The sequence below is a fragment of the Microcoleus sp. Pol7_A1 genome (assembly GCF_036701085.1).
Taxonomy (GTDB): Bacteria; Cyanobacteriota; Cyanobacteriia; order Cyanobacteriales; family Microcoleaceae; genus Microcoleus; species Microcoleus asticus.
On record NZ_JAUBQD010000014.1, the window covers coordinates 57,672 to 115,342 of the forward strand.

The 57,671-nt window shown below is 46.7% G+C and carries 53 protein-coding genes, 1 pseudogene and 1 riboswitch (1 of these 55 only partly in view); of the genes and pseudogenes, 26 read left to right on the forward strand and 28 right to left on the reverse strand.

Features of this window, described 5'->3' with window-relative positions; translation table 11 throughout:
• On the forward strand, positions 1-1,111 hold the 3' end of the coding sequence (locus QUA20_RS10890; protein WP_333188676.1) for a glycoside hydrolase family 31 protein. Its footprint begins 1,232 nt before the window's first position; the window shows 1,111 of its 2,343 coding nt (coding positions 1,233-2,343); the start codon falls outside the window, past its left edge; it ends in the stop codon at positions 1,109-1,111.
• 1,196 nt (positions 1,112-2,307) lie between these two features.
• Here the strand turns inward: QUA20_RS10890 and QUA20_RS10895 are convergent.
• Positions 2,308-2,736 carry a hypothetical protein gene (locus QUA20_RS10895; RefSeq protein WP_333188678.1) on the reverse strand — a complete coding sequence of 143 codons (429 nt, stop codon included), beginning with the start codon at positions 2,734-2,736 and terminating at the stop codon, positions 2,308-2,310.
• A 213-nt stretch (positions 2,737-2,949) separates the two neighbouring features.
• On the opposite strand from QUA20_RS10895, the pseudogene QUA20_RS10900 reads away from it, so the two are divergent.
• Positions 2,950-3,399, forward strand: a pseudogene (locus QUA20_RS10900) (IS1 family transposase).
• On the opposite strand, the gene QUA20_RS10905 reads toward QUA20_RS10900, so the two are convergent.
• Positions 3,393-3,569 (reverse strand): hypothetical protein, encoded by a 177-nt coding sequence (locus QUA20_RS10905; RefSeq protein ID WP_333188680.1) that lies wholly within the window; start codon positions 3,567-3,569, stop codon positions 3,393-3,395. The pseudogene QUA20_RS10900 and the gene QUA20_RS10905 overlap by 7 nt on opposite strands.
• A 163-nt stretch (positions 3,570-3,732) precedes the next feature.
• Here QUA20_RS10905 and QUA20_RS10910 point away from each other — a divergent pair, with 163 nt between their 5' ends.
• From QUA20_RS10910 to QUA20_RS10925, 4 genes are all read left to right on the forward strand, one after another.
• Positions 3,733-3,933, forward strand: coding sequence for a hypothetical protein (locus tag QUA20_RS10910; protein WP_333188682.1), 201 nt, complete (start codon positions 3,733-3,735; stop codon positions 3,931-3,933).
• A 96-nt stretch (positions 3,934-4,029) separates the two neighbouring features.
• Positions 4,030-4,485: a KGK domain-containing protein gene (locus tag QUA20_RS10915; RefSeq protein ID WP_333188684.1), complete on the forward strand. Its 456-nt coding sequence runs from the start codon at positions 4,030-4,032 to the stop codon at positions 4,483-4,485.
• 120 nt (positions 4,486-4,605) lie between these two features.
• A complete protein-coding gene (locus QUA20_RS10920) occupies positions 4,606-4,782 on the forward strand; it encodes a DUF4089 domain-containing protein (RefSeq protein WP_193974111.1) in 177 nt (58 codons plus the stop codon).
• Positions 4,783-4,806: 24 nt separating this feature from the next.
• Positions 4,807-6,270, forward strand: a complete 1,464-nt coding sequence (locus QUA20_RS10925; protein ID WP_333188686.1) for an AtzE family amidohydrolase — start codon at positions 4,807-4,809, stop codon at positions 6,268-6,270.
• An 11-nt stretch (positions 6,271-6,281) separates the two neighbouring features.
• Here QUA20_RS10925 and rpsU read toward each other — a convergent pair whose 3' ends face one another.
• Positions 6,282-6,476, reverse strand: a complete 195-nt coding sequence (gene rpsU, locus QUA20_RS10930; protein ID WP_006632476.1) for a 30S ribosomal protein S21 — start codon at positions 6,474-6,476, stop codon at positions 6,282-6,284.
• A gap of 173 nt (positions 6,477-6,649) precedes the next feature.
• A protein-coding gene (gene prfB, locus QUA20_RS10935) for a peptide chain release factor 2 (RefSeq protein WP_333188688.1) occupies positions 6,650-7,784 on the reverse strand; the annotation gives its coding sequence in 2 pieces (ribosomal slippage) (positions 6,650-7,711 and positions 7,713-7,784; 1,134 coding nt in all).
• Positions 7,785-7,994: 210 nt separating this feature from the next.
• Here prfB and QUA20_RS10940 point away from each other — a divergent pair.
• Positions 7,995-8,741, forward strand: coding sequence for a Uma2 family endonuclease (locus QUA20_RS10940; RefSeq protein ID WP_333188690.1), 747 nt, complete (start codon positions 7,995-7,997; stop codon positions 8,739-8,741).
• 85 nt (positions 8,742-8,826) lie between these two features.
• On the opposite strand, the gene QUA20_RS10945 is transcribed toward QUA20_RS10940, so the two are convergent.
• Both QUA20_RS10945 and QUA20_RS10950 read right to left on the reverse strand, forming a co-directional pair.
• Positions 8,827-10,410 (reverse strand): tetratricopeptide repeat protein, encoded by a 1,584-nt coding sequence (locus QUA20_RS10945; RefSeq protein WP_333188692.1) that lies wholly within the window; start codon positions 10,408-10,410, stop codon positions 8,827-8,829.
• A 248-nt stretch (positions 10,411-10,658) separates the two neighbouring features.
• Positions 10,659-11,387, reverse strand: coding sequence for a Bax inhibitor-1 family protein (locus QUA20_RS10950; RefSeq protein ID WP_172191479.1), 729 nt, complete (start codon positions 11,385-11,387; stop codon positions 10,659-10,661).
• A gap of 531 nt (positions 11,388-11,918) precedes the next feature.
• Between QUA20_RS10950 and QUA20_RS10955 the strand changes: the two genes are divergently transcribed.
• A complete protein-coding gene (locus QUA20_RS10955) occupies positions 11,919-12,245 on the forward strand; it encodes a PEP-CTERM sorting domain-containing protein (protein WP_333188695.1) in 327 nt (108 codons plus the stop codon).
• Positions 12,246-12,345: 100 nt separating this feature from the next.
• On the opposite strand, the gene bchD is transcribed toward QUA20_RS10955, so the two are convergent.
• Positions 12,346-14,472: a magnesium chelatase ATPase subunit D gene (gene bchD / locus QUA20_RS10960; RefSeq protein WP_333188698.1), complete on the reverse strand. Its 2,127-nt coding sequence runs from the start codon at positions 14,470-14,472 to the stop codon at positions 12,346-12,348.
• 34 nt (positions 14,473-14,506) lie between these two features.
• Positions 14,507-15,931: a HAMP domain-containing sensor histidine kinase gene (locus QUA20_RS10965; protein WP_333188700.1), complete on the reverse strand. Its 1,425-nt coding sequence runs from the start codon at positions 15,929-15,931 to the stop codon at positions 14,507-14,509.
• Positions 15,932-15,997: 66 nt separating this feature from the next.
• On the opposite strand from QUA20_RS10965, the gene QUA20_RS10970 reads away from it, so the two are divergent.
• Positions 15,998-17,335: an ArsB/NhaD family transporter gene (locus QUA20_RS10970; RefSeq protein WP_333188702.1), complete on the forward strand. Its 1,338-nt coding sequence runs from the start codon at positions 15,998-16,000 to the stop codon at positions 17,333-17,335.
• 243 nt (positions 17,336-17,578) lie between these two features.
• On the opposite strand, the gene QUA20_RS10975 is transcribed toward QUA20_RS10970, so the two are convergent.
• Complete coding sequence (locus tag QUA20_RS10975) at positions 17,579-18,784, reverse strand: sensor histidine kinase (protein ID WP_333188704.1); 1,206 nt, start codon at positions 18,782-18,784, stop codon at positions 17,579-17,581.
• A gap of 171 nt (positions 18,785-18,955) precedes the next feature.
• Positions 18,956-19,168, forward strand: a riboswitch (cyclic di-AMP (ydaO/yuaA leader).
• A gap of 100 nt (positions 19,169-19,268) precedes the next feature.
• Here QUA20_RS10975 and ntrB point away from each other — a divergent pair.
• The 4 genes from ntrB (at position 19,269) to QUA20_RS10995 (ending at position 23,501) form a co-directional block, all read left to right on the forward strand.
• On the forward strand, positions 19,269-20,117 hold the full coding sequence (gene ntrB, locus QUA20_RS10980; RefSeq protein ID WP_333188706.1) for a nitrate ABC transporter permease: 849 nt from the start codon (positions 19,269-19,271) through the stop codon (positions 20,115-20,117).
• A 173-nt stretch (positions 20,118-20,290) separates the two neighbouring features.
• Positions 20,291-21,721, forward strand: a complete 1,431-nt coding sequence (locus tag QUA20_RS10985; protein WP_333188708.1) for an ABC transporter substrate-binding protein — start codon at positions 20,291-20,293, stop codon at positions 21,719-21,721.
• A 105-nt stretch (positions 21,722-21,826) separates the two neighbouring features.
• Positions 21,827-22,666, forward strand: a complete 840-nt coding sequence (locus QUA20_RS10990) for a nitrate ABC transporter ATP-binding protein (RefSeq protein ID WP_333188710.1) — start codon at positions 21,827-21,829, stop codon at positions 22,664-22,666.
• Between the two features lie 46 nt (positions 22,667-22,712).
• Positions 22,713-23,501, forward strand: a complete 789-nt coding sequence (locus QUA20_RS10995; RefSeq protein ID WP_333188712.1) for a universal stress protein — start codon at positions 22,713-22,715, stop codon at positions 23,499-23,501.
• Positions 23,502-23,716: 215 nt separating this feature from the next.
• On the opposite strand, the gene QUA20_RS11000 is transcribed toward QUA20_RS10995, so the two are convergent.
• The gene (locus QUA20_RS11000) at positions 23,717-23,935 is read right to left on the reverse strand and encodes a hypothetical protein (protein WP_333188714.1); all 219 of its coding nucleotides are present in this window, start codon (positions 23,933-23,935) and stop codon (positions 23,717-23,719) included.
• Between the two features lie 236 nt (positions 23,936-24,171).
• Positions 24,172-26,115, reverse strand: coding sequence for a S9 family peptidase (locus QUA20_RS11005; protein WP_333188715.1), 1,944 nt, complete (start codon positions 26,113-26,115; stop codon positions 24,172-24,174).
• 78 nt (positions 26,116-26,193) lie between these two features.
• On the opposite strand from QUA20_RS11005, the gene QUA20_RS11010 reads away from it, so the two are divergent.
• The 3 genes from QUA20_RS11010 to QUA20_RS11020 all read left to right on the forward strand — a co-directional run bounded on the left by QUA20_RS11010 (position 26,194) and on the right by QUA20_RS11020 (position 29,132).
• Positions 26,194-27,117 (forward strand): nucleoside hydrolase, encoded by a 924-nt coding sequence (locus QUA20_RS11010; protein ID WP_333188718.1) that lies wholly within the window; start codon positions 26,194-26,196, stop codon positions 27,115-27,117.
• Positions 27,118-27,279: 162 nt separating this feature from the next.
• A complete protein-coding gene (locus QUA20_RS11015; protein ID WP_333188719.1) occupies positions 27,280-28,626 on the forward strand; it encodes a DUF3370 domain-containing protein in 1,347 nt (448 codons plus the stop codon).
• A 122-nt stretch (positions 28,627-28,748) separates the two neighbouring features.
• Positions 28,749-29,132, forward strand: a complete 384-nt coding sequence (locus QUA20_RS11020; protein WP_333188721.1) for a VanZ family protein — start codon at positions 28,749-28,751, stop codon at positions 29,130-29,132.
• 189 nt (positions 29,133-29,321) lie between these two features.
• On the opposite strand, the gene QUA20_RS11025 is transcribed toward QUA20_RS11020, so the two are convergent.
• The 4 genes from QUA20_RS11025 to QUA20_RS11040 form a co-directional block, all read right to left on the reverse strand.
• The gene (locus QUA20_RS11025) at positions 29,322-29,831 is read right to left on the reverse strand and encodes a tetratricopeptide repeat protein (RefSeq protein WP_333188723.1); all 510 of its coding nucleotides are present in this window, start codon (positions 29,829-29,831) and stop codon (positions 29,322-29,324) included.
• Between the two features lie 47 nt (positions 29,832-29,878).
• Positions 29,879-31,462: a DUF4335 domain-containing protein gene (locus tag QUA20_RS11030; protein ID WP_333188725.1), complete on the reverse strand. Its 1,584-nt coding sequence runs from the start codon at positions 31,460-31,462 to the stop codon at positions 29,879-29,881.
• Between the two features lie 87 nt (positions 31,463-31,549).
• On the reverse strand, positions 31,550-32,155 hold the full coding sequence (locus tag QUA20_RS11035; protein WP_172192148.1) for a DUF3038 domain-containing protein: 606 nt from the start codon (positions 32,153-32,155) through the stop codon (positions 31,550-31,552).
• 251 nt (positions 32,156-32,406) lie between these two features.
• Complete coding sequence (locus QUA20_RS11040; protein WP_333188778.1) at positions 32,407-35,100, reverse strand: endonuclease MutS2; 2,694 nt, start codon at positions 35,098-35,100, stop codon at positions 32,407-32,409.
• Between the two features lie 463 nt (positions 35,101-35,563).
• On the opposite strand from QUA20_RS11040, the gene QUA20_RS11045 reads away from it, so the two are divergent.
• Entirely contained in the window at positions 35,564-36,811 is a 1,248-nt protein-coding gene (locus QUA20_RS11045; RefSeq protein ID WP_333188727.1) for an ATP-binding protein, read from the forward strand.
• 100 nt (positions 36,812-36,911) lie between these two features.
• On the opposite strand, the gene QUA20_RS11050 is transcribed toward QUA20_RS11045, so the two are convergent.
• Positions 36,912-37,652, reverse strand: coding sequence for an A/G-specific adenine glycosylase (locus QUA20_RS11050; protein ID WP_333188729.1), 741 nt, complete (start codon positions 37,650-37,652; stop codon positions 36,912-36,914).
• Positions 37,653-37,951: 299 nt separating this feature from the next.
• Here QUA20_RS11050 and exaC point away from each other — a divergent pair, with 299 nt between their 5' ends.
• A complete protein-coding gene (gene exaC, locus QUA20_RS11055; RefSeq protein WP_333188731.1) occupies positions 37,952-39,472 on the forward strand; it encodes an acetaldehyde dehydrogenase ExaC in 1,521 nt (506 codons plus the stop codon).
• A 159-nt stretch (positions 39,473-39,631) separates the two neighbouring features.
• On the forward strand, positions 39,632-39,979 hold the full coding sequence (locus tag QUA20_RS11060; protein ID WP_333188733.1) for a DUF779 domain-containing protein: 348 nt from the start codon (positions 39,632-39,634) through the stop codon (positions 39,977-39,979).
• Positions 39,980-40,063: 84 nt separating this feature from the next.
• On the opposite strand, the gene QUA20_RS11065 is transcribed toward QUA20_RS11060, so the two are convergent.
• The 3 genes from QUA20_RS11065 to QUA20_RS11075 all read right to left on the reverse strand — a co-directional run bounded on the left by QUA20_RS11065 (position 40,064) and on the right by QUA20_RS11075 (position 42,385).
• The gene (locus tag QUA20_RS11065; protein ID WP_333188734.1) at positions 40,064-40,528 is read right to left on the reverse strand and encodes a DUF3598 family protein; all 465 of its coding nucleotides are present in this window, start codon (positions 40,526-40,528) and stop codon (positions 40,064-40,066) included.
• A gap of 23 nt (positions 40,529-40,551) precedes the next feature.
• Complete coding sequence (locus QUA20_RS11070) at positions 40,552-41,622, reverse strand: FAD-dependent monooxygenase (protein WP_333188736.1); 1,071 nt, start codon at positions 41,620-41,622, stop codon at positions 40,552-40,554.
• Positions 41,623-41,833: 211 nt separating this feature from the next.
• Positions 41,834-42,385, reverse strand: a complete 552-nt coding sequence (locus QUA20_RS11075; RefSeq protein WP_333188738.1) for a DUF2854 domain-containing protein — start codon at positions 42,383-42,385, stop codon at positions 41,834-41,836.
• A gap of 79 nt (positions 42,386-42,464) precedes the next feature.
• On the opposite strand from QUA20_RS11075, the gene QUA20_RS11080 reads away from it, so the two are divergent.
• Positions 42,465-42,965, forward strand: coding sequence for a hypothetical protein (locus QUA20_RS11080; RefSeq protein WP_333188739.1), 501 nt, complete (start codon positions 42,465-42,467; stop codon positions 42,963-42,965).
• A gap of 202 nt (positions 42,966-43,167) precedes the next feature.
• On the forward strand, positions 43,168-43,338 hold the full coding sequence (locus tag QUA20_RS11085; protein ID WP_015176488.1) for a hypothetical protein: 171 nt from the start codon (positions 43,168-43,170) through the stop codon (positions 43,336-43,338).
• A gap of 216 nt (positions 43,339-43,554) precedes the next feature.
• Here QUA20_RS11085 and ppk1 read toward each other — a convergent pair whose 3' ends face one another.
• Together ppk1 and QUA20_RS11095 are read right to left on the reverse strand one after the other, a co-directional pair.
• Positions 43,555-45,738, reverse strand: coding sequence for a polyphosphate kinase 1 (ppk1, locus tag QUA20_RS11090; RefSeq protein ID WP_333188741.1), 2,184 nt, complete (start codon positions 45,736-45,738; stop codon positions 43,555-43,557).
• A gap of 125 nt (positions 45,739-45,863) precedes the next feature.
• Complete coding sequence (locus tag QUA20_RS11095; RefSeq protein ID WP_006632503.1) at positions 45,864-46,082, reverse strand: helix-turn-helix domain-containing protein; 219 nt, start codon at positions 46,080-46,082, stop codon at positions 45,864-45,866.
• Between the two features lie 166 nt (positions 46,083-46,248).
• Here QUA20_RS11095 and QUA20_RS11100 point away from each other — a divergent pair, with 166 nt between their 5' ends.
• Complete coding sequence (locus tag QUA20_RS11100; RefSeq protein ID WP_172189979.1) at positions 46,249-46,719, forward strand: hypothetical protein; 471 nt, start codon at positions 46,249-46,251, stop codon at positions 46,717-46,719.
• A 145-nt stretch (positions 46,720-46,864) separates the two neighbouring features.
• Here QUA20_RS11100 and QUA20_RS11105 read toward each other — a convergent pair whose 3' ends face one another.
• The 3 genes from QUA20_RS11105 to QUA20_RS11115 form a co-directional block, all read right to left on the reverse strand.
• Entirely contained in the window at positions 46,865-48,256 is a 1,392-nt protein-coding gene (locus tag QUA20_RS11105; protein WP_333188744.1) for a UDP-glucose/GDP-mannose dehydrogenase family protein, read from the reverse strand.
• A 139-nt stretch (positions 48,257-48,395) separates the two neighbouring features.
• Complete coding sequence (locus QUA20_RS11110; protein ID WP_172189985.1) at positions 48,396-49,334, reverse strand: UDP-glucuronic acid decarboxylase family protein; 939 nt, start codon at positions 49,332-49,334, stop codon at positions 48,396-48,398.
• 360 nt (positions 49,335-49,694) lie between these two features.
• Positions 49,695-50,081 carry a hypothetical protein gene (locus tag QUA20_RS11115; RefSeq protein ID WP_333188746.1) on the reverse strand — a complete coding sequence of 129 codons (387 nt, stop codon included), beginning with the start codon at positions 50,079-50,081 and terminating at the stop codon, positions 49,695-49,697.
• Positions 50,082-50,306: 225 nt separating this feature from the next.
• On the opposite strand from QUA20_RS11115, the gene QUA20_RS11120 reads away from it, so the two are divergent.
• From QUA20_RS11120 to QUA20_RS11135, 4 genes are all read left to right on the forward strand, one after another.
• Positions 50,307-50,579, forward strand: coding sequence for a hypothetical protein (locus QUA20_RS11120; RefSeq protein WP_333188748.1), 273 nt, complete (start codon positions 50,307-50,309; stop codon positions 50,577-50,579).
• A gap of 121 nt (positions 50,580-50,700) precedes the next feature.
• Entirely contained in the window at positions 50,701-52,671 is a 1,971-nt protein-coding gene (gene acs / locus QUA20_RS11125; RefSeq protein WP_333188749.1) for an acetate--CoA ligase, read from the forward strand.
• A 77-nt stretch (positions 52,672-52,748) separates the two neighbouring features.
• The gene (locus tag QUA20_RS11130; RefSeq protein ID WP_333188751.1) at positions 52,749-53,351 is read left to right on the forward strand and encodes an ACP phosphodiesterase; all 603 of its coding nucleotides are present in this window, start codon (positions 52,749-52,751) and stop codon (positions 53,349-53,351) included.
• 96 nt (positions 53,352-53,447) lie between these two features.
• On the forward strand, positions 53,448-54,338 hold the full coding sequence (locus QUA20_RS11135; protein WP_333188753.1) for a thermonuclease family protein: 891 nt from the start codon (positions 53,448-53,450) through the stop codon (positions 54,336-54,338).
• A gap of 32 nt (positions 54,339-54,370) precedes the next feature.
• Here the strand turns inward: QUA20_RS11135 and QUA20_RS32000 are convergent, their stop codons facing one another.
• From QUA20_RS32000 to QUA20_RS11150, 4 genes are all read right to left on the reverse strand, one after another.
• Entirely contained in the window at positions 54,371-54,619 is a 249-nt protein-coding gene (locus QUA20_RS32000; protein WP_445304666.1) for a sensor histidine kinase, read from the reverse strand.
• Positions 54,609-54,875, reverse strand: coding sequence for a hypothetical protein (locus QUA20_RS11140; RefSeq protein WP_333188755.1), 267 nt, complete (start codon positions 54,873-54,875; stop codon positions 54,609-54,611). The genes QUA20_RS32000 and QUA20_RS11140 overlap by 11 nt, the downstream gene beginning before the upstream one ends.
• A gap of 112 nt (positions 54,876-54,987) precedes the next feature.
• Positions 54,988-55,317, reverse strand: coding sequence for a hypothetical protein (locus QUA20_RS11145; RefSeq protein WP_333188757.1), 330 nt, complete (start codon positions 55,315-55,317; stop codon positions 54,988-54,990).
• A gap of 394 nt (positions 55,318-55,711) precedes the next feature.
• Positions 55,712-57,631, reverse strand: coding sequence for an iron uptake porin (locus QUA20_RS11150; protein WP_333188759.1), 1,920 nt, complete (start codon positions 57,629-57,631; stop codon positions 55,712-55,714).
• Positions 57,632-57,671: the final 40 nt, after the last annotated feature.

The window sequence follows — 57,671 nt, forward strand, 5'->3', positions numbered from 1 at the left end:
TGACCGACCGTTCGGCGACCCTGGTAACAAAATAACGTTTCCCCTCGATGCTCCGCAGGGCCCTATAGATGAGAAAACAAACCATGCAGAAACTCACAACCTCTACGGGTTGATGATGGCACAGGCATCTTATCAAGGGATGGAAAAGTCACGTCCGGGAGAGCGTGCTTTCTTCCTAACCCGCGCCGGATATGCTGGCATTCAACGTTGGTCAGCCGTATGGACGGGAGATAATCAATCTTTGTGGGAACACATGGAGATGTCCATCCCGATGCTTTGTAACCTGGGTTTATCGGGCGTCGCTTTTGTGGGTACGGATATTGGAGGGTTTGCTGGTAATGCGACGGCGGAATTATTTGCTCGTTGGATGCAGTTAGGAATGCTTTACCCGTTCATGCGGGGTCACTCGGCGCTAACTACAGCACAGCACGAACCTTGGGCATTTGGTGACCAGGTTGAAAAAATTTGTCGCGAATACATCGAACTCCGTTACCAATTGCTGCCCTACACATACACCCTCTTCTGGGAAGCGGCAACTACAGGAGCGCCAATTTTGCGCCCCTTGCTCTATCATTTTCCCAATGACCCGAAGACCTTCACTATCGCCGATCAGATAATGCTTGGCCCTTCGTTACTAGCAGCACCGATTTACCGTCCAGGTGTCGAACACCGTGCCGTCTATTTGCCGGAAGGTCGCTGGTACGACTGGTGGAGTGACGAGGTTTTTGAAGGGCCGATCGCTATCCTAGCCCACGCACCACTAGAGCGGATGCCATTATATGTCCGTGCAGGCTCGATTATTCCGATGGCACCAGTAATGCAATACGTAGATGAACGCCCGCTAGACGCTCTGACGCTTCGGATCTGGAGAGGCACAGGTCAGTTTACCCTTTATGAGGATGACGGTCATACTTTTGAGTACAAAACAGGTGCCTTTTGCACGACAACTTATCAAGTTCGTTCCGAAGGGCAACAAATTATTGTTGAGATTGGATCGCGAGAGGGTAGCTTTTTACCCGCAGGGCGTGAAACTATCGTGGAACTCGTCGGCATTGGTGAACAGCGCTTTGTCGATCGTGGCACCGCACAGCAGTTGACTTTTTCAATATAGAATACCAGTCCAGTCAGCAATTGAGAGGGCGATTTTTTTCGGGGAGATGGGGGTGCTATTTGTTGATTGAGTATGTACGGTAACTAGCCCGTACATACTCAATCCAACCCAAAAGCTACAAAGCTAAAAAGTTGTACTCTCGGTCTGAGTGCGACTCGTTCGCAGCCTAATTCATAAGCTGCGGTGAGAACGTCAAGGTAATACCTTGAAATCTTATAACTGTTCCTTGGATGAGGGTGTAAGTCCCTCCCTTCAAGGTTAGAAGTGACTCCTTATCTGTCCACACCGAGGATAATCACCAGAGTGAAGCTGGAGACAGGGCGCAATCAGAGCCGAAGCAGATTAAGCACACTGGCGCTAATAGGGGGATACTACGGTGAACTTAATGTGAAGCACCTAGAAAAGCGTCTTAGAGAGAAGCGAGAATCTGTAAAATCTCGACTTTATCCTGAATAAAAACCCGCAGCGACTTCAGACATTAGCTGCATAACCAAGGGTTGAGGGTAGACGAAATGGTGACACCTAAGGTATCAAGCAATCTAAGGAACGGAACGAGGAAAAACGTCATCAACTTCATAGGGCTGACAACCTATGTGGGGAGCCATGATTAAGCTTCTAACGGAAGATGATGGGTAGGATGGGGGAATATAAAATTGCCCCCGGCAATCGAGAAATCTAGCAATGGACTAGACCATGCTTAGACGAACGTTCTGGAATCTGCCCACAAGTAGATAATAGCAAAGGGATTGCTACTAGGATGTATCGAAGCAGAAGGGCAGGCTCCCAAGCCCGGAAAAAGGCTAAGAAAGAGTTAGACGGAACATAAGCCAAAAATAACGGAAAACGCTCTTTCATGCGAACAAGTTGGAAGGACTGAGGCTGTAACTGTCCAGCCGAAAGGGGAACACAAAGCTCCAAATGTTCAGAAGATTCAAGACGATGATTAGTGGAAGTCAATACCTGAAAAGGGCTGATGAACGGGGGATACCCCACAGGTTGCTAGGAGCCGGATGCGGTGAAAGTTGCACGTCCGGTTCTGAAGGAGAGGTGCATCACAGTAATGTGGACATCGACTCTAACTGTAGGTGAAAGTCCTGGTAGTTGACGGGGTGACAACAAGAGTCTAAACATTGATAAAATCAAGGACATAGCCCTTAGACCCCTCTGAAAAAACGGTAGTTTATTGCGCCTAATTCTCATTGATTCAGTAATAATATCTTGACTTGCATTCCATTCCAATTACCCAACATTGACGCCAACAATCCTATCCAAAAACTACTATGACGACGTATCGAGCGCCCGCACTCAGTTACCCTACCTACATATTTTTGCACTCCCATTTTCTTGATTTTTTGACCTTGTATTATCGCACAACTGTAGGCGAGCGCTATTAATAATATTAAACTGCTTAATCGTTGGTTAGTAGCGTGACTTCTCTCTAAATTATAACCACCAGTCTTATAATCTTTAAACATCGCTTCAATCCCACTGCGACATTTGAAAGTATCGATCGATTGTTTTAAACTGCCGATATTAGTCAAAAGATACCAACCTTGGCGTTGCATAATGGAAGTATGAATTGAGGTCAATTGACGATGCAATTCCCAGAATGCGGTTGCACCCATATCCGTAAAAATGGGAAAAAACAAGGTAAACACTCATCACATTTGTGTTGCTTGTGGTCGCCAGTTCATCGAGGGGTACGAACCAGCGAAAGGCTACTCAGATGAAGTCAAACGAGAATGCCTGAAAATGTATGTTAACGGCATGGGCTTTCGGGGTATCGAACGAGGTCATTGCGTGTGCATCACACGACGGTCATTACTTGGGTCAAGCGCGTGGGACAACTACTGCCTGATGCTTACGAACCAGAGACTGTTCCCCTGGTAGGTGAGCTAGATGAATTAGAAACGTTTGTCGGTTCAAAAAAAACTTGCATCTGGCTGTGGACGGCGGTTGACCACTTCAAGCAAGGGATCTTAGGCTGGGTCTTAGGTGACCGAGCGTGCACAAACGTTTCGACCGTTGTGGGCAATTGTGCAGGCATGGCAGTGCTATTTTTATGTCACTGATGGATGGTTTATCCAGGCTTTATTCCAGACGGCGACAAGATTGTCAGCAAGACATACATGACACGGGTTGAGGGGAAAACACAAGGCTTAGACACTCCGCGAGCTCGACTGCATCGCAAGACACTATGCTATTCCAAATCAGAAGAACTAATGAGACACTCAATTAGATTGTTACTGCATTATCTGAAATTCTGGGATGTTCCGGTTCCTCAATAATTCATACCGCTATTCAGCAACGCCTTTTTTTCTAGTTCTACTACTCTCGATTTTAATTGCTCTATAGCCTTCGCCTGCTCAATAATTATCTCTACCAGTTGCTCCGTAGCCAACTGGTTCAATATTTCACTCTCTAGTTTGAGAGGCGACTCTTTTTTCATAATTCTCATAATCTCCCTTCAGTATCATCTTTGTCAATACCCTCTGACCTGAATCCTTACGGGAATAGTTTGGTACTATATTTGTAATAATAATTACACCTATTATCCCATACAGACTCCGGCACCGCTGTTTGAAGTAGTTGATAACCGAGTTTCTAAGTATTGGCAGTTTATGCTTGACCCAAATGGGGTGTTAAGGTTTGCTTTTGAGCAGTGGTTTACTGACCCTTGTTTTTATGATAAGCTGACAGACCAAGAAGAGGCGAAGGTTGAGATTTTTGAGAAGGTTAAGGAATTGATGGATGCTGAGGATTTTACTTTGCCTCCGCTGGATGTTGCAGTTGAGAAGTTGCGGGAAACTGTCAGTGTTTGAGTGGAAAAGTGCGATGATCGCAAATTGTTTCTTGACCACCTTGACTCACATACCTTCAAATGGTATTAAATAGGAATCAGCCTAATTTTGTAAAAAATGAAGGATAAAATAGAATCCAATAATAACTATGAGACAGTCGGTGATGAGGATGTTCTGTTATTCCATGAAGCTACTTTTATGGTGCGCCGATTTAAAGAGCTAGCCGCTAGCCAGTTTAGTAAGATAGTTGAGATTTATGTAGAAAAGGGGGGATATAGCCCGAGGAAAATGATGGATTGGATGAGTGAACTGTCTATTAATGAAGAGACGAAAATTATGGGAGGGGATATAAGCTGGAACTCCCCTCAAGAAGGAATAGATTGTCAAGTTCTCAAAATTGGTTCCAAGGGTTGGGAAAAAGGAAAGGTTCAAATCGAGGTTAATAAAAATTTAAAGTCTGGGGAAACGCAGACATCTATAAAGTTTTGTCCTGATGAACCACTAGAACCAAAATCGCCTTTAGATGATATCAGACAATCCGAGGAATACAAAAAACTGAGCAATAATCACTGACAGCCCGAGCGCGATTACAATACAATAATCGATCGCACTTATATCTGAATCTTAGATTTTCAACCGCAGATGAGGGCAGATGTAGGCGGATGAACGCTGATGTTTTTTGGGGATGGACTAATGATAAATATAGAAGAATATGTCGATCGCACGGCTGAACTGATAAACTTACCCTTAGACCCGGAACACCGCCCCGGTGTTGTGGTAAACTTCGAGAGGATAGCTGCGATCGCCCGACTCGTTACTGAATTCCCTTTACCCCCAGAAGTAGAAGTCGCGCCGGTGTTTGAACCTTAGATTTTTAAGCGCAGATGAGGGCAGATGAACGCAGATGAACGCAGATGTTTTTTAGAGAAGGCTGATGCGGTTGCTACGGCAGCGGCTGTTAAATGTGGTAAGGTTACGGCTGCAGAGGCGGTAAGTGCTGCTTTGGAACGGATTGCTGTTAAGGATAAAGCTTTTAATTGCTTTACTGCCATCACTGCATCAAGCGCACTCGCAGCAGCCGAAAATATAGATAGTTCGATCGCAAATAACCAAAACCCAGGCCCTTTAGCAGGCGTTCCCTTCGCAGTCAAAAACCTGTTCGATATCGGCGGAATTACTACTCTAGCAGGGTCAAAAATCAACGCTGACAATCCTCCGGCTACCCAGGACGCGGCGGTGGTCGCCCGACTCAAACAAGCCGGGGCTGTGCTCGTGGGTACTCTTAACATGGACGAGTACGCCTACGGTTTCGTCACGGAAAACAGCCACTACGGGCCGACTCGCAATCCCCGCGATACTGCGCGCATCGCCGGCGGTTCCAGCGGCGGTTCCGCAGCAGCAGTCGCCGCGGGTTTTTTACCTATCACCCTCGGTTCTGATACTAACGGTTCCATCCGCGTACCGGCTGCTTTGTGCGGTGTCTTTGGGTTTAAGCCTACTTACGGCCGTTTGTCCAGGGCTGGCGCTTATTTATTTTCGGGTAGTTTGGATTGTGTGGGGCCGTTTGGGCGATCGCTCAGAGATATGGCGCTGCTGTACGATATCATGCAAGGCCCTGATTCTCGTGACCCAGTTTGCACTCAACGCCCGCCAGAAGTTTGTTCGCCGCAGTTAAATCAAGGCATCGAAGGATTGCGAATTGCTGTTGCTGACGGGTATTTCGCTACAGGGGCCGAACCGGAAGCAATGGATGCTGTAGAAATAGTTGCTAAAGCCTTGACAAATGTCTTGAATTGTGGTAATAACACAGAAAAAACAACAAACCCCCCAAAAATAGGGGGGCTTGCAACTGTCACCATACCGGAATCCGATCGCGCCCGGGCTGCGGCATTTATCATTACCGCTTGCGAGGGGGGAAACTTGCATTTAGACAATTTGCGATCGCGCCCTCAAGACTTCGATCCTGCCACGCGCGATCGCTTTTTAGCGGGAACCCTGATCCCTGCGGCTTGGTACTTGCAAGCCCAGAGATTCAGACAGTGGTACCGCGATCGAATTCGCGAAATATTCCAACACACAGACATCATCCTCGCACCCGCAACCCCGATAGCTGCCCCTGAAATTGGCGTCGAGAAAATGGTAATAGCCGGACAAGAAATCTTAGTGCGTCCCAATCTCGGACTGTTCACCCAACCCCTATCATTTATTGGCTTGCCCGTTCTTTGCGTGCCCGTACAGCGGCCCGGCGCTTTGCCCTTGGGGGTACAAATTATTGGTGCTCCCTACAGCGAAGCGGTGATTCTCCGAGTCGCTGCGGTACTAGAATCGCAAGGCATTATATCTGCCGAATCAATTTAGTGCTAATAATTCTAGGGCTTGTTATTGCGGTGAAAGCGTCTCTTAGTCCTTCTGGCAATAGCTTTGCGCTTCTGCTTTTCCAACGGGGTTTCAAAGTGGCGGTGCTTTCTCATGTCGGGGAAAATTCCCGCTTTGGAAACTTGTCGCTTAAACCGTCGCAGGGCTGACTCAATCCCTTCATTTTCGCCTATTACAACTTGGGTCATTATTTCTCCTTAGTGTTTGTCAGATCAAGTTTTATCATATCAAGGTTTTTGACCGCGCGACCTGTTGAAGGTCGGGCGATCGGCCAAAACCCCAAAATTATACCAAATCCGCTGCCATCACCGCTCTTGATTCTTTAGTCCGCGCAGGCGGACTTTGTATGTCAAAGCGCGACTTATATTCGCGCGGTTGAATCGGTTTGGGCTATCAACTGATTTTCCTGCCGCAGGTAAGCTTGAATAAACGGGTCTAATTCGCCGTTCATCACATCTTCGATGGCGGTTGTTTCTACCCCAGTACGCAAATCCTTGACCATTTGGTATGGGTGAAAAACATAATTGCGAATTTGGTTGCCCCAAGCCGCCTCCACCATGTCGCCGCGAATCTCGGCAATTTCCGAAGCCCGCTGTTCCTTAGCAATCACCAACAGCCTAGCCTTGAGTAATGCCAGAGCTTTTTCCTTATTTTGCAACTGACTGCGTTCTTCTGTGCAGCGGACGGCCAAGCCAGTAGGAAGGTGAACGATGCGGACTGCGGTTTCTACCTTGTTAACGTTTTGCCCGCCCTTGCCACCAGCGCGGGAAGTCGTGATTTCCAAATCTTTTTCGGGAATGTCCAACTTGACGGATCGATCGAGAATTGGCATCACTTCGACGCCCGCAAAACTGGTTTGACGCTTGTCGTTAGCATTAAAAGGCGAAATTCTGACCAAGCGGTGAGTGCCTTTTTCCGATCGCATATAACCGTAAGCGTAGCGGCCGACAATTTCCAAAGAAGCCGATTTAACACCTGCTTCCTCTCCCTCGGAAATTTCCATTAAATGTACTTTGTAACCTTGGCTTTCCCCCCAGCGGGTGTACATCCGCAGCAGCATTTCGGCCCAATCTTGAGCATCTGTGCCGCCGGCCCCGGCGTTAATTGTCAAAACAGCGCCGCCTTCGTCGTAGGGCCCAGATAGTAATTGTTGCAGTTCCCACTGGTCGAGTTCGCGGGTTAACTGAGAAAGACTCGATGAGGCTTCTTGGAACAGGGACTCGTCGGCTTCTAACTCCAGCAGTTCTAAAATAGCTTTAGCATCTTCCAAGCTCGTTTGCCAGCCGCGATATTGGTCTAAATGAGATTTGAAGTCATTAAGTTCTTGGAGGGTTTCTTGAGCTCGATCTTGGTCGTCCCAAAATGCTGGTTGGGCGCAGATTTGCTCTAAGTCTTGAATTTTGGCTGTAAGTGCGGGGATGTCAAAGATAGTCCTGGGTTGCACCCAGTCGATCGGACAAAGTTTCGATATTGTGTTTGATGTCTAGAACTTCCACTGTTAGTTCTCCGGCGTTGTGGGGTGTATTTTTGATTTTAGCTGAAATTGGGATCTTTCAACAAAATGTTATTGCTTCTTCCTAATTAGATATAGTGCGAACCCGTTGAATTAAAAACTTTACCGCATTAAAAATTCAAAATTCAAAAAAAGCAAAAAAAGTTGCTATAATCTAAAATCAGGTTAACGATCTCGATGGGAGTTAACTGCCATGATTTCCCCAGAACTAAAATTAAGCTTGCCGTCCACCGAAGACCTGCCATGTTCGGACGATACCCCTGTGGATAACGAAGACCAGAATCTGCTGCCGAACCTATTGTTGTTTGTCCTGACCAGCATTTGGTCGGCTCGCATGGATTGGTACTTTGGGGTGGATATGGCGGTGTATCACACCACAGGAATAAGTCCCAAAGTGCCTGTCGTCCCCGACGGGTTTCTTAGTTTGGGGGTGGAGCGCCGAAAAGGGGGCAAATCTCGCCGCAGCTATGCTGTCTGGGAAGAAAACGAGGTTGTGCCGATCTTAGCATTGGAAATGGTGTCTCACAAACCCGGTGGAGAGTACGACGATAAAATGTCGATTTATGCCGGGTTAGGGGTTTTGTACTACATTATTTACAACCCCGAATTTTGGCGGCGCGATCGGCATCAACCGTTTGAAGTGTACAAGCTGATTGACGGGCAGTATCGGCAGCAGATTGGCGAACCCTATTGGATGCCAGAAGTAGGACTGGGTATGGGGCGCTCTGGGCAAGTTATCGGGGGCATCGAGCAAGAAATTCTGGTTTGGTACGACGAGTCAGGAAATGCCTATCCCCTGCCGGATGCAGCGGCGGGGCAGATGCGCGAGCAGTTGAGGGTAGAACGACAGCGAGCCGAGGGTCTGCAACAGCGAGCCGAACGCCTAGCAGAGTATTTGCGATCGCAAGGGATCGATCCTGATAACCTACCTGAAATCTAACTTGAAATGCGATCGGCTTCACCGCATTCTTCCTTCTTTCTTGTGACAACTGTCAACTGTCAACTGTCAACTGACTTCTTCCTTCTTAGATATACTGCGAACCTGTTGAATTGAAAGTTTTACCGCATTCGTGAGCGCATACGTCCAACCTTTTAGAACAGGAAAAACTTTTTGTGAGGTCTTCGCGAAACCAATCTCTGGCGATCGCATCTTTCACAGATTGAGTTCTGAGAGAATTAAAACCATTTCCGTACTTTTCAATTAAAGCCAGCATTTGCGGTCTGTAAGTGTGGTTATAAACAGCGTATTTAGTATGGCTTACCCAACAGCAAGGCCAGAGTTCCGCTTCAAAACTGATGAAAATCTCTTTGGTGGCTTGAGTTTGACAGCTAATTTCTACATTGCGGTAGTAATTATTTAGGCTGCCAAATGTTTCTACAGCTTGGATAAATTGGTCTCCCTGGGGATTTTTATATTGTTCCAACGATGGGGGTTGAAGTTCTTCGCTAGCTGGCTTTGATGGGACAGAAGGAGTTGGTTCTGGTGCTTGAGAGGTTTCGATAGCTATAGCTTGATACCAAGCATAGTTTGCTTTTTCTGGTTGCCCCAACTGCATCAACACTTTAGCTAAATTGCGATAAGCTCCGGCAAAATTGGGTTTAAGCTCGATCGCCTTTTGGTAATAAGCACTAGCTGGCTGCCACTGTTGCTGTTGAGCATAAAGACTGCCTACATTAGCATAAACTTCTGGAAAATTAGGCTGAATTTTTAGGGCTTTTGCGTAACAGTCTGCTGCTGCTTGCATCTTCCCCAAACCTTGAACAGCATTGCCTAATGTTTTCCAGGCTGCTGCAAAATTAGGTTGAATTTTTAGGGCTTTTTGGCTGGCTGCGATCGCATCTGACAGTTGCCCTTGTTTCAAGCATTCCTCAGCTTGTCGGTGGAACTGAAGCGCGGCCTGTTCTTGATGCTGAGGGGCTGCTAAATTAGCTGTTGCTGGTTGGTTTTGGCGATCGCTCTTAGCATCTACCTGAGAGTTTTCTGCCTTCTGAGGCTGTTGATTGGCGGACTCTTTGTCATAAATCTCTTTCGCCACAAAACGAGAGGTAGCTTTCGGTACAAACTCGACAAATCCTAATTGTTGGGCTAAATCCCGTGCTGCTTCTACTTGGTGCTGGTTGTGTTCAAATATCAAGTAGTGCCATACAGCTTTTCCGCCAGCTTGGATAAAGGCATTAACCGACTGCATTATCCTGTCCCAGTTGGTATTTTGGCGGTAGATGCTGTTAGTATCGGCCAACCCGTCGATACTAAAAATTACGCGATCGTGTTCTCCTGTCATCGCCTTTGCCAGGGCTTGCCACCAGTCAGGATTGCGTCCGCTACCGTTGGTGTACAGGCTGATATGAGGAACTCCCATGCGGTGCAAATACTCGATCGCCGGAATTGTAGTATTGCTAGTCATAGCATCGCCGTAGTTGCCGCACATATACACCAAATCCAACTGAGAGCAAAAATCTTTTGGGAAAATTCTTTCAATATCCTCCATCTTTAATTCCGCCCCCGGCAAAATCGGGTTGCCGGTGCGGGGACACTGGGGGCAAGCTGCATTGCACCGGGAGGTAATTTCTACGCTGACTATCTTGATATCTTCATATTTTAAGTACATGAGTTTTCCCCAATTAATTCGTGATTAATATTGAAATCGCGAGCGACACAATTAGATAACAAGAGCTTTGATTGAGTGATTAAAAAATAACATTATACCTCATGTCTGCAGGCTTGGAACATAATATAATTTTTTTTTATAATAGACAGAGGACGCAATGAGGACTATCTTGATTCGCAATCTTAATCAAAAACCGCGGCCGGATATCGATCGAGCCGCGGTTTTTTTTTAAGCTAAAGTTTCAATTATTAATCGCGGCTGTTGATAGCAATCAGCAGGCGCAGAATAAAGATGAACAAGTTGATGTAGGTCAAGTACATCGACAGAGCAGCGGGCAAATACTGGTCGTCGCGGTAGCTGCGGGGTAATATGTAAAAATCGACGATCGCAGCGCCGGCGAACAGAAATACGCCGATGCCGGAAATGCCAATTTCCAACCAAGTTGGGGTGTAGATGCCAAATACAGAGAGCAGAACCTGACCGACAACGACGACGAACAAAGCAATGACACCTAAACTGATAGTTTTGGTGAGGGCCATGCCGTCTGTTTCGGACAAGTTGGAGCCAATTTGGCGGGCGGCGATAAAGGTAATGCCGCAGCCGAGTGCTGCAAAACCGATCCCGGAGATGCCGACGCCTTGGGTTCTGAGGGCTGTAAATACCAATCCGCTGAGGGTGTAGCCGGAAAGCAGGCTGTAGGTTGCCAGCAGGGGCAAAGCGGTATTTTTGTTGCCTTGTTCGGCGGCACCGCGGGCGACGAAGAACAGAATTAATTCTACGACGATCGCGGCGATGAAGGTGGGAAAGAAGATCCCGGGATAGTTGCGGATCACTCCGAGACCGCCGTAGGCGCCGACAGCAGTTAAGACGAGTCCGCCGCCCACGAAGGGGAGAGCGTTGGAGATGACGTTGGGACCTACGAGGGCGTGGTTTTTCGCCTCGCGCACGGCTTCGCGAAAATTGCTTGTGTTACTCACGAGGATTTACCTAATTTTGGCTGAGAATTGCTATCTATATTTTGACAGCTTTACAGTTTGTTTGCAAAACCTGAAAGAGTTTAAAGATTTGATAAAGAACCGGGGTGAAATCACTCCAAAGCAGGGATCGATTGTTTATAATCGACTGCGTACAAGTCTGTGCCGTGTTGCCCTCTCGCACCGTTGCGCGTCGCTGCAGAGCTATAATTAAGGTTCAAGGGCCGGCGCTATCTGCGGGAGGGGCAAGCTGAGAGTGGATGGAATCGCAGATAGGCCAGATCGATCAATTTTGGATTTGGGATTTACGATTTGGGATTGAGGACTCTATGCTAGAAGCAGGGGCCGCAGTTGATTTTAGGTTTTTGATTTGGGGCTTAGTTGAAACTAGGGACAGGAAACCCCAATAATCTCAAATCTCAAATCTCAAATCGCTTGGGTTAGTTGCTAAGGTAGCTCAGACAGGGAAGGCCCAAAAAATTAACGATCGAGAGATCGAGTTCGATCGACAAAATGCTAAACAGGTAATGTCCAATGCCCACCTTTTTTCCTAGCAAATTATTGCCAACTGCCGCCGGAATTTTATTGGCTGCCGCCGCTGTGATTTCAGGCAGTCAAGCTGCCCTTGCAGCTAATGTCCAAGCCGTTTCTACCGCTGCTTCATGGCAGGGTTCAGAAAATTTGTTGCTGGCTCAAATCAGTCAACTCCGCGACGGTACAACTTCTCCAAGCCCTAGCCCGGGAACCGTAACGCCGGTGCCTCTGCCCGTAAGAATTCCTGAGCCTTCGACCGTGGTAGGGTTGGGTTTAATTGCGGGTTCGCTGGCGGTGACTCGCCGGAGAGTGAGAGTTAAAAATTAGACTTTTTGCCAAAATGCGAGTGTTTGATTGTTAACCGCAGAGGTAACACAGGCGTGAGGCCCGTGTCTATAAATGCGGGTGGAATCTCGATTTAAGAATTTTAGCCGATCGCGTCGCGCAGAGCATTTTTAGTCATAGCTGCGATCGACTGTTCGGTAGCTTTGGGTAAGTGATAGTATTTCCCTCCAGAAGTCTTGGCCAATTCCTTCGCAAAGCCAGTAGAAATAAACTTGCTCTCGGTATCAATCACCAGCAACTGCATTCCCAACCCGCGAATTTTGGCAGCAATTTCTAACAATTCCTTCTTAATATCAGGCTTTTCTCCATCTAAAATCGGTTCGCCCAAAGAACGAGCCAAAGGAATATTACCGCGTCCGTCGGTAATGGCGACAATCGCAACTTGACCGACATCTCCAGACTGCCGCGCGTTGACTCCGACGCGGACGGCTTGAGTCAAACCGTGGGCCAGGGGGGAACCGCCGCCGCAGGGCAACCGTTCCAAACGCTTGCGGGCCAAGGCTATCGAGCGAGTCGGCGGTAGCAGCACTTCTGCTTGTTCTCCGCGAAAGGGAATCAGAGCAACTTGGTCGCGGCTTTGATAAGCTTCTGTGAGTAGCTGCATGACTGCACCTTTGGCCGACTGCATCCGGTTGAGCGCCATCGAACCGGAAGCATCGACGACAAATACGACTAAAGCTCCAGCTTTTCTGGCCAAGCGCTTCGCCCGAATGTCTCCCTGTTCGACAAATACACGGCGCTCAACCCCCCCTTGCCCGGGGGGTTGACTCGCCTGTTGCCCCCCCGAAGCTTGGGGGGGGTGAGAATTCCTGTCGCGGCGGGCTTTTTGGTAGGGTGCGGCGGCTCTGAGGGTGGCGTCAACGGCGATGCGGCGGACGGGGCCTTTGGGCAATACTGGCTTGACGTAACGGCCTCTATCTTCGGAGAAAATGGTGCTTCTACTGCCCGATTTGCCTTGGCGGTTGGCGGCTTGGGCGAAGAAAAGCACGCTGGGGTCGAGAATTACTCCTTCGGGGTCGAAGAGAAATTCTTCGGGAATGGTATCTTTTTCTGGTTCTTCTTCAGGTTCCGGGTTGTCTTCATCCTCTTGGTCTTCTTCGTCTTCTTGCTCGTTTTCTGGTTCGTCTTGTTCTTGTTCTGACTGCTTTTGGGGAGGCGGTGGAGGGGGAGGAGGAGGAGAGTTTTCGTCTGGGGGAGTTTGGATGATGGTGGCGCGGGGTACGATGACTAATTCTACGGCGCGGCGCAGGTCTTCGGCGTTAACTTCTGTGCGTCCCTCGATGGCTGCGGCGGCTTTGGCGACGCGGACTGCGAATATTTCGGCGCGGTGTCCTTGAACGCCGCCGCGGATGGCTTCTTCTACTAGGTAGGCAATTTGTTCGCGTTTAATGCTGACATCTTTGAGCCATTCTCTGGCTAGGATGATTTGGGTTTTGAGGTTGTCGGTATCTTCGCTGTATTGATTGAGAAATTCTTGGGGGGAGCTGGAGTAGGATAAAGCTTGTTCTACTGCATAGACTCTTTCTTCTAGTTCGAGTGCTGCGTCGGCTGAAAGTACGATCGCGATTCGATCGAGCAAATGTTCTCGGAGCGGCCCTTCTTCGGGGTTGTAAGTGGCGATAAATAAAGGTTTGCAGGGGTGTTGGAAGCTAATTCCTTCGCGTTCTATTTGGTTGCGTCCTTCGGTTAATACTGTTAGCAATTGGTTGGAAATATTGTCATCAAGGAGGTTAATTTCATCTACATAAAGTACGCCTCGATTTGCTTGGGCTAAAAGTCCTGGTTGAAATACGGTTTCGCCGAATTTTACTGATTGTTCGACATCGACGGAACCTAAGAGTCTGTCTTCGGTGACACCCAAAGGAATTTGAATGAATGGTGTGGGAATTATTTCTGTATTTGGCGAATTAGTATCGGTAGTGTGGGCATCTTGCCCGCTTTCTTCCAATAGAGAAGATGCCTTTTGTTCAATATTTTCATTAGGTTCGGCGTTGCAAAAAGAGTCTTTTATAATTTCAATTGGTGGCAGTAAGGAGTGCAAGGCGCGGGCCATTACTGATTTTGCTGTCCCGCGGCGGCCTGCGATCGCAACTCCTCCCAATCCGGGATCGACTGCTGCTAACAGCAGGGCTAATTTGATTGCTTCTTGCCCGACTACGGCTGTGAGGGGAAAGGCTGTGGTGGAAGGGCTAATGTTGGCTGCGGGCATAGGATTTTCGGATGTAAAAATTAGAACTTAATGTTTAGCTTACTTGTTGAAGGATTTTAACTTCTAGGGGCAGAATCACGGTAAAAGTTGAGCCGACTCCTATTTCTGATACTAGCTCGATTTTGCCTTGCAGCAGCGTGACGAGCTGCGATACTATTGCTAATCCCAGACCTGTGCTTTCGGTGGGAAAGAGCTGTTTGCCGGCTTCTCCTGCTTGAAAGAAGGGGTCAAAGATGCGGCTTGTATCTTCGGGGGCGATGCCCATGCCGGTATCTGTAATTGCGATCGCCCAATTTGCTTCTCCAGCAAGGCGACAATTTAATTCAATGCTACCAGATTTTGTATAGCGAATGGCATTGCTCAGCAGGTTGATCAGAATTTGTTGCAGCCGCTGTCCGTCGGCGATTACTTGTGTTGGGGCGCAGTCGCTGGTAACAGAGAGCTTGAGTCCTTTAGCATCAGCAATTGGCTGCATCATTTCTACTGCGGTGTTAATTAGAGATTGTACATTAGTTCGCTGCAGGTTAAGTTTAATTTTTCCGGCATTGGCGCGAGAAAGTTCTAGTGTGTCATTAATCATGCCCAGCAACTGTCTGCCGTTGCGCAATACTCGCTCGATGTGTTCGGCGCCGGGGAGGCTATCTTTGATTTCCGCTTGCCATTTTTCTTGGCGCAAAAACAGTTCGGAATAACCGATAATTGAGTTGAGAGGAGTTTTGAGTTCGTGAGCTAAATGGTAGATGTTTTCTTGATTGACACTGACTAGGCGCTTGAGTTCTTGATTGGTAAGTTTTAACTGAGTTTGGATTTGTTGAATTTCCCGCAGCCTCTGAGCGACGTAGCTGTTGAAACACTGGGCAATTGCTTCGTCTAGTACGGCATCTATCAGCCGAAAAGCTCTGAATACGTCTGCGACGCTTCCTGCTAGCAATTCGGCTTCTAAGTGGGAGAATATTACTTGACGCAATAAATGGTATTCGCGGGCTACTTCTGCGGCGTCGTAGCCTTGTTCGGCTCTGATTAATCCGTGATCTAAACTGGCTTCAATCATTAATTTTATGTCGCTGTTTTGATATTGCGAGAGCACTGTCGTCATCGCCGCCAGCAGGTAAGGTATGTGATTTTCGATCGCTGACTGCGGTAAGGTCTCAGCGGTTTCAATTTTCCGATCCAAGCGTACTGCTTCAATCCAGTTTTTGAGGATAGTATCGGTTTTTTCGGCGAGCACTTGGCTATAGTCCATGATTTCTGCGTGGGGGTTGAGTTTGGCAGATATTGCCCATGCTTCATTGTAGTTGAGCGATCGCCCGATCGTCATACCAAACTTTGGGCGATCGCGACCCTGCCAAAAGAAGTAGTTTTGAGGTGATTTTTTTCCTGTGCCGGATCTCTGTCGAGTGCTCGTTCCCAGGTTGTTGCTACCAAAATCAGCACTTAAACTTATTGACAGAAGAGCCATAAAGTAGTATAGTGCCTCAAACCGATAATTTTTAATTTTTAATTTTTAATTTTTTCAGGGGACTAAATGGAAAACGTGCAAGCTGCGATCGCTGCGGCAACATTTATCGGTGTAGTTTTCTTAATAATTACAGAATGGATACACCTAACAGTTGCGGCATTTCTGGGAGCGCTGATGCTGGTTTTTACCCATGTAATGACGTTAAACGACGCGATCGAATATATCAGTCGGAGTCACGCAACGCTGGGCTTATTCTTCGGAGTCATGGTAATGGTGAGAGCCTTTGAGCCTACCAAAGTATTCGACTACTTGGCAACTCAAATGGTGCTGTTGGCAAAAGGCAAAGGCAAAAATCTCTTGCTGGGTATTGTCGGGATTACTACGCCAATTTGTGCAGTTTTGCCCAATGCCACGACAGTCATGCTGCTAGCACCATTAATTCCGCCAATGGCACAAGAAGTCGGTGTAGATTTCGTGCCGCTGCTAATTTTAATGGTATTTGTGGCTAACAGTTCGGGACTGCTGACAATCGTAGGCGATCCGGCGACATTCATTGTCGGCGATGCTATTAACATAAGCTTTGCAGATTACCTGGTAAAGTTAAGTTTGGGCGGGGCGATCGCCTTAGCAGTTATATTAGTGATTCTGCCTTGGATGTTCCGAGAAATTTGGAACAAAAAATTAGATGATTTGGAAAATTTGCCGCACCCAAAAATTAATCACCCGCGAGTCTTAGCAGTGGGCGGTTTAATTATAGCTTTCGTGCTGACATTTTTTGTAATAGGAGAGTCGATGCCGGTGCCTATTTCACCGGCAGCGGTTGCTTTGTTGGGGGCTGCTTTGGCAATGCTCTTAGCTCACCATTCCCAAATTGATTCGGTTAACAATATTTTGCGGGATTTAGATTGGAGCACGCTGCTATTTTTTATGTCTATCTTTGTGCTGATTGGCGGTTTGGAAAAAACCGGAGTCATCGCCAATATGTCTGGAATATTAGCAGTAATTTTAGGTAAAAATATTTTTGTTTGTTCCCTAGCTTTGTTATTTTTTGTGGGTTTGATGTCGAGCGTTGTGCCAAATATTCCGCTGGTAGTGGCGATGGTGCCGCTGCTAAAACAGTATGTTGTCAATGTCGGGCTCGCACCTGCCGAGGTGTTGGCACCGGATTTTGCAGGGCAGTTTCCACCTGCTGTGCTGCCCTTGTTTTACGCGATGATGTACGGGGCAACTTTAGGCGGAAATGGCACTTTGGTAGGAGCTTCTTCTAATATAGTGGCGGCAGGAATTTCTGAACAGTACGGGCGGCGAATTTCTTTTCAAACTTTTCTGCGTTACGGGCTTCCTGTGATGGCGTTGCAATTGGTGGCTGCGGCTGTTTATGTAACTATTCGGTTTCTAATTTGAAGAAGTCAATCGATTTTAGATTTTAGATTTTAGATTTTAGATTGAAGCATTGACCCCACGGATAAATTCGGGGGGCAAGTTTCATCGGATACAGGTTTTTTATTTTTGGACGGATGAATCCGGGGGCTTGTATCCTGGATGCTTTCGGTCATTAGTCATTAGTTATTAGTCATTGCTTTTGTTGCTAGAGAACTAAAGAATAGGTAAGGTGCTTAGGTTGCAGTCTAAATATAGAGGTTGAAGTTATTCCTGAATCTCAACTCCCTCCAATTCTAAGGGAAAAATTACAGTGAAGGAAGAGCCAACTCCTACTTCAGAAACTAATTCGATTTTACCTTGCAAGAGGTTGACTAATCGAGCGACAATTGCTAGCCCTAAGCCGGTACTGTCCGGCATCCCAGAAGCCAGGGAGTTGTCGGCCCGAAAATAGGGCGTAAAAATCCGATCGCAGTCTTCTGAAGCAATGCCAATTCCTGTATCGGTGATGGAGATACTCCAATGTTTGTCTGACAATAATTCGGTTTTTATGGTAATAGTACCAGCTTGGGTGTAGCGAATGGCGTTGCTCACCAAGTTGGTGACAATTTGCTGCAAGCGCAAGTAATCTGTCATAACTTGATCCAGAACCGGATCGCACTCAACGGCGATCTCTAAATTTTTTGCTTTAGCCAAAGGCTCGATTATTTCGACAACAGTGACGATCGCCGATCGCACATTTGTGGCAGTTAGCTGCAATTTTATGCGTCCCGCGTCGTACCGCGAGATTTCGAGAGTATCGTTAATTAATCTAAGTAACCGTCTGCCGTTGTTGAGGACTTTATCAATATGTGCCAAATTGGGAACAGAATCTTTAACTCTAGGATTGTTTCTTTGGCGCAAAAACAATTCTGAGTAGCCAATAATAGAGGTGAGGGGGGTTTTCAATTCGTGAGCTAAGTGAGATACATTCTCTTGACTGGCGCGAAGCAAGCGAGTCAGCTCTTGATTTGTAAGCTGCAATTGGTTTTGCAAATCCTGTAGTTCTTGGAATCTTGCCTGGGTATAGGTTTTGAAACATATAGCAATTGCTTCGTCGAGCACATTGTCAATTAAGCGATAAGCTCGGTTCACTTCAGCGGCTGAGCCTTTTAGTAATGCTGGCTCTATAGCCTCGAAAATTACCCTCCGCAGCAAGCGGTATTCCCGCGCAATTTCTTCGGCATCGTAGCCTTGTTTTGCCCTGACATTCCCGTGTTCTAAACTTTCTTCTACGACTGTCGGAATGTCGCTGTCTTCTGATTGGGACAGGATAGTTACGATCGCTTGCAGTACGATGGGAAGGCTGTCGCGCACGGAATCGTAGGTGAGTTGCTTGGCGGTTTCGATTTCCTCGTCACCCCGAACAGCTTCGATCCAGTTTTCGGTAATTATATCAATTTTATCTTGTAGCGCTTGGCTAAAATCAATCATGGCTCTTAGATATAAATCAAGTGAGCTATCGCATTTTATATCTCTAGGTTAGTTTAATAATTAACTTTTTTAATTTTCACTCAACATTTTAGCTTCGCCGCAAATAGCTACTCCTAAAGACGTATTGACAGAATTATACGCTCGTGCTAGCTTAAGTTTAATAAATTGGCTTAAAAAGTCAAGCCTAATCCAGCAGTGCGCGATCGAACCAAGCGTGTGCCTGGAGCGGAGGAACCAATTTTCGGGGCGAATCTCTACAGAATTATCAAGCAAAGTTAAAAATTGCCAAATTTGAGTGTAATTTTTGATTTTGAAATCTCTAGAGAAGGACATCTCTCAGTCCTAGCCCGTCAGCTAACTTCGCAGGCATTGAGAAGAGACTGAAAAGCCAAATGTTCTGAAAAAGATTGTTTGGCTTCGTCAGTGTCTCAGGTTGGTATTGTTCAAGATTCTTGTACCTGCCCTGACTCTGAAGGAGATTAAAATGTTCGTACAGCTTAATTTATCTGCGATCGCACTTGCAGGAGTTGCAACGTGGAAGCGTGTAAAACCCGTTGTCATCCGAGATGCTGTTTTGTTACCTGCTGCGGGTTTTTTGGGAATTCTTGGTGTGTGGTGGATTATTGCCAGCTTCAACAGCGATTTGATTCCCACTCCGTATCAGGCGTTAATAGCTAATTTAGATTACATATTCCATCCATTTTATCAGCGCGGGCCTGGAGATTTAGGCATTGGCTGGCTGCTGCTAGCGAGTTTGCGCAGGGTGTTGGTGGGATTTTTCCTGGGTGCAGCAGTTGCGATTCCCGTGGGATTTCTGATCGGGATGTCGAAACCGGCAATGATGGCGCTCAATCCGCTGATTCAAATCTTCAAACCGGTGTCGCCGCTAGCTTGGCTGCCCATAGCTTTATCGATTTTTAATTTAGCAGAGCCGTCGGCAATTTTTGTCATATTTATCACGTCTTTGTGGCCGACAATTATCAACACAGCTTTGGGAGTTTCTAGCGTTTCCCAGGATTATCTGGATGTGGCGCGAGTCTTGGAAATGCCGCGCTGGAGGCGGATTACCAAGATAATTTGGCCGGCGAGTTTGCCATACATTTTTACAGGTTTGCGGATTAGTTTGGGGATTGCTTGGCTGGTAATTGTGGCGGTGGAAATGCTGACAGGCGGTGTGGGAATTGGCTTTTTTGTCTGGGATGAGTGGAGCCGATTGAACCTGAGTTCGGTATTTTTAGCGGTGTTTGTAATTGGTTTAACTGGACTGTTGCTCGACGCTGCTGTTGACAAAGTTCAGGAATTGGTAACGCATCGATCGGTCATTAATCATTAGTCATCAGTCATTAGTCATCAGTCATTAGTCAGCAGCGAACAGTTAACTATCAACTGTCAACTGTAAGGTGCGTCGCTCATCAATGGTCGATTTTTGTTTGTGATGGTTGGTGGCGACGCACCCTACAACTACAACTTCAAATCTAAAATCTAAAATCTAAAATCTAAAATTGTATGAGTGACAAGTTTTCCAATGAATGGAAGCGCCGAGAGTTTTTGCAAGGAATGGGAGCGGCGGCGGCGGGAATGGCTTTATCTGGTTGTGCAATTAGCGCGGATCGATCGGCAAAAGGACTCACTGAAGAAGCCGAAGCCGTAAAGCCGGTTGTCGATTCCCGAACCTTAGAAAAACCCAATTTAACAGTAGGATACGTGCCGGTTAACGATTGTGCACCATTTGCGATCGCCTGGAAAAAAGGCTTTTTCCGCAAATACGGTTTAAACGTCCAACTCAACCGCGAAGCAAGCTGGGCAACCTCCCGCGACGGCGTAATCTTCGGCCGCCTCGACGCCTCGCCAGTCGTATCCGGCGCCGTCACAAACGCTCGAATTGGCGCCGAAGGAGCGCGCCACGCACCCCTGTGCGCAGCAATGACAATTCACCGCCACGGCAACGCCATGACGATGAACAAAGCTATGTGGGATTTCGGTTTGCGCCCGTGGCACGAATACAACGGCAATTTGGAAGAATTTGGCAAACAATTTCGAGCCTTTTTTGACAGTCAGTCACCGGAAAACAGGGTTTGGGCAGTGGTTCTGAGTTCTGCGATTTACGAATACTTTGTCCGCTACATATCGGCGGCTGCCGGTGTCGATCCGTTCAAAGAATTTCGGGTAATTATTGTGCCGCCGCCGCAGATGGTAACTAATATCAGGATTGGCGCGATGCAGGCTTACATGGTGGCGGAACCTTGGAATACGCGGGCAATTCAAGGCAATTTGGGAGTGGGTTTTACCTTCGTGCAAGGCAAGGAAGTTTGGCTGGGACATCCAGATCGCCTTTTGGGAGTAATGGAATCATTCATTGATGAAAATCCGAAGACTTATTACTCGCTGGTTAAGGCAATGGTGGAAGCTTGTCAGTATTGCAGCAACCCGGAAAATCGCAATGAAATATCGGCGCTGCTGACTGAGCGATCGTTTACGGGGGCGAAACCGAAAAAAGGGGCGATCGACAAATTTACGCGACCCGCAATAGTTGGCGACTACAACTATGGAGGGTTTGACGGAAAAGACCGCACCCTACAATCGGAAGATGCAACTATTTTCTATGACATCCCTAAGAATTTGCCTCAAATACCGGGAAATCATTCAACATTTATGTGGCAGTCTCAGAGTCTGTGGTTGATGACTCAAGCCGCTCGCTGGGGACAGATTAAAGAAGTGCCAAAAAATGCTGAGGAATCAGCTAAAAAAGCTTGGAGAACCGACCTTTACCGCAAGATTGTTGCCGAAATGGGGATCGATTGTCCGAAGGAGGATTACCAAGTGGAACCTGCAGAACTTTTCATTGATAAAAAGGCATTCGATCCTAGCGATCCGGTGGGTTATTTGAATAGTTTTGAAATTCGAGCCAACCGCCCTCAGTCTTTTTTTCAGTCTTAATTTCTACATTCCTGAACGCAGAACCTCTGCGAGGGGGCGCGCCTTACCGCTTGCGCAACCGTTCGGAAATCACATTAACACTTTACTACTTTTTAGGAGAATACCGTGACTCAATACTTTTCTACTTCTATGGAAGCTAGCAGCCAAGTCAAGAAGCAGCCGGAATTTCTGGAAATTAACAACTTGTTCAAGTCGTATAAAAATGCTGACGGTAGCGAATTTAGCGTTTTGGAAAATATCAATTTAAGTATTGGAGAAAACGAATATATTTCGGTAATCGGTCACTCTGGTTGCGGCAAATCAACGCTGCTAAAAATAGTGGCCGGTTTGGAAAAACAGAGCGACGGAATGGTGACACTGGAAGGAAAAGAAATTCGCAAACCGGGAGCCGATCGCATGATGGTATTTCAGCACTACGGATTGCTGCCTTGGCTGACGGTGCGGGAAAATATTCGCCTGGCAGTTGATGAAGTTTTGCAAAGTCTCAACCGTCCCGAGAAGATTAGTCTTGTCAACGAACATTTAGCAATGGTAAACTTAACAGCAGCAGCCGATAAATATCCAGACGAAATTTCAGGAGGCATGAAACAGCGGGTTGGGATTGCGCGAGCTTTGGCGATTAGACCGAAAATGTTATTAATGGACGAACCGTTTGGAGCGCTGGATGCTCTAACTCGCGGCAAGTTGCAGAAACAGGTGCTGGATATCTGGGAAAATCACAGACAAGCTGCAATGATGATTACTCATGATGTGGATGAAGCTATCTATATGTCCGATCGCATTGTGCTGATGACAAACGGCCCGGCTGCGACGATAGGTGAAATTTTGTCAGTGCCGTTTGCGCGCCCGCGCGATCGCCAAGAGTTGCGGGAATCCCAGGAGTATTACGAACTCCGCAACTATGCTTTGAATTTTCTCGATCGCTACTTTACCCAAGACGAATAACGCCCGACGGACAGATAAAACAATTCACTTAAAAGAGGTCAAGCCTGTGAATCTCAAAACAATTTTAGCGCGTTTTGAAAGTGCATTGAGATACCAAAATTTAGCAGAAGAAATGGTGTTGCTGCCTGAGCCACAAATAGCCATTCCTAAAAAATCACAATCTATAAATTCGGCAAAAACAATCAATTTTATTGTCGGTTACAACAGTTCTCCTAAAAGTCAAATTGCTCTGGACATTACCCTTTGGATTGCGCATCAAACTCGTTTAGTAACAACTCAAGAAGTCACGGTTCAAGTCGTCTACGTGATCGACGAAGCGGCCAACAGCTACAGCGAAGATACTGGCAATTTTGCTGTGGGAAATGCCTTAGCTGCCAACCCGAAAGTGTCGGATTTAGAGGAAACATTCGCCCTTAATTGTGCAGCGCCTGCGATCGCTTTATCTCCAACGGAAATCCCATCAGTATTCCCTGGAAACACTTGGCTCGATCCGCATTATTTCCAAGCCGTTTTTGGCCAAAATAATGAGTACGAGGTAGCAGATAGGTTGCTGTGGGAAGCCCGCTGTTTGGCTGAGGAATGGCGCGGTTTATTCAAAGCTCATTTGCGCATCGGGCGGGTTGCTACAGAACTGAGAAATGTGGTTGAATTAGAATCTGCAAATTTACTGTTCTTGGGCTGCGATTCGGGCAACCACTCGCTGGTTAGGGAACTAGGCAATAATTTTCCGTGCAGCGTGCTCGGAATTCCTTCGGCACTCAGCTATCAGATGGATGTTCAGCCTGAAGAAAGTTTGAGCAAGTTGCAGTTTGCTACAGCTATGTCTGCACATTAAACTTGTTGAGCGCTTACGCAAAACTTTTATAGCGGTAAGGTGCGCACTGCGCAGCCTACCGCTATAATTCGCGTACCAAACCTTTTTTTGCCTTAGTCCTAAGTCGATGAAAAATTAAAAATAGTTTGCTGCGTCGAAGTCCTAATTACGAGACAATTAGGAGTTTGTTGATTGTTAATATTTTTAATATTACCGTCAATAAAAATTCTCGGCACTTACCTGATCGTAGACAATTCGTTAACTAATTTTATCCTTCCCCGGCACACAGAGCGCAGGAGCCGATCGATCGAGCGTTTGTCTTCCTCAGTCAAATTTTCGTCAAAAATAGCCGCCATCAAACCGTACCTATCGGCTAGAGTAATGTAGCCATTATGATTCACTTCGGCAAACAGCTCGGCCAAAGCACATGGAATCAGGTGGACAGGAGTTTGCATAGTAATTGACTTTCTCACTCGGCGATCGTGCTCGGGCATTTTTGCGGTAACAAAAGGCGATCGCACTCTAAGATTTTGTCAGTGTATTGTCTTCAAACCTGTGACAATAAACAGCAAAAAAGTGTGAGAATAAACAACCAAATTAGTGAACGATATCACATTCAATATTTGCAAATTATGCTATAGATTGCAGTTGCGTCTCAGCACAAACAGAGCAACTGCAACCTTAATTTTTTCTAAAGATTGTAAATCTGCACTTCCTCCACAGGTTCAGCTAGCTCAAACTTAAACACCCGGGAATAGAAATAGAATTCGCCGTCAAGAGTTCTTTTGATATTTTCAGCGCGGCGAAAACCGTGATGTTCCCCTTCATAAGCAACATAAGCAACCGGCAAACCTTTAGCTTTCAATATCTCTACCATCATTTCCGCTTGATTGGGCGGAACCACTTTATCTTCTAATCCTTGAAAGAAGATAACGGGACAAGATAAACGTTCGGCGGAATGAATGGGCGAACGAGCTACATACAAATCTTTTCTTTCTGGATAAGGCCCGATTAATCCATCCAAATAGCGCGCTTCAAATTTGTGAGTATCCCCTGCCAAAGCTTCCAAATCGCTCACTCCATAATAGCTCGCACCGGCCTTAAACACATCGCGGAAAGTAAGAGCGCACAGAGTAGTGTACCCCCCTGCACTGCCTCCGGCGATCGCCATTCTTTCGCCATCAACTAAACCCTTTTGAGCTAAATATTTAGCACCGTTAGCGCAGTCGTCAACATCGACAATTCCCCAACTATCTTGCAGTCTTTTTCTGTATTCTCGGCCGTAACCAGTGCTGCCGCCGTAATTAACATCGAGTACGGCAAAACCGCGACTCGTCCAATATTGAATTTTCAAATTCATGCTGCTAGAAGTAGCAGCAGTTGGGCCTCCGTGACTTTTGACGACAAGCGGCGGCTTTTCACCCGCAGGTGCTGCGAAATCTTGATTTTTCGGGGGATAGAAGAAACCGAAAGCAGTCAAATTGTTTTCCGTAGGAAACTCGATAGGTTCCGGTACAGATAAATAACCCGCATCGATGCTTAAGTTGCTCGATTTGCGCAATATTTCTAGTTGACTTGTTGCTAAATTCAGTTGTACAATAGCAGTAGATTCAGTCGGCGAACCTGCCAGAAAAACAACTATTTGTCCCTGCGCTTTGACCGACGAAATATCCGTGTAAGGCGTCTCAATATTTGTCAAATGCTTAGTCGTTAAATCGAGACTAGCTAAATACCACTTGCCTTCCTGAGTGTAGGTGCAAATAATTTTGCTTTCCGAGACAACGGCATAAGTAGACATTCCAAAAACCCACTGGGGAAGTCCGAATTCAGCCGCCATTTCGCACAGAGGTTCGACCTCTTTCTGTTCCCTCGGCAAGCGGGGATTGACGGTTCTATAGAAATTCCACCAGTTCGACTTGTCAGAAACAAAATACAAAACTCCATCGGGCGACCATTCCGGTTGAAAAATCGACTCATCAACCCCGCCAGCAACTAAGTATTTTTCACCTAAATAACCATCAGAATTAATTTCTGCTACCCACAATTCTGTGCCATCCCACGGCATATTTGGATGGTTCCAACAAATCCAGGAAAGTAGAGAACCGTCTGGACTTAAACGAGGGGAAGCATAAAAGTCATTGCCCTGAGTTAAGATTTGAATATCTGCGCCGTTATCTAAATTAATGCTAACAATAGTATTGACAGGTTCCCCCTCACCTGCATGGTCTTCGCGCACGCAAATCAGGCGATTTCGTTGCTTGTCAACTATCGCATCTGCATAGCGAGAATTAGCAGCAGGTGTCAGAGGTTCGGGTCGAGAATCTAATGCTTGAGAATAAATACGTTGGTCGGCAAAATGAGAAAAATAGACAACGCCGCCAGCAACTGCGAAGGAAGCGCCGCCGTATTCGTTAACGCGAGTGCGAACATTAAAAGGATGCGGTGTCACGTCGTTGATTGTACCGTCGGGAGTGCGCCGCACGAGGACGCTTCTTCCCGCTTCCGAAGGCCTTCCCTCAACCCAATAAATATCATCGCCGTCAATAGCAATTTGTCCGAGTCCGACAGTTCCAGAAACAATTAAATCGGAAGAAATAGGTGATTTCCAAGAGCCGTAAGGTGATACTGTATTCATATAGTTGAGGCAGTTGTGTTTCTCGAACAAATAAATTTATATTTGTACTTTACACTAATTCAGTCACCGGGAAACAAAATGTCCAAAAAACTCGTACTCATGGATCAGGACGGTGCAGTTGACGACTATCTCTCTGTCGTGTTGCTGATGACAATGGAGGAAGTCGAAACTCTGGGAGTAATTGTAACTCCTGCGGACTGCTACATTCAACCGGCGGTGAGTGCAACGCGCAAAATCCTCGATTTGATGGGGCGTTCAGAGGTTCCGGTAGCGGCGAGTACGGTGCGGGGACTCAATCCATTTCCGGTGTTATTTAGGCGAGATTCCTTTGCAGTCGATCGACTTCCCATTCTAAATGAAAAAGGAACCATTGACACGCCGTTAATATCAGAACCCGGACAAAACTTTATGGTGCGAGTTTTGCAAGATGCAGCCGCACCAGTCACATTAATGGTAACGGGGCCGTTAACAACAGTAGCGCAAGCTTTAGATATTGCGCCAGAAATTGAAAGCAAAATTCAAGAAATTGTCTGGATGGGAGGCGCACTCAATGTTATCGGCAATGTTAGCAAAGATATGGAACCCGGACAAGATATGTCGGCAGAATGGAATGCTTACTGGGACCCCATAGCAATCGAGAGAATTTGGCAAACCCAAATTCCCGTTGTCATGTGTCCTTTAGACATCACAAATAATGTACCGCTAACTGTAGAATTTTCCAATCTCTTAGCAAAACAGCGCCAGTATCCCATTTCCGACTTAGCAGGACAGTGTTATGCCCTAGCAATATCTCAAGATTACTATTTTTGGGACATTTTGGCAACTGCTTATTTAGCGCATCCAGAATTTTACCAACTGCGAGAATGGGAAACTGAAATTGTGACTGAAGGCATCAGCCAAGGACGCAAAAAAATTAAAAATGAAGGGCGAAAAATTCACGCAATGGATCAAGTAGATACCGCAAAGTTTTACAATTACATATTACAACAGTGGGCGCGGTAAAAATCACAATGTCTGCTAGGACTGGTACGCAAAATCTTCGTACCAAACCCGGCGTGACGCGAAAATTTACCTCCTCTTCTCTTCCCTCTCTTTCTCTGCCCCCTCTGCGCCCTCTGCGGTTAACAAAAAAAATCTCATCTACCAAATGCAAAACATCAAAAAATGCTGCCAATTCTATCAATTATCCCCTTAGCCCAAACCCCTCTCGCACCTCAAGAAATCGTCCAAATCCAAGAAGTGCGACCTCTCCCCGGACAGTTAGACAACATACCAGTATTTAACAGCAACAGTCCTGAAGTAGTGCTGCAAAAAGGAATTTTGCTTTCGACATTTCCCCCGGATGGTAAAAGATTCCCGGCGGCACATTTAAACTTTGCGTTTCAAGGACGTTTCGACATATTTGCCCACCACATAGCCCGCGCACCTTCCCCGGAAGATTTGCGAACATTGTATCAAGGAGTAATTGTTTACAATCCGGGCAATAAACCAGTAAAATTAGATATATTGCAAGCTGCGAGTTATCTCAGTCAACCCGATGCACCTTTTATTGAATTGCCGCCGCAAGTCGATAATTCAAACAGCAATATTTACGCGGGGCCGGGAAGTCGCGCTGTGAATGATATTCTCAGAGGAAGGAGACAGTCTGACTTTGGGCCTGGGTTAATTATTCCACCGGGAAGAAGCCAATTGTTGATGAATCATCCGATACCGGTGCGGGGATTGGTACCGCCGCATCAAGGTCGATCGACCTTGATGCGGTTGCGCAGCGATGGTATAGTCTATGTTGCCAGTCTGGCGATGTTTGCCCGAGTTGACGAACAGGGGAACGAGCGATCGCCCAACTTAGCAGAATGGCAAAACTTATTAGACAATGGTAATATAGCCGGGCCGCGCGATCGAACTCCCACACCGCCAGAAATCACCGAAGGTCAAGTAATTTACGGTCGAGTTGCCGGTGTAGCATTAGGTTCAGAATGGCGAGCACTTCTCTCAGACAACCCCGCCACATCAAACCTAGCAATTCCCCAACCCGGAACAGCATTTTCTTACCCATTAAGCAGCCTCCCGCGCGGAATGCTGGGTACAAATCAAGTGCAAAGTGCGAGGATGCTAGTCCGCTACCCAGATACAGCATACCGCGCCCACGGCAATTACGGAATTCAATACAGTCTCAGCTTGCCGCTGTACAATTTTACCAGCAAAAATCAAACTGTAACTGTCGCGATTCAAACTCCAATTAAGACAGACAAATTAACTTCAGGAGGACTCAGTTTTTTAGAACCTCCGGCACCTCAAACTTTTTTTAGGGGGACGGTCAGAGTGCGGTATACTGATGACAGTAAAGTGCCTCAAACTCGCTACGTGCATTTAGTGCAGCGGCGGGGACAGCAGGGGGAACCTTTGGTAAAGTTAGAGATGAAATCGGGAGAAAAGCGACTTGTAGAAGTGGATTTTATTTATCCGCCCGATGCGTCGCCACCGCAAGTTTTGACAGTGAAAACAAATTAAATTTAACTCGCAGCTACGGGTAGGCAGACGCCTACAAATACAATACGTAATTAACCAGATTTAATATTATTTTCGCGTAGCGCGGACTTGGTTTGTGTCTAGTCGGTATCGCCAAAAACAAGATGAACTTATCAAAAAAATTCTGGATTGTTGCTGGTTTTTTGTACTTTTTAATTCTTCTCAGTATCATGCTTTTAGCAGATACGGGGAAATTAGTCAACTTTCCTCTCGCTCATCCGCCTTATGACAAACTCGGCCACTTTGTTTTGTACGGAATAGCATCTTTTTTGTGCCATAGAGCGACTGGAAAAAAAAATATTAATTTGTTTAATTATTCAATTCCTTTTGGACCCGCAATTTTTACTGTGTTCACTGCTGCGGAAGAAATGCTGCAAGCGATTTTACCAAATCGTACTGCTAGTATTGAAGATTTTTTATATAGTTTTTGCGGGATTGCAGTTTTTTATTGGATTGGAGAAGTGTGGGATAGAAAAAAAGAGAATTGAAAGCAACTGCACAACCCGATTTTTATGAGAAGCCGTGATACCATTTTAGATGATAGATTAAAGAATTGAAGAACTGGGGATGACAGGTTCCATAAAGGTTGGGAGATTCCCTAGAGTTGCATTCTTTTGTGAAAAGGCTACAAATTAGGGTGCGGTGCGCACCCTACGATACTAAAATCTAAAATGGGGTTACTTGCTGATGTCCTTGATAACTAGGTCGAGTGTATTTGCTTCTTGAGTTTTGCCTTGGTTTCTAAATAAATCCCTAGCTTTTTTTACCGACTCTACTGCCTCTGCCCTTTTATTTTGTGCGTACAAGACTTGCCCGAGCATATAATAAAATTCTGGGACGTTAGGTTTGAGTCGAATTGCAGTTTCAAAATTGGGAAGCGCTTCTGTTAATTTGTTTTGATTGGCTAGAATGCTGCCCAAGTTAGCGTAAGCTTCGGCAAAATTGGGGTCTATTTGAATTACTCTGCGAAATGCTGCTTCTGCACTTGCTCTGTTTTGTTGGGCGGCAAAATTTAACCCTTGTTGGAAATATTCGTTTGCTCCCGTATTTTGAACTAAACTGTTGTTGACTGGTGACTCTGCCGGCACGGGTAAAGAGATATTGGCAGCACAAACTGGAGCAACGGTCAACAGGCTGGCTGCTGCTGCCGCCGTTAAAAATTGATTTTTTTTGAACTTGTATAACATTGGCAATTAACCTAGATTTCCCATCTGGACAATGTGTTTGATAGCGTTTAATTACTCTCTTCCAAAAAGGTTTGTACTCGACCGTTTGGCCTCAAAACCACTCGAATTTTAGGGATTTTTCCATTGGAAACGGCAGAAACAAAGGGCTCGCCGACTAATGGCATATTAATTTGCTCGATATAATCTGCTGCTGCTTTTCCCATCGGCACAATACTTTGAACAGACCCATTTTCATCGATCAGCACGCTGTATTCCAAAGTTTGTTCCATTCCTTCTGGAGGCTTCCAGCGTTCCTCAAAGTAAGTTCTAGCTTCTGAAACCTGAGGAATTGTATCAAATAAAGTGTGGTTTTTTTTGCTCGCCGCCACCTGGTTGTTATCCTCGGACTCGGCGGTTGGTTGAGCGTCCTCAAGAGGTGGGAGTTCGGTACTGGCGGGGGGGACAATCGGCTCGATGGGACGGGGGAAGGTTTGCGGCGGGGGAACGGGAATTCGGGAAGCAGACAGGGAGGGCGGCAGGGGGGGCGGTACGGCGGGAGCTAGTCTCGGTGGCAGGGGGGGCAGCAGGTAGGGTACTGGTGCTGGTGCTTGGGGGCCGCCCTGGGGCGGTTCTTCGGGGGCGGGAATAGTGATTGTTTGCCCTTGAGGGAAAGCTGGGGCGCTCTGTGGGGCGCTGGGTGCGCTGCCGTTGGGGGGAAATAGCAGGGGTGGCTGCTGGATGGGGCTGGGTCTGTTGGTGGGGGGAGTTGGGGCGAGGGCGATGGGAGGCAAGCTGGGGCTGGGGGAGGCAGCGGTGTTGACGGGCGGGGGCGGCAGGGGCGGTAAAGCGTTTGTGGCTGCGGGTTTTGGTGCTGGGGGTGTCGGTAGGGCGGGAACTGGACTGGGGGAGACGCCGGCAGCTAGCTGGGGGTTTCTTGGATCGGGGGCGGCGGCGGGGGCTGTGGCTGTTTGCGGGGAGGTGGCGGCCCGATCGAGCATTTTGATAATTCCTGTCGTCAAACCCGCGCTGGCGACCATCATTGCTGCCACTTTGAGCCAGGGTGAGGACAGCGGCCGTCGGGACTCGCGGTTGAGGTTGGGAAGCGCCATCACTTCGGCGGCGCTGTCATCTAGTGCTGTGGCCAAGTCAAACAGTTGCAGGGTGCTCAAGGGAACTACCGGCCCGGATTCTGCGGCGCTCAAAGATCCTAAAAATAAGTTGTGGGCGAGCAAGCCGCGGGGTTCTAAGCGGGGGGGAACCGGAAGGTAGGAAGTTGGGAGAGAGTAGGGGTTGGAAGTTGCTAGTTCGGAAGTGTTGACGGCTCGATCGAATATAACGGCATTATGCGCGACTTCTGGCGAGTCTGGGTCTGCAGGGATACGGTCTGTTTGAGAGTTAAGGTTGCTTTCCCAATCGCGGGATTCGCCCAGCAAGTTTTGGACGTAGTTGCTGACAGCTTCGTGGAGGGTTTCGAGTTGAATTCGATCGCCCCTGAGGGTAACGTGTTGGGTATCTGGCAGCCTGGGGTCGTCGAGCCGCAGCTCGAAACTTAAAGATTTAAACACCGGTTGGCCCGCCCAGCGAGATAGAGGCGAACTTTTGGCTGTAATTTCCAGCGTGCAAGTGGGGGGCGTGTACCGTTTGAGAACCATAGCAGAAAGTCTGTTGACTGTTGACCGTTGACTGTTGACCGTTGACTGTTGACTGTTGACTGTTGACCGTTGACTGCTGACCGTTGTTTAATTCTTAGCACGGTCTAGAAGAGCCAGCCAGAGGCGGCGGTGACCGCCGGGACTGCTGTAAAACAGCAAATCGATCAGGAGTTTGAGAGCCAAATCAGTCAACTCTCGGGCCGATAAATTTTCTGCATCTTCCATGCGCGAGCCATAAGTGTTGCTGAACCTGTCAATATAATCTCCCAGCAAAGCGATGGTGTGAGGTTCGCGGTTTTGCTCTGCCATTTGTTCGAGCAAAGCAACAGCGCGGCGGATTAAAGCTTGGTGCTGTTTTGCCAAATGACAGCTTATCAAAACGAGCGATCGAGCTTCCTCCACATCGAGTTTTTTTCGCCCTCCCTGGCCTTTCCGCAGCGGGTTAGATTGGCGCAGTCGCCACAGAGCTACCCGATCGGCTACCATTGGCTCTAAATTCAGTTCGGCTGCTACCTTGAGCATCGCCTCTGAGCCAATTTCTGCCAGTGCTTCTAGGGCTAACAGCACTAAATCCAGTTGGGCTTTAATGTTGTCCAACTGGGTAGGTTCTGGTGCTTTTTGGGTCAATTCTTCCCAGTTGGGAGATGGGCCCGTTTCGTTTGTGGGAGCGGAGGACTTTACGGTCGAGCGCATGGCTTCAGCACGGGAAATTAAGACAGGTTGAGGCAGGATATCAAACAGTATGCAGTGATGAAAGCTTTGCGGCCTGTCGGCAACAGCACATCTGTTAATTTTTCTCCATAGCTCGTTGCTTTGATTCCGGCCATCCTAACTGCTGGACGGAGTTGCGGGTTAAAAGTTGCCGTTTCAAGTTAGATCGATCGCAATCAGCAAAACCCATAGATTTTCACCCCTAACCATGCTACGCCACAGGATGCCACAAATCAATGTAAATAAGCGATCGTCACACCTGCACCTCCTTCTTTTTGACTGGCGAGCTCAAAGCGGGAAACCTGCGGGTGAGAAGCGAGGAACTCGTGAACCCCGCGCCGCAACTGTCCGGTACCTTTGCCGTGAATTATCCACAGCACTCCGTATTCCACGGCCTTGGAAAGAGCTCTGTCTATTTCGATTTCTGCATCTGAAACTCTCGCACCCCGTAGGTCGATCGTATTATTAGCAGTGCGAATGGCAATTTCGGGATTGGGTTTTGCCGGTTCCGACGCTGCTTGCTTGGCTTTAGCCGTAGCGAGTGCTTGTGCTTGGGCGGCCGCCTTGGCTAATTGAGCTTTAGTTTCCGGTTTTTGACCGTCGAGGGATTCAATTTCTCCCAGTTTGACAGTCATTTTCATAATCCCAAATCGAACGCTCAACTCTTCGTTAGCATCGGGGCCGCTGAGGACTTCGGCGGTTTGGCCCAAGCTGGGAATGCGGATGCGATCGCCCACTTTCGGCATAAAACTCGGTTTGGGTTTAGCCGGTTGTTGCCGAGAGGGCAGGTGTTTTTCAGAAATTTGATTTAAAGTATCTGTCGCTTGTTGGGCATTTTGAGCCGTCTGGTTGCCCGACTGCAAGCGACGAATGATTTGAGCAATTTCTGATTTTGCCGATCCTATCGCCTCATTTACTGCCACTTCCTGAGCTATTTTTAGTTCTCGCTCCCGCTCTTGCAAAGCGGCTGCTTTTTGAGAAACTTCTCTGTGCAGTTTTTCGGTTTGGTGTAGCAGTTGAGTTGCTTCTCTGGCCTTGGTTTCCTGTTTCCGGCGCTGTGCTTCGAGTCCAGCAATCACTTGATTAACATCTTGAGAGGCTCCCCCCACATAGGTTTGAGCTTCATCGACTATGGATGCTAGCAAACCGAGTCTTTTGGCAATGGTGAGGGCGTTGGAACGTCCGGGAATTCCCCACAGCAAGCGATAGGTTGGCTGCATGGAATTGTCGTCAAATTCTACTGAGGCATTTTCAAAGCGGGAGTCTTGATATTTGAGGGCTTTGAGTTCGCCAAAGTGGGTAGTTGCAACTGTTAATAGGGAATGTTGGGCGAGGTATTGCAACAGGGCGATCGCCAATGCACTGCCTTCTGAGGGGTCTGTCCCCGCTCCTACTTCGTCTAACAAAACTAAAGATTTGGGAATTGGGAATTGGGAATGGGTAATTGGGATTTGGGGTTGGGGAATTTGTAATTTAGGTTTGAGGATTGGGAGAGCAGAAACAGTGTTCTGTGTATCTGTGACTTCTTCGTCTTGCTGTTGGGAATTGGTAATTGGAAGGTTTGAATTTTCTTCCCCTTCAGCCTGCGATTTATTTTGTAAAACTTCTAAAATGCGGCTGATGCGGCGGATGTGGCCGGAGAAAGTAGACAAACTTTGCTGCAAAGATTGTTCGTCACCAATATCAGCCAAAATATTGTCGAACCAAGGCAATTCTACGGGTTCGCGGGCGGCAACAAACATTCCTGCTTTCGCCATTAAAGCTGCCAATCCCAAGGTTTTGAGGGTGACAGTTTTGCCGCCGGTGTTGGGGCCTGTGATGGCGACGACGCGGATGTGCGGCCCGATCGTTAAATCGACCGGCACGACTGGAAAGCCTTGCTCGTGCTGTTGCTGCCAAACTAATAAAGGATGGCGCAACTGGCGCAGGGTAATTTGCGATCGCAGGTTGCGAATTAATAATTGACTGTTTTCTGAGTTTTCCTCATCTTCTTTTTCCTCATCTTCTTTCTCGGGATTTTTTGGTGCTAATTCTGGCTCTCCCAATTCGATAAATTTCGGCGGATTTGCTTGCAGCCAATAACTGTAACGCGCTTTAGCTGCCGCTAAATCTAAAGTTGTAACTACAACCACCAATCTGTCTAAATCGGGTTTTACTGCTGCGACTTGCTTCGTGAGGGCGCGGCGGACTGCTTCTTCTTCGGCTTGTTCTTGCCTGAGCAACTGCCGCATTTGGTTGTTAAGATTGACTGTGCTGTGGGGTTCAACGTACAGTGTCGCGCCGCTGGCCGAGGAGTCGTGAACGATGCCCGGTATGGCATCTTTTTGGGGAGCTTTGACGGGAATGACAAAGCGTCCGCTTCTTTGGGTAATTAGCTGTTCTTGTACGGCGTTGGATTGGCGCTGCAAAATGCCCTGCAATATTTGATAAATGCGATCGCGCAACTGCCGCATTTGAACTCTAATTCCTGCTAATTTAGGAGTTGCTCTGTCTGCTACTTGAGCGCGATCGTCTATACAGCGGTGGATTTCTTGCTCTAGTTCGGGATAAGTCCGCAATTGGGCTGCCAGTTCTTTGAGCGTCGGCACATCGGCCTGAGAGTCAATTATCCGGCGCAATTGCCTTGCTCCGGCGAGGGTAGTAGCAATTGCCAGCAATTCTTCGCCGCTGAGCAAACCTTGGAGTTCGGCTCGCTGCAGGGAAGTGCCGATGTCTTGGATTCCTTCAAAACTCAAAGCACCGCCAGCGCGGCTCTCTAACTGATAAGTTTCCTGAGTTTGGGCTAGGAGTTCTGCTGTTTGAGCTATCGTTGCCGGGATTTCGAGGTCGAGGGCGGCGGCGACGCCGAGTTTGGTGGCCGCGAAGGTAGCCAAGTGCTGACACAGGCGCGGCCATTCTAATAGTTCTAGTGTTTCGGCTTGAATCAAAGTTGAGGTGGTGTTGGTAATTGGCATTCCCAGGCGCTGACCTAGAAGGTGAATTTGACGGTACTATTAATTGATTTTAAAGTTTTTTATTGTTTCCTGGCGCAATTTGAGAAAGTATCTGCGATAGCCCTCAGCAGTCTTTCGGCCGAAAGCTCTGATGTAACATTAATTACGAAGGAGAAAATTTGCATTTTTGCATTACCCGTCTAAAATTATAGCTTCTCGTGATAGCAGTCCCCAAAAAATATGCAACTTTAGGCAAGCTCCCAACTATTATACAGTAAGTCATTCCCAATTTTTTACTCTAAAATATAAAATCTAAAATGGTATGGGCTATTTTTGGTTTTGAGGGAGTAGGGATGGGCTGTTTTTTGGTGGAATTGAACTCTTTTGGAATTTTAAATATGTCACCGCAATTCTGGCGGTTGTATCCTAAAAAGTAATTTATGGAGCTGGTAGAAGTATGCCAAAGATTCTGGCGATCGTCGCGGATGCTGTGACTGTTGAAGTCGTGCAAGAGTTGCTGGGGAGGGAGGAACATGAGGTGAGAGTCGCTCCCGACGGTAATGAGGGTTTAGACTTGGCGAGGGAATTTTTGCCGGATGTGATAATTTGCGACGGGACTTCGCCTCAAATCAACTTTTTGGAGGTGTGCCGGCTGGTGAAAGCCGATCGTCAATTGGCTACAGCCTATTTTATTCTGCTGACAACAGCCGATCGCTTTGAAGAACTCCCAGAATTGGACGCGCCCTTTGACGATTTTCTGTTTAAACCGATAGTTAAGCAGGAATTTTTGGGGCGGGTGCGCGCGTCTAAGCGATCGCGCGAGTTGAGGGCGCAGTTGGAACTCGCGCAGCAAGAATTGCAACTGTCGCGCGATCCAATGCTGCAAAGTGAAAAAATGTCTACTTTAGGCGAATTGGTATCTGGTATCGCCCACGAAATTAACAACCCCATTACTTTTATTTACAGCAATCTCACTCACGTTCAAAGCTACGCTACCGATTTAATTGAACTGCTGCGATTGTATCAAAAAGAGCTAGTTACTCCCGGAGCGGAAATTCTGCAAAAACAGCAAGATATGGATGTGGACTTCGTTCTAGACGATTTATTAAAAATTGTGAGTTCCATGCGTACCGGGAGCGATCGCATCCGCCAAATAATCTTGTCGCTACAGGATTTTTCCCGCAGCGATCGATCGGGCTGGCAGTTATTCGATGTTTCCGACGGTTTAGAAAATACTCTGTTGTTGTTGCAGCACCGCTTGCCGGCTCGCGAGGGAAGGCGAGACATCAAGGTGATGAAACAATTCGGCAATTTGCCACAGATTGAGTGTTATGCAGGTCTGCTCAATCAAGCTTTTCTGAATATTATCAATCACGCGATCGATGCTTTAGAAGAGTCGGCTCAAGACTTGGAAGAGTTGGAATCAATCAAATTTAAACCTGTGATTTTGATTAGCACTGAGGTGGTCGATGCTCAGCGGATTTGTATTGAGATTGCGGATAACGACATGGCAATCAGCAAAGATATCACAGCGCAAATTTCTGATACCTTTTTGGTGGCACAACCTGCGGAACAAACCGTCGAATCGGGACTTGCTGTCAGCTATCGGATAATTGTAGAGAAGCACAAAGGAGAGTTGAAGTGTTTTTCGGAACCTGGTAAAGGTACTAGATTTCGGATAGAACTTCCGCTGCGTCACAGTTAATTAATAGTATTTACCGTTGGGTGGGGGCGGGTTTTTGAGATTGTTGGTTTGAGTCAGAAATTGTTGTGAACCCGCCCCTAAAATGACTGCACAAAATTTGTCAACTGAGTTCGGCAACGAGCAGAGAATTGATTTCGCTGCTCATTTTGTTGTACTCGCACTGCTGTTGCAGCGGACACTCGCCGCAGCGGGGGTTTCTTGCAGTGCAAACTGCCGCCCCAAAGTCCAGCATTCCTAGATTCCACGGCCCGACTTGCTGTTTGGGAGCGACTCGTTCTGCAGCTTCCCAAAGTTCGGGCGATCGCGATTTTATTTTACCGCCGTCAATCCCAAAAAAACGCTGCAAAATCCGAGCAACATTCGTATCGAGCACCGCTTTTGGCTGTCCGAAAGCATTAGCGCAAACCGATCTCGCAATGTACTTGCCAACTCCGGGAAGTTCCAGCAACTGAGCTTCCGTGCGGGGAACATTTCCCTGATAATTTTCTAGGATAACCAGCACCGATTCCCGCAGCTTTTGCGCCCGAAAAAAAAGACCCAAAGGCTGCAACAAGCTAGCAACTTCCTCCGCAGGCGCGGCCGCTAGATCGGAGAGAGTCGGATATCGATCGACAAATTCTTGATAAATCGGAGCCACTGTAGCGGCAGTAGTTTTTTGCAGCAGGAACTCAGCCACTAAAATCGCGTAGGGGTCGCAGGTACGCCGCCAAGGAAAATCGCGACAATTGCGCTTTCCCCAAGCCTTCAGCCGGCGTTGAAACCAGCGGATTTTAGCAGCGTCTAAATGCTTTGACCCCGGTTCAATATCGGAAGAAAAAACAACGGTATTTAAGGCAGGCATTTGATTGGTACTTTTGAGAAGTTGCCAAGTTTATATCTATATATTAGCATATTTAAATAATTAGTAAAAAGCTATTTTTATGCTCTCGTTATTCTCTTACTCTGCGTACTCTGCGGTTAATAAAAAAAATCTTATTAACCACCCGTCCGACCCCGAAACGTAGAAACAACGTTGATTTCAAATATTTGAAAAATGTAAAATTTTGTATATTAAAGAACAAAATTGCCAGAGAATAAACGATAGTTGATATTCAAGAGATTTCAAGCGTCCGCGAAAACCAATTTAAATCAGGTAATAAAATGGTAGTAGCAGCACCTGTTCAATCCGGCAGTCAGTCGATTTTTCAAACTCGCTACGACAACTTTATCGGCGGCAAGTGGGTGCCGCCGGTGAAAGGGAAATACTCGGAAAACCTTTCTCCAATTACAGGAAAATCAATTTGTCAAATCCCCCGATCGAGCGCCGAAGATGTAGAATTGGCACTGGATGCCGCCCACGCTGCGAAAGACAAGTGGGGCAAGACTTCCCCAGCCGATAGGGCGCGGGTTTTACACAAAATTGCCGATCGCATCGAAGAAAACCTCGATCGCCTCGCCATCGCCGAAACCTGGGAAAACGGTAAACCAATTCGCGAAACCCGCCTCGCAGACATACCGCTGGCGATCGACCATTTCCGCTACTTCGCAAGCTGCATCCGAGCTCAAGAAGGCTCGATCGGCGAACTCGACGGAACCACCGTCGCCTACCACTTCCACGAACCCCTAGGCGTCATCGGACAAATCATCCCGTGGAACTTCCCGATATTAATGGCAGCCTGGAAACTCGCCCCAGCCCTCGCCGCCGGCAACTGCGTCGTCCTCAAACCAGCAGGCCCCACCCCCGCGTCAATCTTGGTATTGATGGAAATCATCGCCGACTTAGTACCAGACGGCGTAATCAACGTCATTAACGGGCCCGGCGCCGAAATCGGCAAAACCCTCGCCACCAGTCCCCGGATTGCCAAAGTCGCCTTCACCGGCGAAACAACCACCGGCAGGCTAATCATGCAATACGCCTCCCAAAATGTCATCCCCGTCACCCTAGAACTAGGCGGCAAATCCCCCAACATTTTCTTTGAAGATGTCTGCGCCCAAGACGACGAATTTCTCGACAAAGCAGTCGAAGGATTAGTCATGTTTGCGTTCAATCAAGGCGAAGTGTGCACCTGTCCCTCCCGCGCCTTAATTCAGGAGTCAATCTACGATCGATTCATGGAAAGGGCGATCGATCGCATCCGCCAAATCAAACAAGACAACCCCTTAGATCCGACAACCGCCCTCGGCGCGCAAGTCTCCATCAACCAGATGGAAAAAATCGCCGAATACGTCAAAATCGGTCACGCCGAAGGCGCAGAATGTCTCATTGGTGGCGAAAGAAATATCTTATCCGGGGACTTGCAAGACGGCTATTATTTCCAGCCGACAGTCTTCAAAGGAAACAACAAAATGCGAATTTTCCAAGAAGAAATCTTCGGCCCAGTATTAGCAGTCACTACCTTCAAAGACGAAGCGGAAGCATTAGAAATTGCCAACGATACTCTCTACGGTTTAGGTGCCGGAGTTTGGACTCGCGACATCAACACCGCCTACCGCATGGGCCGCGCCGTTCAAGCCGGCCGCGTGTGGACAAACTGCTATCACCTCTATCCGGCCCACGCAGCATTCGGCGGCTACAAATCATCGGGAATCGGTCGCGAAAATCACAAAATGATGTTGGATCACTACCAGCAAACCAAGAATTTGTTGGTAAGTTACAGCCCCAAAGCTTTAGGCTTTTTCTAAGGTTTTAGTCATTGGGAAGGAAAAAGGAAGAAGGACAAACTTCAATAATTCGTGAACTCCTTCTTTCTCTCTTTCCTCTCCTTCTCTGCGCCCTCTGCGGTTCATTTTAAAAAAAGCTCATTCAAAAACGAAATAAAATTGCTACACAAAGAGACTGCTATGGGAACGATCGCAAAAGTCACCGCAACAGAAGCTGCTTTAAAATTAATTAGCCATCTCAAAACTCAACACGGAGAATTGATGTTTCACCAATCCGGCGGCTGCTGCGACGGTAGTTCCCCCATGTGCTTTCCCAACGGGGAATTGATAATCGGTGATGGTGACGTATTACTCGGCGAAATAGGCGGTTGTCCGTTTTATATTGCAGCGCAGCAATACAAAAATTGGCAGCACACGCAGTTAATTATAGATGTGGGATCGGGACCCGGAGGCAGCGATTTTTCCCTGGAAGGGCCGGATGGAGAGCGTTTTATTACTCGTTCTCGCTTGTTTGCTAAGGCTGATTAATTAGTTCTTGAAAACGCGAGATATGTTAGATTCCCGACTTTTTAAAAAAGCCGGGAATCTGGGTATTTTTTTATGCGGGCTTAGTTATACACGCATTTCCTCAATAAATGAGATGCCATCAAAAATACCATTTTTAAAGGCTTGAGTGCTGCGAACTCGGTGATTTTCGGCGAGTAAAGTCATTGTTTCCACAAAAGTAATCAGTGCGTCATCCTGAGTTTTAGTTGCCCGAAAGCAAATAACCTCCTGGCCCGCATCCCACGCAATTGCCGAAAAATCAGAATAACTGCTAGAAAACAATTTCAGAATCCGATTTTCAAATTCCCCTTGAAAATTTAGCTGGAGGCGAGAACCGTCTGAGTATTCATAATTATTAACTTGTCGGTAGTGACTTCCCTCAATCGAGATGCTAAAACTACCAAAAAAGCTGCGAGTAAAATGTCCGCGAGTATCAGTCTTAATATACTCGCCTTTCCACGTACCAAGATGACGGGTAAAAATTTCAGGAACTTTGTCTAAATCAGGAGAGGAAGGTATATTTGCCGACATGGGGATTGCTCTATTCTCTATTTCTAACGGCGACCTATTTTCAAACTCATTTCGCGGCTAGTGCGTTGATATTCGTGCACGATAGGTAATCTTTCGGCTTGAAAATTTTCCAGCGCTTCAGCAATATTAGCACTATCTCTGAGATGTTGTGCTAAAGACAGACCATCTTCCCAACCGGAAGTCATACCTCTAGCGCGTGTGGAACTTTTCGCGTGGGCCGCATCTCCAATTAAGATAACACGACCATCATAGATTTTTGGTAAGGGGTCAATGTCATAGGAAAAACGACAGACAATGTTTTCTAAAGGGGTTGACTCAATCACTTTTCGCGGATCATCTGGGAGTTTTGCTAGTTCTTGGGGAGGAATGGTAATATTATTAGGTTGTAGTTTTCCTACTTCGGACTCTGTGCGCTCTTTTTCAATAAAGAAACCCCAATGGGTGCGACCTCCGCCAATGTGAAAGAAGTTGGCATAAATTCCCCTACCGCGCACGTAAACAAAAAAGTTTCCTTCGGGACAGAAGCTATTATCTTCGACAATTCCTCGCCAGACGATATCGCCTAAATAGAATAGTTCAACACCTGGAACTATATACTGACGAACTTTGGAGACGATTCCATCGGCACCAATTAAAAGATCGCCTTCCCATTTACTGCCATCTTTAAAGTGGGCGATCGCACTGTGCTCGGTTTGGGCGATCGATGCTACTTCCGCATTAAAATGAATACACTCAGGGGGTAACTCGTCGAGGAGTGCTTCTAGAATAGCTTTGCGGTGTACCAGCATTCCTGGGAGTTCATTTTCTTCATAGGTAACGGGTTCAGAATTGATGACACCGCCACGCAGGTTGCGAAACTCGAATAATTTAACCGGATCGCCTGAGTTGATAATTTTTTGGGTGACTTCATGGTTTCCGCGATCGAGCGCTTCCATACCTGCTTGTACGATCAGGATACCGCAGCCATCGGTGCGCGGATAAGGGGCTTTTTCAAACAAGTCCACTTGAAACCCTTGTTGAATCAGCAGAATTGCCAGATAAGCTCCTGATGTTCCTGCGCCGATAATACCTATCCTGCTTTGGGACGAAACCATTTGTGCTTCTCCAGATTTAAAATTGCCGATCGGTCCTCAACCACTATTGTAATTAAAGAAAATCTAATTTGCGCGATCGCCCAATTGCGGATTGAGCTTTTGCTGGTAGCGACAGGTTTCAAGCTGCCGCTAAAATCAGTATCTGACGTGATGCGGGATTAATTATTAATTGGCGACTTCAAAATTCACGAACTCCAAACTTAAAACTACTTTAAGCTTGAGTATTTTTAATTAGAGCCAATTCAATTTTGTCCTCCGCCTTTTTACTTACTTGTGCGCGCAAACCAGGCCCAAAAAAAGTAGCTATTTTGTCTTGCTTTTCTTCCCAGAGGTCGATCGGCATTAACGGCGAATAAAACTCTAAAATTAACCCATAAGCACCATCAACATCAACTTCCCGCAACCCTTGCAGGAGAGGCCGTTCCTCGTCTGTTGGGGCCAAGCCCAGACGCTCCAAAGCATCATCTAAGTGCGCGGGTTGGCCGTAGCGAAATCGGGTGATATCTTTGCGGACTTGGTTTTGAGTATCTGTGGCCTGACTTTCTCGCAGGAGAAGAACTTCGGGAGAAGTCGGTTCGGTGAATTCCACCGGTTCGAGTTCGGCGGCTTTCAGCGCCAAACCTCCCAGCAACAGCGGAATTCCATAAAAAAAACCGGCTAGGTTCAGGGTAGGTTGGTCTGTGAAGTAGGCTGTGAACCCGACTGCTGCTATAATACCGCCCACAACTAAGGCTAGGTTTGCTAAAGAAATTTTACGTAACATATTAGTGAGGTAGTTAGCTGGAATCAACAATATACTTTAATTATTATCTGTCAAAAAGTCTTGAATAAATTTAGTTTTTTTGCCAAAAGACCTGCAAAAACTGCTAGCATCTATGAGCGCGGGAACGGTGTGCATCCACAGTCTTGTCTCTAGCTTCAGAAGCTTATCCAGCCGGACTCGCCCGGGCGCGCCATCGGTAAATATCCGTGTTAATTGCGCGGCGTTGGTTTTAGAAGGCAATCGAGATCGGCAGTATCATCAAAGTATACAGAGTGGCGATCGCGATCGACACTCTTGCCCTTTCAACCATTTTTCGGACATGATTAAAGACGAAGACAAACAAACTGCTGGAGCAAACAAGTCGGTTCTAGAGCAGATTAACTCGCTCAAACGCGAAGATGAAAGGCTTTATAATATCTTAGCGATCGATGTCTGGGCCCTAGCCAAGACAATGGATGAATATCAACCGGGATTTTGGGCTGCTTTTATGAAAAACCGGGAGAAGGCCCTGAAACGATTTTTAGCTGGAATGATGAAAAATAAACCCGCAGATACCAAACGTCCGCCTTTTTTGCGCTAAAATTTGGTTGAAGTTTGGGTGAGGTTTTGATGTACAATCAAACTATAACACAGACTCAAAAACCCAGAGCAGGTTCATCACTTCCCATATAAAAAAAGTGAAGGATTTGCCCAAAAAGGTAGGTCGGTGAATTAAGAATCTCCGTCTGTTCGCAGAGGGGAATGTCAAATATTTTTGTTAATAGTAGCAAAGGCAAAAAACCATGGATGCACAAACAATCAAAGAGCGCGTAGCAGAGATCGAGAGCAAGCGGGAATCCCTCGTGCGACTGTTAGATCGATCGGACTTGGGAGCCCTGAGAATAGATGTGAGTCAGGCGATCGAAGAAATTGACGATCTCTTAGAAGAATTCAAGCGGACTTTTAACAGTTAAGTAGTGATTAGTCAGTAGTCAGTAGTTGTCAGTGGTCATTAGTTGTCCCGCATTTAATTTGGATAGTTATGTTACTAAAAATCTTGTGTGGTGGGCCGGAGAGCCAGCCCAAAAAGTTAAAATTAAATGCAGTACAGCTTAATAGCTAACAAGAACCGACAACTGCTCACTGCAAATTTGACTGATGACTAATGACTGCTGACTAATAACAACTGACTAATTCATCACCATATCCATCAAAATTTGCTGAGAGCTCACTTCCGGGCAATTAGCAGGCGGCCGCCGCTGAGAGTAGTGTCCTCCCGGCTGCAAATCCCAAGCTTGGCGGTTGTCAGCCAGCATTACCCCCAAAATTTCTTGCAATTCCTTGGCAATTGTCGGGTCTTCCACTTGAACAATCGCCTCAACCCTTCTTGTGAGATTGCGCTGCATCCAGTCAGCAGAACCAATATACACCTCTTCGTCGCCACCGTTGAAAAAATAAAACATCCGAGAATGCTCTAAGAAGCGGCCGATAATACTGATAACTCGGATATTTTCGCTAACACCTTCAACGCCGGGACGCAAACAGCAAATCCCCCGAATAATCAAATCAATTTTAACTCCCGCTTGCGAAGCTTCGTACAAAGCAACAATGATTTGAGGGTCAACTAAAGCGTTCATTTTAGCGACAATGCGGCCGCAGCTACCGTTGCCGCCTTCGGCCTGCAAGCGGCAGAATTCGACCTCGCGCCGAATTAAAGCTAAAAATCGATCGCGCATATTGACCGGTGCCACCAATAATTTGCGATAAGATACCTGCCGCGAATAACCAGTCAAATAATTAAACAAATCCGTCAAATCAGATCCCAAATCCTCGCGACAACTCAACAAACCCACATCGGTATACAGTCCGGCTGTTTTGGGATTGTAATTGCCGGTGCCGATGTGGACGTAGCGGCGGATGTACCCATCCTCGCGACGCACTACCATCACAATTTTGGTGTGGGTTTTGAGTCCCACCAAACCGTAAACTACGTGGACTCCAGCTTGTTCTAACTTGCGAGCCCAATTAATATTATTTTCTTCGTCAAACCTAGCTTTGAGCTCTACTAAAACGGCTACCTGCTTGCCGTTTTCCGCTGCTTGAATTAAGGCGCTGACGATCGGCGAATCTCCAGAAGTGCGGTATAAAGTCATCTTAATCGCTAACACGGAGCGATCGTGCGCCGCCTCAGTAATAAACCGCTGTACCGTCGCCGCAAACGAGTGATAGGGATGGTGCAGCATCAAATCCCCCTGGCGGATGGCGGTGAAAATATCCTGACCATCCTCAGCATCCAACATCGATTTCTCTAAAATCCTTGCCGATTCCAAGTTCCGCAAGCGCGGCGGCACAACCGGAGTCCAAGGCGGGTCTTTCAGTTCCGGCACTGGCAGCCCCACAAAAGACATCAAATCCTTGAGGCCTAGCAGCCCCTCTACGACGTAAACATCTTGCTCGCCGAGATCCAGCTCCTCAATCAGCATATCTCGCAGCGCAGGCGGCATAGTCGCTTGAATTTCCATCCGCACCGCAGAACCTCCAAACCTGCGCTTGCGGAGTTCCTGTTCTATTGCCAGCAGCAAATCTTCCGCCTCATCTTCCTCCACCGTCAAATCGGAATTGCGAGTAATGCGGAACGGGTGATATTCCTCCACGTCCATCCCCGGAAACAAAGCTTCTAAATTGTGGGCAATCACCTGTTCTAGGGGCACGCCAGTCCAAACTGGAGATTTGCCCCTCTGCTGCCACTGCAAATCCCCCGGCAGCGGCAAAAACCTCGGCAAAACCTGCGGTACTTTGACGCGGGCAAACAATTCTTCGCGCGTGTCGGGGTCTCTGACTACTACTGCTAAATTGAGGCTGAGATTGGAAAGGTAGGGGAATGGGTGGCTGGGGTCAACTGCTAGGGGAGTGAGTACGGGAAATACTTGTTCTTTGAAGTAGCGGTGCAAGTAATTGCGCTGTTCTTGATTGAGGTCAATGTAGTCGAGAATGTAGATTTCGCTTGCTGCTAGTTTCGGCCGCAGGGTTTGCTCAAAATAGGCGTGTTGCTGAGAAACCATCGGCAAAAGCCGCTTGTTAAGGGCATCTAGCTGTTGTTGAGGCGTGCTGCCGTCGGAGGTCAATTTGCTGACTTTTGCGTGTACTTGCTGTTTGAGGGCGCCTACGCGCACCATAAAATATTCGTCTAGGTTGGAGCTAAAAATAGCGAGAAATTTGAGCCTTTCTAGGAGGGGCGTGCGGGGGTCGAGGGCTTCGTGGAGCACGCGGTTGTTGAATTCTAGCCAGCTTTGTTCTCGGTTGAAGTAATATTGAGGATCGCTGAGGTTGATTTCAGTGTAGGTTTTGGCGGGGGTCTTTTTTGGCTTGGGCATGGTTTGGGGGAGTCTTTCGGAGGCTCGGTGATGGCATCTCTAGAAATAGTATTGTAGGTTAAAGGATTTATTCGCATCTGCTTTTGGTCGATCGCTAAAACATTGAATTTAGGTAAAACGTTCAACTATTTTTCTAGGATTACCACGAAATCCTCAATCATCACATCAAAGGTGCGAGCCAGCTTGTGGACTGCTGCAAAATCAACCATTGCCATACCCTGAGAACGGGCATAATTGCTAATGGTACTGTAGCCCACGCCCGATCGCTCCGCAACCTCCTTGAGCGTCCATCCCTTCTCGGCAGCCAACTCTCGAACCCGCAATCTGACTAAGCCTTTGCTCATATTCACTATTTACAAAATTTTGGATTTAGTATAATATATCAAAAAGCGATCGCCCCCGGTCTGCAAACTAAAGACGATCGCCAGTTAAAATTAATCCCGACAGATAATTTCTGTCGATCGCACTTAGCAGAGATAGATTTAGCTACCACCACCAGATGCAACTACAATGATATCAGAAAATCAGTTAAGAGCGTCAGCGATCGGCGCATCAAAAATTATTCACAAATCGTCGATCGTCAATCCGCGATCGAGATTTGTCACCGAAGAAACAGTGGCGCTCCTGTTCAACATATCACCCGAACAGATATACCGGATCGAATGCTGCCACAACGTGGTGTACGTTCATGCCAAAGGCCTCAGTCGATTTGTCAGCTACGCCGATTTTCCGCCAATCTTAGAAGTAAAACCGCCCTGTGCTCAAGATTTTGTCGCGTGGTACAAACGCTGGAAACGGACACAAGCACCAGAATTTTGGACTAAATTCTATACGTACAACTTCAAAACGGCTGTTTCAGTTGACAGTTTGCTTGAGTGGGGTAAATTAGTCGCTACAGTGAAATCAGTAATTTCTGCCTCAGCGCTGCAACAGCTACGAGATGTTTACGCTCAAGAAAAAACATTGATGGAAAATTTTTAAAGCACGCGGGGCGGCTCAACCCGCAATTGTTGGTAGCCAGCAAATGTAAGGTGTTTTTCGGCGCATCCTACGGCGTAGAAATGCTCGTTTGTAAGGTGCGCTTCGGCGCACCCTACGGGATAGAGGTTTCGATCAAAACTCTTCTTTACCTTCCAATTCCCACATATTGGAAACCAGCCGCTTCTAAAGCCTTCTTATCTAAGAAATTGCGGCCGTCAATCATCACCGGATGATTCATCAACTTGGCCATCTTATCGTAATCTAAATTGCGAAACTGTTCCCAGTCTGTCACCAACACCAAAGCATCGCAACCGTCGGCCAACCTTTCCGGGTCAGTTTCTACCAAAACTCCTGACAAACCGTGACGCATCCCAGTTTGAGAAACAATCGGATCGTAAGCTTTAACTTTCGCTCCCAATCGGTTCAAACTCTCGATTAAATTTAGCGAAGGAGCATCCCGCAAATCGTCAGTATCCGGCTTGAAAGTCAAACCCAAAAGTCCGACTGTTTTACCTTTGAGAATCTTCAAAACGTGCTGCAACTTTTCAATAGCAATCAACCGCTGGCGTTCGTTTACTTCCACTGCCGCTTTCAGCAAATGCGCCTCGTAACCGTAATCCTCAGCAGTGTGAACTAAAGCTGAGACATCTTTCGGGAAACAAGAACCGCCCCAACCAATGCCAGCTTGCAGAAACTTGCCACCAATCCGCGAATCTAAACCGATACCTTTCGCTATTTGGGTAATATCTGCACCGACGCGATCGCAAATATTAGCAACTTCATTAATAAAGCTAATCTTCGTAGCCAAAAAAGCATTAGCTGCGTACTTAATCATCTCCGCTGAACTGATATCAGTCATCACCACAGGAACCTCCGGCAAAGACGGATTTTCTGCAAACTTGCGATCGACAATCGGCCGGTATAACTGTAGCATCATATCCATAGCCCGCCGAGAGTTGCTGCCGAGAACAATGCGATCGGGATTAAAAGTATCGAAAACAGCACAGCCCTCCCGCAAAAACTCCGGGTTGCTAACCACATCAAATACCACACCTTTTTTTGCTGCTACTTCCTCACCCGTAGCCGCCGCATCATTGGTTTGAGCTTTTTGACGTTCCGCCAAACCGTCGAGGACAATCCTCCGCACCCAGTCCCCGGAACCTATCGGCACCGTAGATTTATTGACAATGACTTTGTAATCGCCGTCGAGGTGAGCTCCAATTCCACGAGCAACCGCTTCCACGTAGCGAGTATCGCTTTCCCCAGTAGGCAAAGGTGGTGTCCCCACGGCAATAAACAAAATATCCCCGTGAGAGACTCCTGCTGCTAAATCCGAAGTAAATTCTAGATTGCCCGCCGCAGATGCAGAGGACATTAATTCAGACAGTCCGGGTTCAAAAATAGGCGACTGTCCAGACTTCATTAATTTAACTTTTTCTTCGTTGTTGTCTACGCAAATCACGTGGTGGCCGATGTGAGCCAAACAAGTGCCTGTGACTAAGCCAACATATCCTGTACCGATAACACAAACTTGCATAGAAATCTCCTCAAAGCTAGTAAATAGATCAGGTAGGAATTGGGAATCGGGAATTCGGAATCGGGAGTTGGGAATCGGGAATTGGGAATAAGGAAGATTTTTTCCCTCCCCCTCTCCCAGTCTCTCCCTCTCGCAGTCTCTACTTTTGGTTTCCCTCAATGCGATCGCGAAAATCTTTCACAGTCAACTCTAAACCTTTATCCAGCGGCACAGTTGGCTCCCAGCCCAACCAAGTTTTAGCACGAGTAATATCGGGTTGTCGCTGTTTTGGATCGTCTTCCGGCAGCGGTTTAAAGATAATTTCTGCCCCTGGATTAATCATATTTTGAATTTTTTCTGCAAGTTCCAAAATAGTGTATTCGCCGGGATTCCCCAAATTCATCGGCCCGATTTGGTCGCTATTCATCAAACGAATAAATCCTTCCACCAAATCAGAAACGTAGCAAAAACTCCGTGTTTGGGAACCGTCGCCGTATACTGTCAGCGGTTGATTCCGCAAAGCTTGAGCAATAAAATTGCTCACTACTCTGCCGTCATTTTCCAACATCCGGGGGCCGTAGGTATTGAAGATTCGCACAACTCGAATGTCTACCCCATTTTGACGGTGGTAATCAAAAGATAAGGTTTCAGCTACTCGCTTCCCTTCGTCGTAACACGATCTGATCCCGATACAATTAACGTTGCCGCGATAATCTTCTGTTTGTGGATGTACGTCAGGATCTCCGTACACTTCGGAAGTGGAAGCGAGAAAAAATCTTGCTTTTACCCGTTTGGCCAATCCCAACATATTCATCGTGCCGATGACGTTTGTTTTAATTGTCTTGACAGGGTTGTACTGATAGTGTATTGGCGAAGCGGGGCAAGCCAGATGGTAAATCTGATCTACTTCTAACCGAATCGGTTCCGTGATGTCGTGGCGGATCAGCTCAAAGTATGGGTTATCCAGCCATTTGAGGATATTGCGTTTAGTACCGGTGTAAAAATTATCCAGGCAGACTACCTCATGTCCTTGGGCCATTAAGCGATCGATTAGGTGGGAACCGAGAAAACCCGCACCGCCTGTGACTAAAATTCTCATTGTGGAAACTGCCGTTCTGTTTAGGGGTAGGACTGGAGTACAAAAATTCAGTCGCTCGAATGAAACTTTCTAATAGAATAACAAAATTGCGATCGACAATGTAAAGACTTATGCGTCACCTTCATAAAATCTTTAATTAACTTAGCATTTTCAAATACTTTGAACAAAGTGCTATAATTCGCAAATCTTAGCTGGCAATTTTTATTTAACCTTGAATGTTATTTCCGAAAAAATACTGTTGACAATAGTTGGGTTATTTGTTATTGGTTATTGGTTATTTGATGACTTCGGTTTGACGTTGGGCGATGCCCTACGGGATAGCTGCGCTTCACGGGCTTATTTGAAAAAACCAGGGTGGATTTATCGGAAAAGTAATATGAGAGAAATTATCTCGATTTCTGGAATAGAAAGTCCGCTACTTTCAACCCAGGGTTGCACCCGTTCAATTGCCATTTCTGGAGATTGCAGCCAGAAGTAAATTAGGTTGATTGTGTAGCCTTTAGTTTTACAGTTTATCAATAATCGAGCAAAGTTATGAGCCGCTAAATTTGCCTCGAAGGCGAAATAAGTGTCCGAGTCTAATAAAGTTCGCAGTCTTTGTCTCATTAAGCGTTCTGCGAGGATAGCAACTGAGTCTGGATTGAACTGAGAAATTCCGTCCGCGCTCGAACTCCCGAAGAAATTGCCAACATTTATACATCCCTCACCATCGAACAGGTTTATGCGACCATTTTGTACTACCTGCACAACAAAGAAGCAGTCGGTCAGTACATAACCGAATGGTTGGAATGGGGCGATAAAATGCGAGAAGAACAACGTCGCAATCTTCGTCCAGTATATGAAAAAATCCGCAAACAGAGAGCAGAAAGAGATGCAAGGAGAAAGGCTGATGCCGCTCCAATATCTCTTTGATGAAAATGTCGATCGTATGTCAACAAAATTCGCAGGCGCAATCCCGATATTGTTATAGCAGTGGGAGAACTAACAGCACCTTCCAAAGGCACTCTCGATCCAGAAATTCTTATTTGGTGCGAAATCCACAATTTCATTCTTGCTACCAACAACCGTCGCTCTATGCCCGTTCATTTAACAGATCGTCTAGAGCAAAATTGCCATATCCCAGGAATCTTCATTCTAAATTCCAAGCTGAGTATTGGTCAAAATATTGACGAACTGATTTTGATTTATCAAGGATCGTTTGATGATGAGTACCAAGATAAAATTGAGCATTTACGGCTACCATAATTTCTAATACAGTCCCAACATTTACAAAATTCCCCAAAGTCTTAAGGAAAATAAACATACTTTTGCCCCAACTTATGCAAACAATAGTTAAAAAGACTAACCGAAGCTAAAGTTAAAAGCAATGTCACAAGATACCATCGAATCAATTCTGCAAGAAAAACGGCTATTTCAGCCGCCCGCTGAATTCTCCGAAAAAGCTCACATCAAAAGCTTAGAAGAGTACCGCGCTCTCTACGACAAAGCCTCTTCAGACCCCCAAGCATTCTGGGCAGAACTTGCCGCCCAAGAATTGCACTGGTTCCAAAACTGGGATACCGTGCTCGACTGGCAACCGCCTTTTGCTAAATGGTTTGTCAACGGCAAAATTAACATTTCTTACAATTGTCTCGATCGCCACTTAACCACTTGGCGCAAAAATAAAGCCGCCCTGATTTGGGAAGGTGAACCCGGAGACTCCCGCACCCTCACCTACGCGCAACTCCACCGCGAAGTCTGCCAAATGGCGAACGTCATCAAACAATTGGGAGTCCAAAAAGGCGATCGCGTTGGCATTTATATGCCCATGATTCCCGAAGCTGCGATCGCCATGCTAGCCTGCGCCAGAATCGGTGCAGTACACAGCGTTGTTTTTGGCGGTTTTAGTGCAGAAGCATTGCGCGATCGGCTAAACGACGGCGAAGCAAAACTCGTGATCACCGCAGACGGTGGCTTCCGCAAAGATGCTGCCGTCGGCCTCAAAGAACAAGTAGACAAAGCCCTCGCCAACAACGTCACACCAAGCGTTACCAACGTTATCGTCGTCCAGCGTACCAAACAGCAAGTGCACATGGAACCCGGGCGCGATCTTTGGTGGCACGACTTGCAAAAAGACGCCTCCGCCGACTGCCCCGCCGAACCGATGGACAGCGAAGATATGCTGTTCGTACTCTACACTTCGGGCAGTACCGGCAAACCCAAAGGAGTGGTCCACACCACAGGTGGCTACAACCTTTACACCCACATGACAACCAAGTGGATCTTCGACCTCCACGATACCGATGTCTACTGGTGCACCGCAGATGTAGGCTGGATTACAGGCCACAGTTACATAATCTACGGCCCGCTTTCCAACGGCGCTACCACAATCATGTACGAAGGTGCGCCCCGCGCGTCCAACCCAGGCTGTTTTTGGGATGTGATCGAAAAATACGGCGTCACCGTTTTCTACACCGCACCCACTGCGATCAGAACATTCATGAAAATGGGCGAACACTTGCCGAATGCGCGCAATTTGTCATCTTTACGATTGTTAGGAACCGTCGGCGAACCGATCAATCCTGAAGCTTGGATGTGGTATCAGCGCGTAATTGGCAACTCGAATTGTCCGATCGTCGATACTTGGTGGCAAACAGAAACCGGGGGAATTATGATTACCGCTTTGCCCGGTGCAATTCCTACAAAACCCGGTTCTGCAACCCTACCGTTCCCCGGAATTGTGGCCGATATTGTTGACCAAGATGGCGAACCAGTAACTAACGAAAGCGGCGGCTATTTAGTGGTAAAACATCCTTGGCCGGGAATGATGCGGACGCTTTACAACGATGCCGATCGTTTTCGCCGCACCTATTGGGAATATTTGCAGCCGAAAGATGGGGAATTTGTGTACTTTGCAGGAGACGGCGCGCACAAGGACAAAGACGGTTATTTCTGGGTAATGGGCCGCGTTGACGATGTAATTAATGTGGCCGGACACCGACTCGGCACGATGGAAGTTGAGTCAGCTTTGGTATCGCATCCAGCGGTGGCGGAAGCTGCTGTTGTTGGCAAACCCGACGAGATTAAAGGTGAGGAAATTGTCGCTTTTGTGACGCTGGACAACTCGCAGCAGCCTAGCGAAGAATTGGCCAAGGAATTGAAGCAGCACGTTGTTAAGGAAATTGGGGCGATCGCCCGTCCCGGCGAAATTCGATTTACTGATGCTTTGCCGAAAACTCGCAGCGGCAAAATCATGCGCCGGTTGCTGCGTTCTTTAGCTGCGGGACAAGAGGTTTCTGGGGATACTTCGACTTTGGAAGACCGGACGGTTTTGGATAAGTTGCGGGGAGGTTCGTAGGGGGATTTCTTTAAGAGCAGGTTCTTAATAGCAGTAGGGTGCACGACCGGGCGCACCTTACTCTTTCTCCTTATGCTATGTTAGATATTTTTACTGTAGAAATGAATTATTTGGCTCATCTATTCTTATCAGAAGGCACGCCAGAATCCCTGATTGGCAACCTCTTAGGAGATTTTGTCAAAGGAACGGCCGTCAACCTTTATCCCGAGGAAATTAGAAAGGGCATCGATTTGCACCGCAAAGTAGATAGCTACACGGACTCTCACCCAATAGTGCGATCGAGTAAAAGCCTTGTTTGCGCCGATAGACGCAGGTTTGCCGGAGTTTTGATTGACGTGTTTTACGACCACTTCTTGGCTAAAAATTGGATGGAATATTCAGAAATTCCGCTTCCCGATTTTTCTCGCCATGTCTATAAAGTCCTGCAAGACAATCGCGATATATTGCCTGAATCTCTCCAGCGGTTACTGCCAACAATAATTGCCCGCGACTTGCTTTCATCTTATCAGGAAATTGCCGAAATCGGGCTCACTCTTACAAGAATGTCTGCCCGAATCAAGCGGACAAATAACTTGGCAAGCGGCATAGAAGATTTGACAGCTAACTATCAGCGCTTAGAATCTGATTTTCGGGATTTTTTCCCCGACTTGATAAAATACGCCACAGTTGACAAATATTAATACAAACAACAAAAATTACAGTTGCTATTGATAGCGAACTCGTGTATAATTCAACCGATACCTGCATGAAATCTCGAGTGCAACAGGGTTCAAAATATGGCAACCAAAATTCCGAACCTGCAAGTAACTAAAGTAGTTGATGGCGACAGCATCAAAATTTCTCTCAACGGCAAAACCGAGTCTCTGCGACTGATTTGCGTCGATACAGAAGAAAGTCATTCGGGAGGCTCCAAACCTATAACTGCAGCGGGGAAAGCAGCTTCGGAAATGGCTAAAAAATACTTCGCGACAGCAGATGGTGGACTTGCTAAAATTGACATAGAATTTGATACAGCCGATTCGGTTGAAGTGGCTCTACAAAAACACCGCGACAACTACGGGCGTCTCCTCTGTTACGTGCATAAAGATGGAGAAAATTACAATCTTAAACTGATTGCAGAAGGCTGGAGTCCCTACTTTGTCAAATACGGGCGATCCAGATTGTATCACCGACAGATGACTGAGGCAGAATCGGCGGCAAAAGCTTACAATCTGATGATTTGGAATCCGATTACCAATGCCAAAATTCCCTCTCGCAACTATGGTTATTTACTGCCTTGGTGGTCGATGCGAAGCTCGATTGTTGAAGAGTTTCGGTTTGCCGAAGCAACCGCAGGAGCGCTTTCTGTGAGGTTGCACTACCCAAAAATCTTAGCGGCTTCTGAGACAGCTAAATCTATTACTATTTTCTGCGATTTGCAGGCGGGAATTAATAAATGGATCGACGGTAATGCTCTGATTTATGCAGGTTCGGTTTATCATAAATTACACTTGTGGATACCGGATGCTGAAACTGATGAAATGGCTCCGTTGAAGCGGCTGATCGAGAAGCGCTATGCGGGTCTGGGACGGGGATATGTGTATGTCAGCGGGAAGGTAGAACAATACAAAGGGAAGCCTCAAATAGTTTTAAAGAATATCAAACAACTTTCAGATTTTCCCCGATAATATTTAAACTAGAGTTAATTTCATCAATCTTTTTAACTGCATCTAATTTTCTTAGGAAATACGATCGCAAATTCTGCCCCTTCTCCTGATTTAGACGTGCAAATCAGATATTTTTGATGTTTATCTCGCATCATCCGCTCGGCTATAGACAATCCTAAACCTGTTCCTTTGCCTACAGGTTTTGTGGTGAAAAAAGGATCGAATATCTTGGATAGTACATTTCCGGCTATACCGGGCCCATTATCTTGAATGCGGACGATCGCACAATTTTCAGCGGTAATCTCTGTGGAAACTCAAATAGTTGGCTGGCTGTTGGTGCGATGGAGATGTAATTCTTCCGCTAACTTCGTTACTGAGTCGATTTGCCAAATCGTTAATGGCTTTTTGTCCGTTGGGGAATGATAAATATCCAGTTAAACCTAGGGCTGCGCAAATTTGTAGGACAATTGGAACGATCGGGATGGTTTGCAGGGATAATTTTGGGATTGCTTGATTTGATAAAGGAAGTTGTCTGAAAATTGCGGTCTGTTTTAGCATTGGCTGTACCTGGCAAGTTTCGCGATCGCGCAAATAAATAGAGGATGATGCTAGGAAGCGATCGACCTCTATTCAGCCATGATATTCTATTGATCAAGAGATGCAGAAACATTTATTGCTGCATTGAAGGAGTATCAAAAAATCGACATCCTAAGGGATTTGTGCGTACAGATTTATTTTGAGGAGTTGTTATAGGAGGACGAGAGTTAGGAAGTGTGCTATTCAATTCTGAGACGGTAAACGATTTAGAAATATTAGGATTTTTCCCGATATCGCTCGCAGAAGTTTTAGCAACATCTGCTGACTCGGTACTTGTGATATTTTGTGTTTCAGTTACATTTATCTGCGATTTGACAGTCGTTTGTGCCTGACACGGATAGGCAGTCATAGCATAAATTACAGCAAAGCCTAGGAACCTAAAATAGCCCGTTGATTTAATCATATCGATCTAAACCTAAACCTAAAGAACTGTTATTACTGCGTCTTAATAATAGATTAAATGAGCAAAACTTATATTTCAAGCGTGTTTATGCGTATTTTTTTTAACTTAAAAATTACGTACTTGTATGTAAGAAAGAAAGATATAAACGGGTAAATTACTACCAAATGTAAAGTTTCAGTAAAAGTAGCGGGTTTTTACTGAGAAAAAATCTTAGGACATCCCGCTGGGGTTTTAATCACTGTCTGGTGACCGAAAAGCACCTTTCTCGCTTAACAGGCAGGGTTTCGGTTCCACAAAATTAAATTTTCTTGGGGGTCGTTTCTCCGGGGCGGGTTCACCAAAATTGTTTGCAATTCGCGATCGATCTAGTAAAACCCCCCACAGCATTACACTCTTAAAAAGAAAATGAAGTTCTCAATACACCAACTGAGATCGGGTCGCTATCGGGAGTGTGACCGGGTTGAAAAATCAAGATCAATCCAGGGGTGACGCTGATATTATCATTCACCTGCCAGCGGTAGAATACCTCTACATGAGTAGTCGTTCCGGGTTGCCCGCCCGATCGCCCTAAACCCGTATCTAAAAAATCAGGAACGTTATTGCCTGTAGGTAAATTGCTGCTGACAATTTTAGGCGGTTGCCCGATATAAATTCCTCCTAAACTTCCTGATTTAAACAAATCGGGAAAATTTACAAAAACCATATAATTTGTAGTTGCTACTGTACCAGATTTACCCGGAATGCGAGAATTAGTATAACCAGCCCAACCTCCCACAGAAACTCGCGATGAAAGGCGCCAATTTAAACTGGCTCCCACTGCATTTGTTTGCAGAGATGCTGACTTATTTGTGCTAGGATTGATAGCAGTTAACTGGCCATCGCCAGCCAAATTAATTAAATTACCGTTAGGCGAATAATCGTTAACATAATACACAGTAAGATCGACAGGATCGGCTGGTGTCAGAGTTAGTTGTACACCCAATGTATTGTGTCCTTCAGACCCGTTAGAACTAACAAAGAATCCGGGAATGTTAGTAGAATAAACTGCTTGCAAACTGGCTCGATTCGCAAATTGCCAGTCAATGCCGATGCCGCCTAAACCCAAACCAGTGTTCAAAATAGGGTTTCTTTGAGCGAAGGCAGAAAGGGGGCCGGAAGCTGCACTTTCGACCCGATTCGGCCCTCGAAAACCGGTAACCATGTTAACTCCTGCTGTCCCTGCAAACACTGCCAATTTGTCGCCGACCAGAAAGCGGTAGTTGAGGTCGCTGACCGTTAATCCAGAAGTTTCGGCTAAATTATAAGCAAGGTTTACGTCTTCGGTTAATTGTGGTGAATTGCTTCCGTTCTGGTTGTAAAAACCGATTAATAAGTTACTGCGAGGACTAAATTGAGTGGTTAAGTAGAATTGATTTAGGTTGATAATGTTGACATTTGTACCGGGGTCTTTGGTATCTTTTTTACCGTCTCTGGGAGCGCGATCCGCACGGTTGGGTGTGCGCCCTTGTATCCCAAAAATTGTGAATCCCGACAGCTTAGTTGTTGTTGAAAATTGATTGGCTTCTAGTTCGGTAGCTCGCGCTTCTAAAATGTCAGTTCGACCTCGCAGTGTGGCAATTTCTGCTGCAAATTCTTCTTGCAATTTTTGCACTTTGATCAAGTCATTTCGGTTGACTTGGTTTTGGGTTTGTTTGGCGATAGACTCGCGTATTTTATCTAAACAAGCATTGACTCCGGATGCAAATTCATAGCGGGTGAGGGCGCGGTTTCCGCGATAGGTTCCGTCAGGGTATCCAGCTATGCAGCCGTATCTTTCTACTAAGGATTGCAGTGCTTGAAATGCCCAGTCTGTGGGCTGTACGTCGCTGAGTTGGGAAACTGATGTAACTTGTTCTATTGAGTTTTCAGTAGGGTAAATTAATGGGGGATTTGCTAATTTATTTTCTTCAATTAACGGAGGTATTTCTGCAGGCTGCGTTTCGCTGGCTTCGGATATGTGAGTTTCTATCTCACTCGCCATAGGTACGGGCGGCTCCGATGTGGGGTTTATCGGTGAAGTTACATCTACATTGTGAGAATTTTCGACTGATTGTCGATCGGGATTACGATCTAAATTATCAGGTAGATTATTTGTCGGTGCGGGTAATTGATACCATTCATTAACTGGATCTTCGGAATTTGCACTATTTGCTGTTGTTTCAGGATCTGTCGTTTCTGCTAATGCTGGAACGCTCAATAATCCCTGCAATCCGAATCCTACTATTAAGCTGCTAAGGATTTTCCAAATTTGTCGATCGCACTTTTGATTTTTCATTTTATTATACTTTGTTAAGATTTGTCCAAAAAAGTGAGAA

Coding starts and splice junctions, on each gene's coding strand:
- QUA20_RS10895 (WP_333188678.1), bottom strand. CDS start 2,736: ATGGGTGCAACCGCATTCTGGGAATTGCATCGTCAATTGACCTCAATT.
- QUA20_RS10905 (WP_333188680.1), bottom strand. CDS start 3,569: ATGAGAATTATGAAAAAAGAGTCGCCTCTCAAACTAGAGAGTGAAATA.
- QUA20_RS10910 (WP_333188682.1), top strand. CDS start 3,733: ATGCTTGACCCAAATGGGGTGTTAAGGTTTGCTTTTGAGCAGTGGTTT.
- QUA20_RS10915 (WP_333188684.1), top strand. CDS start 4,030: ATGAAGGATAAAATAGAATCCAATAATAACTATGAGACAGTCGGTGAT.
- QUA20_RS10920 (WP_193974111.1), top strand. CDS start 4,606: ATGATAAATATAGAAGAATATGTCGATCGCACGGCTGAACTGATAAAC.
- QUA20_RS10925 (WP_333188686.1), top strand. CDS start 4,807: ATGAACGCAGATGAACGCAGATGTTTTTTAGAGAAGGCTGATGCGGTT.
- rpsU (WP_006632476.1), bottom strand. CDS start 6,476: ATGACCCAAGTTGTAATAGGCGAAAATGAAGGGATTGAGTCAGCCCTG.
- QUA20_RS10940 (WP_333188690.1), top strand. CDS start 7,995: ATGATTTCCCCAGAACTAAAATTAAGCTTGCCGTCCACCGAAGACCTG.
- QUA20_RS10945 (WP_333188692.1), bottom strand. CDS start 10,410: ATGTACTTAAAATATGAAGATATCAAGATAGTCAGCGTAGAAATTACC.
- QUA20_RS10955 (WP_333188695.1), top strand. CDS start 11,919: ATGCCCACCTTTTTTCCTAGCAAATTATTGCCAACTGCCGCCGGAATT.
- bchD (WP_333188698.1), bottom strand. CDS start 14,472: ATGCCCGCAGCCAACATTAGCCCTTCCACCACAGCCTTTCCCCTCACA.
- QUA20_RS10965 (WP_333188700.1), bottom strand. CDS start 15,931: ATGGCTCTTCTGTCAATAAGTTTAAGTGCTGATTTTGGTAGCAACAAC.
- QUA20_RS10970 (WP_333188702.1), top strand. CDS start 15,998: ATGGAAAACGTGCAAGCTGCGATCGCTGCGGCAACATTTATCGGTGTA.
- QUA20_RS10975 (WP_333188704.1), bottom strand. CDS start 18,784: ATGATTGATTTTAGCCAAGCGCTACAAGATAAAATTGATATAATTACC.
- ntrB (WP_333188706.1), top strand. CDS start 19,269: ATGTTCGTACAGCTTAATTTATCTGCGATCGCACTTGCAGGAGTTGCA.
- QUA20_RS10985 (WP_333188708.1), top strand. CDS start 20,291: ATGAGTGACAAGTTTTCCAATGAATGGAAGCGCCGAGAGTTTTTGCAA.
- QUA20_RS11000 (WP_333188714.1), bottom strand. CDS start 23,935: ATGCAAACTCCTGTCCACCTGATTCCATGTGCTTTGGCCGAGCTGTTT.
- QUA20_RS11005 (WP_333188715.1), bottom strand. CDS start 26,115: ATGAATACAGTATCACCTTACGGCTCTTGGAAATCACCTATTTCTTCC.
- QUA20_RS11010 (WP_333188718.1), top strand. CDS start 26,194: ATGTCCAAAAAACTCGTACTCATGGATCAGGACGGTGCAGTTGACGAC.
- QUA20_RS11015 (WP_333188719.1), top strand. CDS start 27,280: ATGCTGCCAATTCTATCAATTATCCCCTTAGCCCAAACCCCTCTCGCA.
- QUA20_RS11020 (WP_333188721.1), top strand. CDS start 28,749: ATGAACTTATCAAAAAAATTCTGGATTGTTGCTGGTTTTTTGTACTTT.
- QUA20_RS11025 (WP_333188723.1), bottom strand. CDS start 29,831: ATGTTATACAAGTTCAAAAAAAATCAATTTTTAACGGCGGCAGCAGCA.
- QUA20_RS11030 (WP_333188725.1), bottom strand. CDS start 31,462: ATGGTTCTCAAACGGTACACGCCCCCCACTTGCACGCTGGAAATTACA.
- QUA20_RS11035 (WP_172192148.1), bottom strand. CDS start 32,155: ATGCGCTCGACCGTAAAGTCCTCCGCTCCCACAAACGAAACGGGCCCA.
- QUA20_RS11045 (WP_333188727.1), top strand. CDS start 35,564: ATGCCAAAGATTCTGGCGATCGTCGCGGATGCTGTGACTGTTGAAGTC.
- QUA20_RS11050 (WP_333188729.1), bottom strand. CDS start 37,652: ATGCCTGCCTTAAATACCGTTGTTTTTTCTTCCGATATTGAACCGGGG.
- exaC (WP_333188731.1), top strand. CDS start 37,952: ATGGTAGTAGCAGCACCTGTTCAATCCGGCAGTCAGTCGATTTTTCAA.
- QUA20_RS11060 (WP_333188733.1), top strand. CDS start 39,632: ATGGGAACGATCGCAAAAGTCACCGCAACAGAAGCTGCTTTAAAATTA.
- QUA20_RS11065 (WP_333188734.1), bottom strand. CDS start 40,528: ATGTCGGCAAATATACCTTCCTCTCCTGATTTAGACAAAGTTCCTGAA.
- QUA20_RS11070 (WP_333188736.1), bottom strand. CDS start 41,622: ATGGTTTCGTCCCAAAGCAGGATAGGTATTATCGGCGCAGGAACATCA.
- QUA20_RS11075 (WP_333188738.1), bottom strand. CDS start 42,385: ATGTTACGTAAAATTTCTTTAGCAAACCTAGCCTTAGTTGTGGGCGGT.
- QUA20_RS11085 (WP_015176488.1), top strand. CDS start 43,168: ATGGATGCACAAACAATCAAAGAGCGCGTAGCAGAGATCGAGAGCAAG.
- ppk1 (WP_333188741.1), bottom strand. CDS start 45,738: ATGCCCAAGCCAAAAAAGACCCCCGCCAAAACCTACACTGAAATCAAC.
- QUA20_RS11095 (WP_006632503.1), bottom strand. CDS start 46,082: ATGAGCAAAGGCTTAGTCAGATTGCGGGTTCGAGAGTTGGCTGCCGAG.
- QUA20_RS11100 (WP_172189979.1), top strand. CDS start 46,249: ATGATATCAGAAAATCAGTTAAGAGCGTCAGCGATCGGCGCATCAAAA.
- QUA20_RS11105 (WP_333188744.1), bottom strand. CDS start 48,256: ATGCAAGTTTGTGTTATCGGTACAGGATATGTTGGCTTAGTCACAGGC.
- QUA20_RS11110 (WP_172189985.1), bottom strand. CDS start 49,334: ATGAGAATTTTAGTCACAGGCGGTGCGGGTTTTCTCGGTTCCCACCTA.
- acs (WP_333188749.1), top strand. CDS start 50,701: ATGTCACAAGATACCATCGAATCAATTCTGCAAGAAAAACGGCTATTT.
- QUA20_RS11130 (WP_333188751.1), top strand. CDS start 52,749: ATGTTAGATATTTTTACTGTAGAAATGAATTATTTGGCTCATCTATTC.
- QUA20_RS11135 (WP_333188753.1), top strand. CDS start 53,448: ATGGCAACCAAAATTCCGAACCTGCAAGTAACTAAAGTAGTTGATGGC.
- QUA20_RS11140 (WP_333188755.1), bottom strand. CDS start 54,875: ATGCTAAAACAGACCGCAATTTTCAGACAACTTCCTTTATCAAATCAA.
- QUA20_RS11145 (WP_333188757.1), bottom strand. CDS start 55,317: ATGATTAAATCAACGGGCTATTTTAGGTTCCTAGGCTTTGCTGTAATT.
- QUA20_RS11150 (WP_333188759.1), bottom strand. CDS start 57,631: ATGAAAAATCAAAAGTGCGATCGACAAATTTGGAAAATCCTTAGCAGC.